At 44.2% G+C, this 57,671-nt stretch carries 46 protein-coding genes (1 of these 46 running past the window's edge); 39 read left to right on the top strand and 7 right to left on the bottom strand.

Annotated features, from left to right (window positions below; translation table 11 throughout):
• The 12 genes from ACIPK1_RS13440 to ACIPK1_RS13385 form a co-directional block, all read left to right on the top strand.
• A protein-coding gene (locus ACIPK1_RS13440; protein ID WP_400451123.1) for an Ig-like domain-containing protein crosses the window boundary here: on the top strand, positions 1 to 1,014 show its 3' end. Its footprint begins 8,361 nt before the window's first position; 1,014 of the gene's 9,375 nt are visible here — the last part of the coding sequence; the start codon falls outside the window, past its left edge; it ends in the stop codon at positions 1,012 to 1,014.
• Between the two features lie 102 nt (positions 1,015 to 1,116).
• Positions 1,117 to 2,586 carry an adhesive domain-containing protein gene (locus ACIPK1_RS13435; protein ID WP_400451121.1) on the top strand — a complete coding sequence of 490 codons (1,470 nt, stop codon included), beginning with the start codon at positions 1,117 to 1,119 and terminating at the stop codon, positions 2,584 to 2,586.
• 14 nt (positions 2,587 to 2,600) lie between these two features.
• Positions 2,601 to 2,909, top strand: coding sequence for a hypothetical protein (locus tag ACIPK1_RS13430; RefSeq protein ID WP_016620539.1), 309 nt, complete (start codon positions 2,601 to 2,603; stop codon positions 2,907 to 2,909).
• Positions 2,906 to 3,553, top strand: a complete 648-nt coding sequence (locus ACIPK1_RS13425) for a WxL domain-containing protein (RefSeq protein WP_400451120.1) — start codon at positions 2,906 to 2,908, stop codon at positions 3,551 to 3,553. The genes ACIPK1_RS13430 and ACIPK1_RS13425 overlap by 4 nt, the downstream gene beginning before the upstream one ends.
• A gap of 111 nt (positions 3,554 to 3,664) precedes the next feature.
• Positions 3,665 to 4,708, top strand: coding sequence for a DUF916 and DUF3324 domain-containing protein (locus ACIPK1_RS13420; RefSeq protein ID WP_005235023.1), 1,044 nt, complete (start codon positions 3,665 to 3,667; stop codon positions 4,706 to 4,708).
• A gap of 658 nt (positions 4,709 to 5,366) precedes the next feature.
• Complete coding sequence (locus tag ACIPK1_RS13415) at positions 5,367 to 6,095, top strand: LytTR family transcriptional regulator DNA-binding domain-containing protein (RefSeq protein WP_400451119.1); 729 nt, start codon at positions 5,367 to 5,369, stop codon at positions 6,093 to 6,095.
• A 28-nt stretch (positions 6,096 to 6,123) separates the two neighbouring features.
• Positions 6,124 to 12,054: a bacterial Ig-like domain-containing protein gene (locus ACIPK1_RS13410; RefSeq protein ID WP_400451118.1), complete on the top strand. Its 5,931-nt coding sequence runs from the start codon at positions 6,124 to 6,126 to the stop codon at positions 12,052 to 12,054.
• 271 nt (positions 12,055 to 12,325) lie between these two features.
• A complete protein-coding gene (gene kdpA, locus ACIPK1_RS13405; RefSeq protein ID WP_400451117.1) occupies positions 12,326 to 14,002 on the top strand; it encodes a potassium-transporting ATPase subunit KdpA in 1,677 nt (558 codons plus the stop codon).
• Positions 14,003 to 14,014: 12 nt separating this feature from the next.
• The gene (gene kdpB, locus ACIPK1_RS13400) at positions 14,015 to 16,045 is read left to right on the top strand and encodes a potassium-transporting ATPase subunit KdpB (protein WP_005235034.1); all 2,031 of its coding nucleotides are present in this window, start codon (positions 14,015 to 14,017) and stop codon (positions 16,043 to 16,045) included.
• A 48-nt stretch (positions 16,046 to 16,093) separates the two neighbouring features.
• A complete protein-coding gene (locus ACIPK1_RS13395) occupies positions 16,094 to 16,630 on the top strand; it encodes a potassium-transporting ATPase subunit C (protein WP_005235035.1) in 537 nt (178 codons plus the stop codon).
• Positions 16,631 to 16,642: 12 nt separating this feature from the next.
• Positions 16,643 to 19,243 carry a DUF4118 domain-containing protein gene (locus ACIPK1_RS13390; RefSeq protein ID WP_400451116.1) on the top strand — a complete coding sequence of 867 codons (2,601 nt, stop codon included), beginning with the start codon at positions 16,643 to 16,645 and terminating at the stop codon, positions 19,241 to 19,243.
• 11 nt (positions 19,244 to 19,254) lie between these two features.
• Complete coding sequence (locus ACIPK1_RS13385) at positions 19,255 to 19,956, top strand: response regulator transcription factor (RefSeq protein WP_016613477.1); 702 nt, start codon at positions 19,255 to 19,257, stop codon at positions 19,954 to 19,956.
• A gap of 296 nt (positions 19,957 to 20,252) precedes the next feature.
• Here the strand turns inward: ACIPK1_RS13385 and ACIPK1_RS13380 are convergent, their stop codons facing one another.
• Complete coding sequence (locus tag ACIPK1_RS13380) at positions 20,253 to 20,684, bottom strand: GNAT family N-acetyltransferase (protein WP_016613476.1); 432 nt, start codon at positions 20,682 to 20,684, stop codon at positions 20,253 to 20,255.
• Between the two features lie 282 nt (positions 20,685 to 20,966).
• Here ACIPK1_RS13380 and ACIPK1_RS13375 point away from each other — a divergent pair, with 282 nt between their 5' ends.
• Complete coding sequence (locus tag ACIPK1_RS13375; RefSeq protein ID WP_400451115.1) at positions 20,967 to 22,307, top strand: peptidoglycan DD-metalloendopeptidase family protein; 1,341 nt, start codon at positions 20,967 to 20,969, stop codon at positions 22,305 to 22,307.
• Positions 22,308 to 22,384: 77 nt separating this feature from the next.
• Here ACIPK1_RS13375 and ACIPK1_RS13370 read toward each other — a convergent pair whose 3' ends face one another.
• Positions 22,385 to 22,753 (bottom strand): iron chaperone, encoded by a 369-nt coding sequence (locus ACIPK1_RS13370; protein ID WP_005235074.1) that lies wholly within the window; start codon positions 22,751 to 22,753, stop codon positions 22,385 to 22,387.
• 418 nt (positions 22,754 to 23,171) lie between these two features.
• Here ACIPK1_RS13370 and ACIPK1_RS13365 point away from each other — a divergent pair, with 418 nt between their 5' ends.
• The 25 genes from ACIPK1_RS13365 (at position 23,172) to ACIPK1_RS13245 (ending at position 50,250) form a co-directional block, all read left to right on the top strand.
• The gene (locus ACIPK1_RS13365) at positions 23,172 to 23,684 is read left to right on the top strand and encodes a hypothetical protein (protein WP_400451114.1); all 513 of its coding nucleotides are present in this window, start codon (positions 23,172 to 23,174) and stop codon (positions 23,682 to 23,684) included.
• A complete protein-coding gene (gene celB, locus ACIPK1_RS13360) occupies positions 23,668 to 25,023 on the top strand; it encodes a PTS cellobiose transporter subunit IIC (protein ID WP_005235081.1) in 1,356 nt (451 codons plus the stop codon). The genes ACIPK1_RS13365 and celB overlap by 17 nt, the downstream gene beginning before the upstream one ends.
• A gap of 101 nt (positions 25,024 to 25,124) precedes the next feature.
• Entirely contained in the window at positions 25,125 to 25,853 is a 729-nt protein-coding gene (locus tag ACIPK1_RS13355; RefSeq protein ID WP_400451113.1) for a GntR family transcriptional regulator, read from the top strand.
• A gap of 791 nt (positions 25,854 to 26,644) precedes the next feature.
• A complete protein-coding gene (locus ACIPK1_RS13350) occupies positions 26,645 to 27,730 on the top strand; it encodes a DivIVA domain-containing protein (protein ID WP_086316329.1) in 1,086 nt (361 codons plus the stop codon).
• A gap of 137 nt (positions 27,731 to 27,867) precedes the next feature.
• The gene (locus tag ACIPK1_RS13345; RefSeq protein ID WP_101699187.1) at positions 27,868 to 29,175 is read left to right on the top strand and encodes a hypothetical protein; all 1,308 of its coding nucleotides are present in this window, start codon (positions 27,868 to 27,870) and stop codon (positions 29,173 to 29,175) included.
• Positions 29,172 to 29,546, top strand: coding sequence for a hypothetical protein (locus ACIPK1_RS13340; RefSeq protein ID WP_005235091.1), 375 nt, complete (start codon positions 29,172 to 29,174; stop codon positions 29,544 to 29,546). The genes ACIPK1_RS13345 and ACIPK1_RS13340 overlap by 4 nt, the downstream gene beginning before the upstream one ends.
• The gene (locus ACIPK1_RS13335; RefSeq protein ID WP_400451112.1) at positions 29,479 to 30,858 is read left to right on the top strand and encodes a glucosaminidase domain-containing protein; all 1,380 of its coding nucleotides are present in this window, start codon (positions 29,479 to 29,481) and stop codon (positions 30,856 to 30,858) included. The genes ACIPK1_RS13340 and ACIPK1_RS13335 overlap by 68 nt, the downstream gene beginning before the upstream one ends.
• Positions 30,851 to 31,894 carry a hypothetical protein gene (locus ACIPK1_RS13330; protein ID WP_400451111.1) on the top strand — a complete coding sequence of 348 codons (1,044 nt, stop codon included), beginning with the start codon at positions 30,851 to 30,853 and terminating at the stop codon, positions 31,892 to 31,894. The genes ACIPK1_RS13335 and ACIPK1_RS13330 overlap by 8 nt, the downstream gene beginning before the upstream one ends.
• Positions 31,895 to 31,907: 13 nt before the next feature.
• Positions 31,908 to 33,362: a hypothetical protein gene (locus tag ACIPK1_RS13325; RefSeq protein ID WP_400451110.1), complete on the top strand. Its 1,455-nt coding sequence runs from the start codon at positions 31,908 to 31,910 to the stop codon at positions 33,360 to 33,362.
• Positions 33,363 to 33,400: 38 nt separating this feature from the next.
• The gene (locus ACIPK1_RS13320; protein ID WP_400451146.1) at positions 33,401 to 33,724 is read left to right on the top strand and encodes a hypothetical protein; all 324 of its coding nucleotides are present in this window, start codon (positions 33,401 to 33,403) and stop codon (positions 33,722 to 33,724) included.
• 24 nt (positions 33,725 to 33,748) lie between these two features.
• Positions 33,749 to 33,958: a type II secretion system protein gene (locus tag ACIPK1_RS13315; RefSeq protein ID WP_400451109.1), complete on the top strand. Its 210-nt coding sequence runs from the start codon at positions 33,749 to 33,751 to the stop codon at positions 33,956 to 33,958.
• A gap of 18 nt (positions 33,959 to 33,976) precedes the next feature.
• A complete protein-coding gene (locus ACIPK1_RS13310) occupies positions 33,977 to 34,444 on the top strand; it encodes a hypothetical protein (RefSeq protein ID WP_400451108.1) in 468 nt (155 codons plus the stop codon).
• Between the two features lie 43 nt (positions 34,445 to 34,487).
• A complete protein-coding gene (locus ACIPK1_RS13305; RefSeq protein ID WP_005235107.1) occupies positions 34,488 to 35,174 on the top strand; it encodes a type II secretion system protein J in 687 nt (228 codons plus the stop codon).
• Positions 35,161 to 35,685, top strand: a complete 525-nt coding sequence (locus ACIPK1_RS13300) for a hypothetical protein (RefSeq protein WP_400451106.1) — start codon at positions 35,161 to 35,163, stop codon at positions 35,683 to 35,685. The genes ACIPK1_RS13305 and ACIPK1_RS13300 overlap by 14 nt, the downstream gene beginning before the upstream one ends.
• A gap of 39 nt (positions 35,686 to 35,724) precedes the next feature.
• On the top strand, positions 35,725 to 37,209 hold the full coding sequence (locus ACIPK1_RS13295; RefSeq protein ID WP_400451105.1) for a type II secretion system protein: 1,485 nt from the start codon (positions 35,725 to 35,727) through the stop codon (positions 37,207 to 37,209).
• Between the two features lie 14 nt (positions 37,210 to 37,223).
• Complete coding sequence (locus ACIPK1_RS13290; RefSeq protein ID WP_223347100.1) at positions 37,224 to 38,798, top strand: GspE/PulE family protein; 1,575 nt, start codon at positions 37,224 to 37,226, stop codon at positions 38,796 to 38,798.
• 91 nt (positions 38,799 to 38,889) lie between these two features.
• Entirely contained in the window at positions 38,890 to 40,200 is a 1,311-nt protein-coding gene (locus ACIPK1_RS13285; RefSeq protein WP_086316322.1) for a type IV pilus twitching motility protein PilT, read from the top strand.
• Positions 40,201 to 40,203: 3 nt separating this feature from the next.
• On the top strand, positions 40,204 to 41,415 hold the full coding sequence (locus ACIPK1_RS13280) for a type II secretion system F family protein (RefSeq protein WP_400451104.1): 1,212 nt from the start codon (positions 40,204 to 40,206) through the stop codon (positions 41,413 to 41,415).
• Between the two features lie 75 nt (positions 41,416 to 41,490).
• Complete coding sequence (locus tag ACIPK1_RS13275) at positions 41,491 to 42,006, top strand: type II secretion system protein (protein ID WP_061054314.1); 516 nt, start codon at positions 41,491 to 41,493, stop codon at positions 42,004 to 42,006.
• A gap of 61 nt (positions 42,007 to 42,067) precedes the next feature.
• On the top strand, positions 42,068 to 42,820 hold the full coding sequence (locus ACIPK1_RS13270) for an A24 family peptidase (protein ID WP_008378680.1): 753 nt from the start codon (positions 42,068 to 42,070) through the stop codon (positions 42,818 to 42,820).
• Positions 42,821 to 42,927: 107 nt separating this feature from the next.
• Positions 42,928 to 43,974: a type IV pilus biogenesis protein PilM gene (gene pilM / locus ACIPK1_RS13265; RefSeq protein WP_016613454.1), complete on the top strand. Its 1,047-nt coding sequence runs from the start codon at positions 42,928 to 42,930 to the stop codon at positions 43,972 to 43,974.
• A gap of 2 nt (positions 43,975 to 43,976) precedes the next feature.
• Positions 43,977 to 44,600, top strand: a complete 624-nt coding sequence (locus ACIPK1_RS13260) for a hypothetical protein (protein WP_016613453.1) — start codon at positions 43,977 to 43,979, stop codon at positions 44,598 to 44,600.
• Positions 44,593 to 45,219, top strand: coding sequence for a hypothetical protein (locus ACIPK1_RS13255; protein WP_016613452.1), 627 nt, complete (start codon positions 44,593 to 44,595; stop codon positions 45,217 to 45,219). The genes ACIPK1_RS13260 and ACIPK1_RS13255 overlap by 8 nt, the downstream gene beginning before the upstream one ends.
• A gap of 21 nt (positions 45,220 to 45,240) precedes the next feature.
• Positions 45,241 to 49,284, top strand: coding sequence for a pectate lyase-like adhesive domain-containing protein (locus tag ACIPK1_RS13250; protein WP_400451102.1), 4,044 nt, complete (start codon positions 45,241 to 45,243; stop codon positions 49,282 to 49,284).
• Between the two features lie 252 nt (positions 49,285 to 49,536).
• A complete protein-coding gene (locus ACIPK1_RS13245) occupies positions 49,537 to 50,250 on the top strand; it encodes a demethylmenaquinone methyltransferase (RefSeq protein ID WP_244732008.1) in 714 nt (237 codons plus the stop codon).
• 97 nt (positions 50,251 to 50,347) lie between these two features.
• On the opposite strand, the gene ACIPK1_RS13240 is transcribed toward ACIPK1_RS13245, so the two are convergent.
• From ACIPK1_RS13240 to ACIPK1_RS13220, 5 genes are all read right to left on the bottom strand, one after another.
• Positions 50,348 to 52,153, bottom strand: a complete 1,806-nt coding sequence (locus ACIPK1_RS13240; protein WP_005235129.1) for an ABC transporter permease — start codon at positions 52,151 to 52,153, stop codon at positions 50,348 to 50,350.
• A gap of 13 nt (positions 52,154 to 52,166) precedes the next feature.
• Complete coding sequence (locus ACIPK1_RS13235; RefSeq protein ID WP_005235131.1) at positions 52,167 to 52,919, bottom strand: ABC transporter ATP-binding protein; 753 nt, start codon at positions 52,917 to 52,919, stop codon at positions 52,167 to 52,169.
• A 7-nt stretch (positions 52,920 to 52,926) separates the two neighbouring features.
• On the bottom strand, positions 52,927 to 53,289 hold the full coding sequence (locus ACIPK1_RS13230) for a YxeA family protein (protein WP_005235132.1): 363 nt from the start codon (positions 53,287 to 53,289) through the stop codon (positions 52,927 to 52,929).
• 168 nt (positions 53,290 to 53,457) lie between these two features.
• Positions 53,458 to 53,808, bottom strand: a complete 351-nt coding sequence (locus tag ACIPK1_RS13225; protein WP_008378669.1) for a hypothetical protein — start codon at positions 53,806 to 53,808, stop codon at positions 53,458 to 53,460.
• Complete coding sequence (locus ACIPK1_RS13220; protein ID WP_400451101.1) at positions 53,805 to 55,106, bottom strand: DUF1576 domain-containing protein; 1,302 nt, start codon at positions 55,104 to 55,106, stop codon at positions 53,805 to 53,807. The genes ACIPK1_RS13225 and ACIPK1_RS13220 overlap by 4 nt, the downstream gene beginning before the upstream one ends.
• 360 nt (positions 55,107 to 55,466) lie before the next feature.
• Between ACIPK1_RS13220 and ACIPK1_RS13215 the strand changes: the two genes are divergently transcribed.
• Complete coding sequence (locus ACIPK1_RS13215; RefSeq protein ID WP_016613448.1) at positions 55,467 to 57,260, top strand: oligopeptide ABC transporter substrate-binding protein; 1,794 nt, start codon at positions 55,467 to 55,469, stop codon at positions 57,258 to 57,260.
• Positions 57,261 to 57,671 lie beyond the last annotated feature (411 nt).

Below are 57,671 nucleotides of genomic sequence, written 5' to 3'. Positions count from 1 at the left end.
GTAGGAACAGGCACGACCGATGAAAATGGTGACTATACGATCACATTGACTAGTGAGGATGTCGCACCAGAAGAAAACTTATCGGTTGTGGCGATCGTCACTGCTGGTGGGGATGACTACCGCAGTAATCCGACACCAATCGTCGTACCTGTCGATGATGAAAGCATCAAGACAGATACACCAACCATTGACCCAGTTACGGCTGGTGATACAACGATCAGCGGAACGAGTGAGCCTGGTGCTACGATCACCGTTACCATCAGCGATCCGTTAACAAGTAGATTCCTGACCATCTTCGCGGCTGAAGGACCAATCACAACGATCGTCGATCAAAATGGTGACTGGGATGTTGAGTTATCCGCGGAAGCGACGGAAGGCGAAACCGTTACGGTTCTTGCCTTAGCCGAAGGCGAAACCTTAAGTGATCCGACGACGACCGTAGTCGGTGCCTTGACGGTTGACGCACCGGTTGCCACGATCACTGGCAATCCTACCGATGGCTATCCAGTCTTCGGGAATGGGCCAGCCAATGCGACGATCGAAATCTTGAATGAAGCGGGTGACGTTGTCGGAACTGGAACGACCAATGGGAATGGTGCCTTCAGCATCACATTAGACCCAGAGGATGTTTCACCAGCAGAAACCCTTAACGTTGTGGCTATCGTTACAGCAGGTGGCAGAGAATACCGCAGTGCAGCAACACCAATCGTGGTACCAACGGGTGACAATGGTACGGATGGTACCGACGGAACTGACGGTACCAATGGCACGGACGGTACCAATGGAACGAATGGTACCGACGGAAGCAACGGCGCTTGGGGTAACTGGGGCAGTTGGGGGAACAACAACGGCAACGGCAGCAATAACAACCAAAGCTGGTGGGGAAGTAAGTACCTACCGAAAACGGGATCAGAAGGAACTTGGTATGCTTCACTGATTGGGGCAGCAGTCTTCGTTGTAGGAGGAATTGGTTTGTTCTTCAAAGCAAGAAAGAAAAAAGACCAACAAAAATAGCATGACTTTACCAGCGGAGTGGACATCCTCCGCTGGTATCTCTAGTGAACAATAGTTTTGAAGCAATGATCATCGTTTCGTAAAGAAAGGGTTAGAAATGGTATGAAAAGCAGAAGGAGGGAAAAACGTCTTTACAAATGGACGATCGGCCAATTAATTCTCTTTTTGACCAGCATCAGTTTCGTCAATTTGTATCTTTTAACAACGACAATAAAAGCCGAAGCAGCAGTGAATGTTTTAGATGTGGAGATTTTAAGCAATTTAACGAGTGCCAATACAAGTGGCACCTCAGTAAGCGTTCCATGGCCAGGCAGCGTGACAAATCGACCAGTGACTTTTTCTATTAAAGGCAACGGCGGGTTGAACGCTTCTGTCAATGTCAGTGGGGAAGATAAATTTGCTTTATTAGCGATCCCAGCAGAATTGAGAACTAGCATTAGTGCCAATGGATCCGCATCGATCAAGACGTCGACCACAGTCAATATTGCCAATGTCCCACTTTTGAATGCGATCTTAACAGCGCTTGATTCCTTGACCAGTTCACTAAATCTCAACCTTGGGATTGTTCAAATCGATTTGACAGCGATCAATCAGCAGATTTCTTTACTAAAGACTGTCGGAAATATTGGGAATGTTGAATTTACCAGTCCATTGCAGTTTACGACCCAGAAAGAAGCTTTATATGCCAATATGAGTTCGAACCTTGGTGTCGTCTTAGGAACCAATGTCCCGCAAATTCTACGGAATTTAAGTACCGCGATTCAAAATACCCAGATCCTAGTGATCGGCATCGATATTGGCGGCGTCGTGCGCGCATTGCTGCAAGGGTTGCTCAATACTCTGCTTAGCACCGTGAACTCAGCGTTGAATGATTTGACAACTGTCCAAGAACAGCTGGCGGATGCAGCTGTTTTAGGAGCAACGGATGTTCAAATTCCGACGTTACTTTCAGGTCCGGGTCAGTTGACTGCAAATTGGACTGCTAATTTTTCCGCTTCTGTTTTGAAAGCAAAGCCGACGGACATCAATCTCTTGAACTTTAGTGCGCTAAATATCAGCAGTCGCCAAACCATGATTTATTTCATGGTCGAAGCACTGACGATGGATCGGACGAATCTACCGACTCAGCTGAATTTTGGCCGACATGCCATTCAAACGAAAAAGAGTGAGACGTGGCGGGCAACCGCCAACGGCGATCAAAGCTCAGCTGCTACAACTGGGATTTTACGGATCAATGATACCCGCAATCGGCAGAAAAAATGGCAAGTCAAGGTCAGACAATCCACCAATTGGGTCAATGGTACACGCACATTGCCAGCCGCCGAATTAAGGGTTCAGCTTGGCACTGTCAATTCGACCTTTACGGATGGTCGAGTGGTTTTACCTGATAATGCAACGATTGCCCTGCAGCAAAATGTCGAAAAAAATGTGGTGGCGTTGGAAAATGCGGCATCGACTGGTGGACTGACCGTTAATTTTTCCCAGTTCAATTTATTTGTACCTGAGAAAACACCTAAATTTCAAGGTCAGTATCGCGCCACAGTCGTGTGGACCGTTTCCGATACACCTTGAAAAGGAAGAGCAGAATGAAAAAGAATTCCCTTGTGCTGCTTCTGATTTTGATGATCGGCAGTTTCTGCAGTTTCGTTCCATCAGCAGTAGCCAATACGACGACCGGCAACATTGAGTTTTATGAAGGACCAACGGAAACAGCTAGCAGTGATTCAATTGATGAAGAAATTGAACCACCGCCCAGTCAAGAAACGGTCACTAACGTAGAAGAACCACTGCCGCAGCTTGCTGAAACCAATCACTTTTGGCTGCCCTTAATAGGTGGATTCTTCATTAGTCTGACATTGATCATTTGCATCAAAAAAAGGAGGATGGCAAAATGATTTCAAAGAAATCGGTAATAGGCGCATTGGGGGTATTGACCGCCCTTAGTATTGTGACCACGGTGCAAGCGGACGATACGACCGGTGTCGTAGAATATACCTCTGGTGGCATCGTGTTTGACCCGGATAAAGGCGGGAGTGATCCCAATACGCAGCTACCAACGAATTTAGATTTTGGTGCCCATGAGATCCAAACAGAAAATGCCGAAACGTGGGTGGCTACTACGGATGGGACTGGACTACCTGGCGATGGGTCCACGCTGCAAAGAGGGGCAGTTGCAGTCAGTGATAACCGAGGACAGGCGAACTCTTCTTGGGCAATTAAAGTACGGCAAGCAACCCAATTTACGGCAGGAGACAGTACGTTGGACGGTGCGGTATTAACGGTAGATACGGGTACATTGACCAACAACTTAAGTTCGCCGCCAACCGGAACCAGTGATATTGCCAATGGCGAGCTTGATTTTGCGGCGATCAACAATGAATATGCTTTCTTGACCGCCAATGCTGGTGAAGGGATCGGTGAAACGTCGATGCCTCTAGAACAATTTACCCTTTCGATCCCATCCAATACGGAAAAACAATCGGCAACCTATCAAACGACCCTCGTTTGGACGATCAGCAGTGCTCCGACGACCCCATAGGTTAGTAGTCATTGCTTAACAGTTAGCAGAAAAAAAGCAGCTTGCCTAAGCGGCTGCTTTTTATGCTAGCTGATTTTTCTTTCCTATTTTGTGTAGAAAGGATCTGACAGGATGCATCAGAACAAACTTCGAGGCAAAGGATTTCAGTATTGGGTAGTAAGTATTCTAACGGTCTTATTTTTCATTGGTACTAGTAGTACGGGGGCAGCAGATTCACTTGATACCTTCGATGTTCAAATCAAATTGCCGGAGTCACAGCGGGACAAAGAGTTAATGTACTATGATTTGTTGCTGGAGCCCAAGGCAGAAGAAAAACTAGCAGTCATGGTTTCCAATAAAAGCGAGCAACCAATCAATCTACAGCTATCGTTTAATCGAGCGGTCACGAACATGACTGGCGTCGTTGAGTACTCTGGGGCAAATGAGGAAGCAACGCCTTCTGCTCCGTACGCGATCGAAGAACTCGTTACTTTGAGTGATGAAACACTTTCATTAGCCCCTAATGAACAAAAAGAAATCACCTTGACAGTCCGGATGCCATCTAAATCATTTGATGGGATTTTGGCAGGGGGACTATACGTACAGCAAACCGGCAGTGAAGAATTTCAAGGGAATGTTCAAAACCTATTAGCAAGAGAAGTGGCGGTATTGCTCCGAAATAAAGAGTCAGACATCCCGCCAGCGGTCCGAATTGAAGAAGCCCATTTGGAAGAGATCAACCGCCGCAATGTCATCATCGTAGCGGTGGAAAATGCAGCAGCCGATTATCTCAGTAAAGCCACGCTTGCTTATGAAGTGTTCCATGAAGGAAAAGCAACAGCCATCAAAGGGGAAAAAGAAATCCAATTAGCGCCCAATGCATTAATGAATTACGCACTTCCGCTGGATGGAAAGGAACTGCTATCAGGAGAGTATGAAATAAAAGCGACCCTTAAAGCAGCCGATCAAGAATGGCAGGGAGAGCCGACCTTCCAAGTTGCAAGGCAAGAAGCGCAAGAAAGAAACGAGCAAGATGTCAGTATTGAAGAAACCGCTTCGCCGATCCTTCTCTATCTATCGATTGGTGGTGTTTTATGTTTGATCATCGCTTATCTGATTTGGCATAATCGAAAACTAAAACGAGCATTAAAAAAAACAGATGATAAAACCCCATGAGCACTTGTAAGAAATTCCTTATTAATATAGAAGGAAAAAAAGAAAACAATCAAAATTCACGGGATGCATGTAAATCAAAAGCATAATAAAAGCAGCAAACAGGCCATTTATTGTTCGAAATAAATGGTTTTTTGTCGTGTCCATGAAGATTCGATATGGTAAATTAAGTAGAAAATTTTTTTTGATTGCATCTTGCAGCAGCGAACGATCTCTTTTATTTTGATGGAAAATCTTCAGAGGAAACAGTTGATTACCCTTAACCGGACTGCCCAAAGAGAAGGGTAGCTTTTTTTTGCGAAAAAACGAAGAATAAATAACGATTAATATTTAATTTGAACGAAGGTTTTTTTTTTGAAAATCATTAGAAAGGTTGGGCAGTAGTCGGTAAGTTTTGGAATTGTTAATTAGTTAAACTACTTAAAAAAACATAAGTTTTTATTGTTGTTTGCGCTTTCTGTCTTATAAATGTGTTAAGAAAGCAGTACGACGGGAACTCCTTTACTATAATAGGTTTAGACCAATTATAAAGTCTTTTCTTACTTTGTTTTTAATTTAAACTACCTTTTTTGCATAAACGTTTCGCTAATTCGTTTGAAAGTGCAAGCAGGCATTTTTAATTAAGAATACAATTAGAAATGATGTGAAAAGGAGAATTAAGATGTCTGCAAATTTGAGCAATTTCGCTGTTTATATAGTAGATGACAACTTTTTTAATGGAAATTTGATGAAAAAAATGATCACTGAAAGTCATGTTCCTTATTCTATGGTGGAGATCATTTCACCGGAAGAACTAGATTCTTTTCTTGAAGGGTATCTAACAGATGTGAACGATTTATTTTTATTTTCCATTGAAATGATGGGCTTTGATCGAAGTTTTCAATTAGCAGGGCGATTGAGGGAGCAGTGCAAAAAGTGTCAAATTGCTTTTTATGGTGCCTATGCGTCCAAAATCGAAATCAAGAAACTGAATCTTATCTGTCCTTTAGGAATCATCGATACAGAAGAAAAGGATGTGGCAATGCAGTTAAGAAATTTGTTAACAGAAGCAATTGAAGTGAAACGATCATTGCTGGGAAAAAAACACTTATTAAAAATTGTTAGTAAACGAGAGTTGATGATCGTTGATGCAGAAGCAATCAACTACATAACAACGATCAAAGGTGAGCGAAACCGAATCGTATTCCATCAAAAGAAATCAGTTGAGTGCATTGAAACTTCGTTAAAGGTCATCAAACAGCTAGATTTGCCTGAGTATTATAAAGTATTCAAATCGTACGTTATTAATGCGCGACAAATCAAAATGATTGATCGAACAAACAATGTTCTTTGCTTTTTTAATGGGGAAGAATTAGAAGTTGGAAAAAAAATCCGTAAAGCAATCAGTTAAAACTACATATATTTAATGGAGGAAAAAAATGAAAAAGAGAAATAAACGAATTCGTCATGGCATTGTTGTTACCGCTTTAGGTCTGTCCCAAGTGATCACTCCGGTCATGGCGCTTGCGGAAACCACGGAACAGGAACAGACCATTCGTACTTTAGATAACTCAAATCATCTGCTGGAATCAACCAGCGGCGTTGCCAATGAAACAAACACAAGCGACGCGCAAACAACTGAGACTACTCAAACGGATCGTTCTTCAGAAGAAAGCGGCGAAGCAACCTCCAAGACGGATGCAGCAACAACGAGTCAAAGTGAAACGCCTGCTACAACTTCATCAACGCATACAGCAGATACTACAGATTCGACGCAAACAAGTTCTTCAGAAACTGAATCGAAAGAGGCAAAAGGAGCCGAAAAGAGTTCCCGTGTCAGCACCCGCATCAATGGACAAGAGCTTTTAGAAAAAGGCACATTACTGACGATTGCTGGTGAGGAGTTCAGTCAAACGGAAGAAACGCGGATTTTAAACAATAGTCCGGTGAAACTGAAATTAGACTTTGAAATCAATGACGAAGACTACTTAGCCGGCACCACTGCTGTTTTTGACCTGCCGGAAGGCCTTGGTTTTAGTGATATGCAAGGAACAAATGAAGCAATCAATGCTTCGTGGGCAGTAGATAGCGCCGCCCATCAATTAACGATCACCTTTAACCAATCCATTCATGATGCATCGTTTTCGATCGAGTTGACCAGTTATCTTTATTCAGAAGACAAGCCCCAGCTAACCATTGAGATGGGCGATCAAAACCAGACAAGCTACGCCATTGATTTGTATGAAGAAGTTGACCCGATTCAATATGTGTCAGAAAAAAATGTCTTTGGGATGCAAGGAATGGTTTACTACAATACTGATCGGACATTATCTGGAACGGAAACTCTTTCACTGCATTTGGTTGATACGCCGGGTGCGTCCTTCAAAAAGATTGAGACCCAACCGTTAAAAGTCTTCAGCTATGAAGTGGATATCAAAGGAAAGATCAAGCCAGAAACACAGACAGCATTAGTCGAAGGGAAAGACTATACGATCACCTCAAATAGTCTTTACAATACTGCTGTTGAAATCAAACAGATGGACAAACAAAAGGCTTATGGGGTTTCTTATCAATTCACCATGAGTTTGACCGAGCTGACGGATTATACGCCTTCTTTTTCAAAAGGGTATCCAACGACCGGATTTGGTTCGGTACAGCTAAAACAAACAACTGCCCAAAACAGAGGGTTTTCCTTTACCGCAGCAACCAGTAAAGATGAAAAAGAAGTCGATTCTAGGTATTATATGGGGGTTGCTTCTGCCAGTTTTATGAATGGCCTTTCTAAAGGAAACTACTATGTATCAATTCATCAAATGCCGACGGAGATGAAAGCAGGTCAACAAATCATTCTTTCGAGTCAAAACGGACAGCCGATCACGGCGAAACAGTTAACAGCAAGAGACGCCTTCTATCAAAATGTGACTTTTACGGATTATTTTTCTGTCGAAAATAATGGGGACAAACTGATTGTGACGGCCACAAAAGACAGCAATCTCACTCTTGGTTCCACGAACATAACCGTACCCTTTGATCAGAAAGATATCATCCTCAATGTCTCGACACCGTTAATTGCTAATAAAGAATTCAAAATCGTTGAAGACAACTACGTCGAACCAATCAGTGTTCTTAATCCCAATAACGCTGAAACTGCTTGGGGAAATTATGATCAAAATGGTGCCTATGCCAGTGACACTTCAGTCAATATCGAAGGCAGCACCTCACAACCGATTGAAAATTTACAAATGTTTATTGAACATCCCGAGTATCTTTCTTTAAGAAAGGTACCAAAAGTCGGCTTCTATTATACTTTAGGAACTGATTATACGATTGAAGAAGTAGCAGGCGGAACGATGGTCACCTTTACGTCGCCCATTACCTATTCTGTTCAATTTGATATTGGCTTCAATTATGTGCCAGATAGTTTAGCACCGACAAAATCAATTCCTAACGATACAATTCCAATCACGATTTCCGCGACAGGACTTGACACGGTTCATACCTCCGTCTATACCGGAAGAAAACTGTATTCTGAACGCACGCTCCAAAGCAGTAAGAATCAGTTTTTAGTCAACGCTCGTCAAGATACCATCAGTGATTTGACTGTTGAGACCCATGTTCCGAAAAATACGGATGTTGTGTTTTCGATCATCGATGTTTCCAATGAACAAGTCAGTGGCATTTATCCACAGTACTGGGATCGTGGTTATTATGATAATCAAGCCATGAAAGAAAGCGATCCGAATTATCCAACGATCACCCATGATGAGGCAACCAACTATTATACCTTTGATTTTGGGACGACTAACCATCGCTACATCATTTCCTATCAGTACGCCAATGGTTGGCAGGAAATGAGTACGATTTATGTACCTGGTTTTGCAAAAGAGCCGCTATCAAATAATCAGCAAGGCTCAACTACCGTTTCCGTTTCCAATACAGCGACGGATATTATTGGGATTACTCAAAATACCGTGAATAATACAAAAAACATGACGCAGGTCAAGGTCACAACAAAAAATATCGATGATGGCTCGAAAAAGGTAGCAAATCCAACGATCCTCCTTAAATCATTGGGAAATACCAATGGTGAAATCGATCTAGGATCAATCAATGTTTCGAATGTGCCAGATGACAGCTACGAGGTCAAAGAAGTTGACGGAGACGTACAGCTTGTCTTTTCAAACTATGTTTTAACGAAAAATATCGAAATCAGTTACAACGTACTTTCACAAAACGCCGGCCAAATCTCAGCTTCAGCAACGATCGTTTCTGATACGATCGATACCTTGTCGGAAGCCAAACGGACGGCTACTTCGGCGGTGACTAACCTGCAATTTTCGGCAGGTGATTCAAACGGGATCATTTACAAAACTAATGCGTCACTTGATGTTTATAATACCGAAGAACCAACTCAAAAAATTGCAGGGGTTACATTGATGCTTTGGAATCAGTTGACTGGAGATGTTATTTCTGTCGTAACGGATGAGAAGGGAGAGTATCAATTAGCTGATATTTATACGGGGACCTATACGCTTTATGTTTCCTACGTCCCAGAAGGCTACGTTGTGCCCCAGGAGCTTCAGCTTGGTAAAGAAATCCAAGTGAATCGGACAGGCAACCAGTTCTCAGTAGGCATCACGCCAGAAGAAGATTTATCAACGATCGTCACGAAAGATAGTACAATCTATGTGGGAGATGAATGGCATGCTGAAGACAACTTTGTTTCAGCGACAGACAAGTATGGCAATGCGTTGACCTTCTCGGAAATTACCGTCAACGGTGAGGTCGACACATCTAAAGTCGGCACTTATGAAGTCAAATACATGAATGGCAACGTGAGCGAGACAGCGACAATCACTGTGGTTGCCAACCAAGAAACGGTGGCAGCCAAAGACAGCACGTTATATGTGGGCGATGCATGGACAGCAGCTGATAATTTTCTAGCGGCAACGGATAAAGACGGAAACGCATTGTCACTATCAGAAGTGACCATTATCGGTGAAGTTGACACGGATACACCAGGAGAATACCAAGTGATCTATCGTAACGGCAAAGTCGAAGCAACAGCCACGATCACGGTCTTAGCCGACCAAACTTCGGTTAAAGCCAAAGACAGCACCTTATACATCGGGGACGACTGGCATGCGGTTGATAACTTTGTTTCGGCAACGGACAAAACAGGAGCGAACGTCCCATTTTCAAATGTGACCGTTAGTGGAGCCGTGGATACTTCCAAAGAAGGTCAATATCCAGTAATTTACCAAAATGGCAATCAAAAAGCAGTCGCAACAATTACGGTCGTTACCAACCAAGAAACAGTCGTGGCCAAGGATAGTACACTTTATGTTGGAGATGCATGGGAGCTTGCGGACAACTTTGTTTCAGCAACGGATAAGAAGGGGCAACCGTTAAGCTTGGCAGAAGTCACCACCAGTGGTGAAGTGGATACGAAAGTACCAGGAGAATACCAAGTAACCTATCGCAATGGCAAAGCCGAAGCAACAGCGACGATCACTGTATTGGCAGATCAAACGAGTGTCAAAGCCAAAGACAGTACCTTATATGTTGGGGATGACTGGCATGCGGTTGATAACTTTGTTTCAGCCACAGACAAAACAGGATCGAATGTCCCATTTTCAAATGTGACCGTTAGTGGAGCCGTTGATACTTCCAAAGAAGGTCAATATCCAGTGGTTTATCAAAACGGCAAAGTAAAAGCAACGGCGACGATTACGGTGGTTGCCAACAAAGAAACGGTAGTCGCCAAAGATAGTACGATTTATGAAGGCGATGACTGGCAAGTCGCCGATAACTTTGTGTCGGCAACAGATAAAGACGGCAACGCAGTAAAACTGGCTGATATCACAACGATAGGTACAGTCGACAGCGCCACACCAGGGAAATATGAAGTAATTTATCGCAATGGCAAGGCCGAGGCGAAAGCAACGATCACCGTGTTAGCTGAGCAAACATCAGTTGAAGCCAAAGATAGCACCTTATATATCGGGGATGACTGGCAAGCAATCGACAACTTTGTCTCAGCCACAGACAAAACCGGAGCAAACCTACCATTTTCAGGAGTGATCGTTAGCGGATCAGTTGATACCAGCAAAGAAGGTCAGTATAAAGTTACTTATAGCAATGGTAAAACGGAAGCTATTGCTACGATCACGGTTGTTGCGAACCAAGAAACGGTAGTCGCCAAAGATAGTACGATTTATGAAGGCGATGACTGGCAACCCGCCGACAACTTTGTGTCGGCCAAAGACAAAGACGGCAAAGAACTAGAACTTGCCGATATTACGGTATCAGGCACAGTTGACACCTCTAAAGCAGGCAGATATGAAGTGGTTTACCGCAATGGTAAAGCTGAAACAACTGCCACGATCACCGTATTGGCTGATCAAACGAGTGTCAAAGCCAAAGACAGTACTCTGTACGTCGGTGACGATTGGGAAGCTGCCGACAACTTTGTCTTAGCTACAGACAAAACGGGAGCAACGGTTGAATTATCAGGAGTAATCGTTACTGGTACCGTCGATACCACTCAAGAAGGCACATACGAAGTCACTTATACGAATGGAAAAGTCAGCGACATAGCGACAATCACTGTGGTTGCTCACGAAGAAACGGTCATAGCAAAAGACAGTACGATCTATGAAGGAGAGAAGTGGCAAGCCGTCGATAATTTTGTCTCGGCAACAGATAAAAGCGGACAAGCAGTCGATTATGATCAAGTATTGACTAGCGGTACAGTCAATACTGATGTGCCTGGAAAATACCAAGTAACCTATCGCAACGGCAAAGCCGAAGCCACTGCCACAATTACCGTGTTGGCAGACCAGACCTCTGTGACTGTGAAAGATAGCGTGATTTATGTTGGTGACAACTGGACAGCTGCCGACAATTTTGTCTCCGCTACAGATCGTGATGGTAACACACTTACGTTGGAGCAACTGTTGGTGGGCGGTTCGGTTGATACCAAAAAAACCGGATCCTATCAAGTCACTTATTCAATCATAACCGATGAAGCAGCAACTCCTAACTTTTTCGCACGCTTATTTGGTACTGACTCACAAGAAGCAGTCACCGCCACAGCGACGATCAAAGTCATTGAAAAAGCAGAAGAACCAGAGGAGAATGATAAGCAGCCAGAGAAAGATGATTCTAATAAAGGGCAAGAAAAACCAACGGATGCAGGACAGCCTGGTACACAAAGCAAAGCGACCGCAAAGGACAAACGGGTGTTACCAAAGACCGGTACAGCCATCACTCAAGGTTATTCGATTGTAGGAGTGAGCCTTGTGGCACTAGCGGGGATCGTCTTCTTTCGTAAGAAACACACGAACAAAAGCAGAAAAACGAAATAAGTCTCAATGACTATAGCAGCGGCTATCCTTAATGATAGCCGCTGTTTTTAGTTTGCTTTCTAAAAAAACCTGCAGTATTGCGGTTTTCTTGTCTGATAAGCAGCCGTATAAAGAAGATGTAAAGATGCTAGCAGAAGATTTACACTATTTTTATTTCTTTTTGCGTATGCTTACGTCATGAAGGAGTGAAGAATATGAATCTTGTTTTAGGAATAATCGGAGTGATCGTAATGATCTATCTCTTTTGGTACTTGTTTGAGGGGGGAGAACGATGAGTAGCTATTTTGTGCAAGGCTTTTTATTTTTACTGATTTTACTAGCAGCAGCGGTTCCTTTGGGCTGGTATATCAAAGAAATCATGCAAGGGAAAACACCGCGATTTGTCCGCTTTATTCAACCCATTGAACGGTTGACCTATCGAGTGATTGGTTCGGTCAGCAAAAAAGAAATGACCGCCAAAACCTATCTATTCTCAGTCTTGGCCGTCAGCGTCTTTTCCATCATCGGATTGACCGGATTATTGATGGTCCAGCACTGGTTACCGCAAGGGGCGGCCGTTGAGAATTTGTCCTTTGACTTAGCATTGAACACAGCCGTCAGTTTTGTGACGAACACGAACTGGCAAGCTTACGCTGGGGAAGAAGCACTGACCAATCTTTCCCAAGCATTAGGATTAACGGTGCAAAATTTCTTATCTGTGGCAGTCGGACTAGCAGTACTGTGTGCCTTGATTCGTGGTCTGCAGCAAAAACAAAAACGAACGGTAGGAAATTTTTGGCAAGACATCACCCGTTCCTTGCTTTATATCCTTTTACCACTCTCATTGATTTTAGCGATCTTGCTCCTGTCTCAAGGCGTCGTCCAAACGTTGAGCAGCGGCGTTGAAGTCAATGGATTTGAGGGGGAATCCTTTTGGATGGCGCTCGGACCGGTAGCGAGTCAAATCGCCATCAAGCAATTAGGGACCAACGGCGGTGGGTTCTTTGGCGCCAACGCCGCCCATCCATTTGAAAATCCAACGATGTTCAGTAATTTTTTAGAAAACTTAGCGATCTTGTTGCTGCCAGCTGCTTTGATTTTTGCCTTTGGCTTTTGGATCAAAGAGTGGAAACAAGGACGTACGATCTTGATCACCGCAACCGTCTTTTTGATCCTGGCTTTTATTGGCGTAGTGATCAGTGAAGCTTATGGACCGCAATTCAGTCAAGTGCTTGGAACGGCCAATCTAGAAGGCAAAGAAGTTCGTTTCGGTATCGGTTGGTCGAGCCTCTGGGCAGTGAGTACCACCGCCGCTTCCAGTGGATCAGTCAATGCCATGCTGGATAGTTTCACACCACTCGGGGGTGCAATCCCGATGTTCTTGATGCAGCTGGGGGAAATCATTTTTGGCGGTGTTGGTAGCGGACTTTATGGCATGATCGCTTTTCTATTATTGACGGTCTTTATCGCTGGTTTACTCGTGGGACGAACACCAGAATATATCGGCAAAAAAATCGAAGCCTTTGACATTAAAATGACGAGTATCGTTATTTTGACGCCATTGCTATTGACGCTTTTCGGGGCTATGTTGATGACCTTGCATCCTGACATCATGAGCTGGCTAACCAACCAAGGCGCCCATGGCTTTAGCGAACTGTTGTACGCAGCAACTTCGTTCAGCAACAACAACGGGAGTGCCTTTGGCGGCTTGACCGCAGATACTGTTTTCCTAAATAGTTTGGGTAGTATCTTGATGTTCGTTTCACGTTTCGTTCCCATCGCAGCCATTTTATATCTGGCAGAAAACATGGGGGCCAAAAAGAAAACCGTTCGTAATGAAGGAACCTTGTCAACCACGAGTCCAGTCTTTGTCACGATGCTGATCATTGTGATCATCGTGATCGGTGCACTGAGCTTTTTACCAGCGATGGCTTTAGGTCCAATCGCAGACTTCTTTACAACGAAATAGGAGAGAGAAAAAATGAAAAAAATCTATCAATGGGCGATCGGCGAATCCTTTAAGAAATTGGATCCTCGCCAACAAATCAAAAACCCCGTAATGTTTGTGGTTTACTTAGGGGCGATCTTGACAACGATTTTATGTTTTCAAGAACAAACGGTCCCGTTGTGGTTTAGCATCAGTGTGACCGTCTTCTTATGGTTGACCTTGTTGTTTGCCAATTTTGCCGAAGCAGTGGCAGAAGGGCGCGGCAAAGCACAAGCGGATAGTTTGAAGCAAGCAAAAAAAGAAATCATGACCTACAAAGTCATGTCCTTGGAAGATGTAGCGAAAGAGGCTTTTATCGAAGTCCGTTCCTCCGATTTGAAAAAAGGCGACTTGGTGTATGTTCCATCTGGCGAACAAATTCCTGCCGATGGGGATGTCGTGGAAGGTGCTGCTTCGGTGGACGAAAGTGCCATCACAGGAGAATCAGCACCTGTCATTCGTGAATCTGGCGGCGACCGCAGTGCAGTCACGGGAGGAACGTTAGTCGTTTCCGATTACTTGGTCATCAAAGTGACCGCTGAAAATGGCCACTCGTTTTTGGATAAGATGATTGCGATGGTGGAAGGGACACAGCGGAAAAAAACACCCAATGAGATTGGCTTGCAGCTGTTCTTAGTGACACTGACCATCATCTTCTTAGCTGTTTCCATCACATTGATTCCTTTTACCGATTTTAGCAGTCAGTTATCTGGTCGGGGAACGGCGATTTCCAGTGTGATCGTGATCGCTTTATTGATTTGTCTTGCACCGACCACGATCGGCGCCTTGATTTCCTCGATTGGGATTGCTGGAATGAGTCGTTTGACCAAAGAAAACGTCATCGCCATGAGTGGCCGCGCGATTGAAGCAGCAGGAGATGTAGATGTTTTGCTGCTGGATAAAACAGGGACCATTACTCTGGGAAACCGCCGTGCCAGTGAGTTCTTGCCGGTACCGGGGGTCACCGCCAAAGAGTTGGCAGATGCAGCGCAGTTGGCATCTTTTGCCGATGAAACGGCGGAAGGCCGCAGTATCGTGATTTTAGCCAAAGAAGCCTTCAATATTCGTGAACGGGAATTTCAGCAAGCTGATGTCCATTGGATCGATTTTAGTGCCAAAACACGGATGTCTGGGATCGACTATCGTGGTGATGAGATCCGTAAAGGAGCTGCTGATACGATCAAGCAATACGTGACGGCAAAAGGGCAGATCTATCCCACTGCATGTGACGAGATCGTGGAAAAAGTCGCTAAAGCTGGTGGAACCCCATTGGTCGTAGTGAAAAATGGCCAGGTACTCGGGGTCGTTTATTTAAAAGACATCGTGAAAAACGGCGTCAAAGAAAAATTTGCCGACATGCGAAAGATGGGCATCAAGACGATCATGATCACTGGAGACAACCCTTTGACGGCAGCTGCTATTGCTGCCGAAGCGGGCGTCGATGATTTCTTAGCCGAAGCAACACCAGAAAACAAAATGAACCTGATTCGCGAATATCAGGAAAAAGGGCATTTGGTGGCGATGACGGGGGATGGAACCAACGATGCACCCGCACTCGCCCAAGCCGATGTGGCAATGGCGATGAATACCGGTACGCAAGCAGCCAAAGAAGCAGGGAATATGATCGACCTTGATTCCAGCCCAACCAAATTACTGCAAGTGGTGCAGATCGGTAAACAGCTGCTGATGACCCGTGGGGCATTGACGACCTTTAGTATCGCGAATGATATCGCCAAATATTTCGCAGTGATCCCTGTCCTGTTTTATGCGATTTATCCAGAACTTGCAGCGCTGAATATCATGAATCTTGGTAGTCCCTTAACGGCGATTTTGTCCGCAGTCATTTACAATGCAGTCGTGATCATCGCCTTGATCCCTCTGGCGTTAAAAGGGGTCAAATACCAAGAAAAACCAGCCAGCCAAATGCTGCGGCACAATCTTGTCGTCTACGGCCTAGGCGGCATCATCGCACCATTCATTTGTATTAAGCTAGTAGATTTGCTTTTGTCAGCTGTTCTACTATAAGAGAAAAGAGAAGTCCATCAGAGTCAAAGAGTCATTTAGGAGGAAAACATGATGAAGAATACCCTCTTTGCCAGTATCAAATTTTTACTAGTTAGTACCGTGCTATTTGGCGGTCTCTATACATTATTGGTCACCGGTGTCGGACAAGTCTTTTTTGCCCATCAAGCCAACGGCAGTCAGATCGTGGAAGACGGAGCGGTTAAAGGGTCTGAGCTGCTTGCACAACCCTTTGACCAAGCGGGTTACTTCCAAGGACGTGATCAAACCGTTTCACAATTGTCGCCCTATGATCCGACCCAAAAAAAGACTGTAGCTGAGCGGACAGCGGCGTTACTGGCAGAAAACCCAACCCAAACCAGTGTGCCGATCGATCTCGTGACCGCTTCGGGTAGTGGCGTTGATCCTGATATCAGTGTCGAAGCGGCACTTTTTCAACTGCCGCGGATCGCTGACACAAGAGGCATCGATGAACAAACAATTCATGATATAATAAACAGAAATAAAGTAGCTGATCTGTTCTCCACGAGAGAATATGTCAATATCATGACCTTGAATCAGCAGCTCGATCAATTACCCGAAGAATAGGGGGAAGCATCTATGAGTGAAAACAACCAGCAGACGATCCCAGAAGAGATGCTGCTGCAAGCCGGATTTGGCCCCAAACGTGGCAAGCTGCGGGTATTTTTCGGTTTTGCTGCCGGTGTCGGAAAAACCTATACGATGTTAACCGAAGCCCATGAGTGTTTGCTCATGGGCAAAAATGTGGTGATCGGCTATATCGAACCCCACAAACGTCCCGATACCAATCGATTGCTTGAAGGGTTACCACAAGTACCATTAAAGCAATACCAGCACAAGCAATTGACCCTATATGAGCCGGATATCGATCGACTGATCCAACTAAAACCAGATATCGTCTTGATCGATGAGTTAGCACATACCAATCCCATTGGTGCGCGAAACAAAAAACGTTACCAAGATGTTGATGAACTTTTGCATGCAGGAATCACCGTCTACACGACCATCAATGTCCAGCATATCGAAAGTCTGAATGACATCGTGGAAAAGGTCACGGAAGTGGAAGTCAGAGAAACTGTACCCGACACCTTTTTCCAGCACGCCAGCTTACGAGTGGTGGACGTTGAACCAGACGAACTGATTGATCGGTTGGAACAAGGCAAAATCTATGCCGATGAAAATGCCAAGCGGGCACTAAAAAACTTTTTTACGCCAGAAAAACTTGATCATTTACGTGGATTAGCGATCCAAAAAGCTTCCAATCATATCAATCAAATGAACGGCGGTCGAAAACGAGTCCAAAGCAAGCTTTTGACGATTATTGATGATCGCTTGCCGAAAATGGCAGAGAAATGCATTCGTTGGACCGCCCGCTTAGCCCAAGGAGTGGGGGCGGAATGGACGGTGATTCAAGTTCGATCGTTAGATGATACACCTACCGAGGTGCCATTGGCAGAGCGTTTGGGAGCAGAAGTCATCAACATCGAAGCGGATGACAGTTTTGAGACCATCGTAGAGTATGCCAAAATGACGGGTGCCAGTGACATTATCATGGGGAAACAGGTTTCTCAGAAGTGGTTCCAAAAATTGTTTGTCGAGGATTTGGAAGACCGCTTGATTCGGCGCCTTGATGATATTGAGATCCATTTGATTCCTTTTAAAGAAAAAATGCAGCGACCACGGCTGACGTTTTCGCAATTATTTGAAGGCGGCGGTCGAGATTTCAGCTTGACCTTTGGGCTGATCATGCTCGCTACCATAGTGACAGAAGGCATGCAGTACTTACATTTCGGCGATCAGAATTTGATGCTGGTTTATATCTTTTTTGTTCTCTTAGTGGCACGTTACACGAGTGGCTATCTATGGAGTGCCATGGCATCAATCATTAGTGTCCTTTCTTACAACTGGTTCTTTGTCGAACCTTTGTATTCCTTGACGGTCTATAAAGCAGGCTATCCAATCACATTAGTGATCATGCTGATCGTTGCCTTAATGATCAGTAATTTGATGGTTCGATTGAAGACCCAGGCAGAAAATGCCAAGGAAAAAGAGCATCAAATGGAGATATTGTATGAGTTGAACAAACAATACATGGAAACGCGGAATGAGCAAGACATTTATGAAAGTACGACCACCTATTTGGCACGCTTACTCCAGCGAGAAGTGGCGTTATATGACAGAGAAGGTCACTTGAGAAGTCTGCATTCTTCAAGAGAAACATTGTCTCAACTAACTGGCAAGGATGAGAAAGCCGTCGCTTTTTGGGTCGTGAAAAATCAAAAAGAAGCCGGTCGCGGCACAGATACTCTGATTGGTGCCAATGGATTTTACTTGCCGATCGTTTTAAACGGCAAACCACTAGGTGCCCTTGGGGTAGAACGCAACGAGGAGCATCAGTTGGCCAATAGTCAATTGAATTACTTGCGCCTTGTGATCACCCAAATTGCTACCGTGTTGGAGCAAGTCTCTCTGGCGAGTGAGAAAGAACAGATCCAATTAGAAAACGAACGGGAAAAAGTCCGCAGCAATCTACTGCGTGCGGTTTCTCATGACTTGCGGACGCCACTGACGACGATTTCTGGCATTGCCGAAACATTGAGCGAAACCGAAGGCGCGATCAAAAAGGAAACGAAACAAAAGCTGCTAGGAGATATCCAAAGTGAATCCCAGTGGTTGATCCGCATGGTCGAAAACTTACTGTCGGTGACCCGCATCAATTTGACTAACATGGCGGTCAAGCGCAGTGAAGAACCAATCGAAGAAATTATCGAAGCGGTTTTAACGCACCTAAAAAAAGTCTATCCGCAACAAAAAATCATCGTGAAGATGCCCGATCAGCTGATTTTTGTCCAAGTCGATCCCATCTTGATCGAACAAGCCTTGTTTAATTTGATTGAAAATGGCGTACGCCATGGAACCGCCAATACACCGATTTTCTTGCGAGTTTTTCAGGAGCAAGAAGTGGTCATTGAAATCGAGAACCAAGGGGAGATCCCCCTAGGGCAATACCAAAAAATCCAAGCGAATTTGACCAATGACACCGAAGTGCCGGTGGATTCCAAAAATGGACTAGGCATCGGACTGAGTATCGTTAAAACCATCATCCATGCCCATGAAGGCAAATTAGCAATCGAAACGAAAGCCGGCAGTACCATCTTTCGTATTTATTTAAAGCAGTAAGGAGGAAGAACATGCAGCGACATTTTTTATTGATTGAAGATGATTCGAATATCGTTGATTTTATGGAGGTCGTCTTGCAAAGAGAACACTACAACTTTACGTCAGTTGGTACGGGCATGGAGGCATTGATGCTCTTGCAGGAAGAAACTATTGACTTCATCTTGCTGGATCTGGGCTTACCGGACATTGATGGCATGGAGCTGTTAAAAATCATTCGTAAGCGCATGAACACACCGATCATCGTGATCTCTGCCCGCAAAGATGAACAAGACAAAGTGCAAGCGTTAGACCTCGGTGCCGATGATTATGTAACAAAGCCCTTCAGTACCAATGAATTATTTGCCCGTATCCGCACGGCATTGCGGCACAAGGAGTCAGCTGCCTTTAGCAGCAGCCCGATTCTCGTAAACAAGGAGTTAACGATCGATTTTGAGAAGAAAATCCTGTACAAGAATCAAAATGAGATCCATTTGACCAAAAACGAATACCGTATCATGGCAGTAATGTTCAAGAATTTAGGCAAAGTCGTCACTTACGATACGCTGACCAGTGAAGTCTGGGGACCTTTTGCAGCGGATGCACAAACCTTACGAGTCAATATCTCAAACATTCGCAAAAAAATCGAAACCAATACGCTGCAGCCAGAATATTTGATCACTGAAATCGGCGTCGGGTATCGCTTGCGGGAGTATCCAGCAGAATCTTCTGTATAAGTTCGATTCAATCCTAAACAGCCTCCTCCTAAAATTTAGGAGGAGGCTGTTTACTTTCATTGCATCAATGACCATAGTATCCACTGCTTTATACCATTTGACAGTGCCAATCCAAGGGAAGATGGGACTGCACGAAGGGAAAAATAATCAATCATGTTGCTCATTCAAATTTTGTATATTTGTCCTATATGTATTGCTGGGAAATATGTTGTTTGATCAGTTATACTTTTTTTATTAAACAGTTTCCAAAGGGTTCGTTAACTAACAGGTAGAAAAAAATAGGAAAAAGAGCAGCATCAACGATGCCACTCCATGGTGTTTTCGATTTCATTGGTATCAGAATCCAGTTGTTCAGAAACGATGGTAAAGCCGTTTTTGAGATAAAACGCAATAGCAGCTGTATTTTTTTGGTAGACATTCAGAGTCAGCTTCTCGTGTTCTGCTTGTGCTTTTTGTAAAAGCTGCTTGCCAATGCCGTGGGCACGATAGTCTTTCAAAACGAAAATACCAGCGATATAATCACCCAACATCCCGATGAAGCCGACGGGCTGATCATCCACCGAATAGGTGTAAATAAGGGCATCAGAGAAGGCTTTTTTCACAAAATCATAGTTATCTTGCCAATGGGCAGCCGAAATAAAGTCATGGGCATCCAAATTACTTTGCAGCCAAATCTGGGCGATGGTTTCTAATTCAGAATCAGTAAATTGGGTCACTTGTTGTATCATGAGAACCTCCGTTTTTATTCAGTATAGCATAGGTCCAGTACTGATTGCTGCAAATAGCGGCACTTTTGTAGGCAATCGGTCAGGAGACGAACCGCTTGATAAGTAACGAAGGTTAAATGACGAAGAAAAGCAATCTTTTTCGTTGAAATATTCTAACAATTTTGTTTCAGCTAGATGTCAATTTCTTGCAGCCAGATGTTATTTGTGTGAAAACAACCCCAAGAATGAAATCTTTCGGTATGCTAGAGAAAGCGATAAGACACATCTAGTTAAGGAGAAAAAATGAAAAAGACACTTTTGGTTGCAAGTTCACTTGTTTTGCTGACGCTGCCTGTCGTGACGGTATCCGCAGACAGCTTTGATCAGAAGATCCAGCAGCAAAATGAAAAAATCAATGACATAAAAAATGAATCTACCTCATTAGAATCACTGAAACGCTCCACAGAGGCAGAGATTCAATCGATTGAAGGAGAAATCCAAGCAATCCTACAAAAGAAAACGACGACGGAAGAAGAAGTCAATGCCTTGGCACAAGAGATCCAAGTCCTTGAAGAAAAAATCATCAAGCGCACAGAGGTACTGGCGAATCAAGCGCGTGACATTCAAACGTCGGAACCTTCCAATCGGTTGTTCCAAAAAATCGTTGATGCTGAATCCATCGGAGAAGCCATTCAACGGGCGATCGCTTCAGTAACGATCATGAATGCCAGCAATAGCATCGTCGAACAACAGCAAGAAGATATCGCAACGAGCCAGCAATTGGAAAAAGAGTTGCAGGAACAATTGGTTGTGATCGAAGAGCAGTCAAACGCATTGCAAGGAAAACAAGCGGAATTAGCTGATGTCAAATTGAATCAAGAAGTTGAACTAGCGGACCTTGCCTTGGCATTGAACACCGAAGAAGAGAAAAAAGACCGATTGGAAGCGGACCAAGCAGAAGCAAAACGGCAACGAGAAGCAGCGTTGAAGCAACTGGCTGAGCAAGAAGCACAAGAAGCAAAAGCGCGCAAAGAAGCAGAAGAAGCAGCAAAACGCCAGCAAGCAGCAGAAGCCGAGTCAGCTAAAACTGCTGAAAATCCTGCCGTTCAACAAGCAGCAGTGGCAGCAGCACAGCCGAAGACGGAAGCCGCAGTGTCGTCAGAAACATCGGTGTCGTCAGAAAAACCTGCAGCTACTCCTGCACCTGTGCAGCAAGCAACTGAGCCAAAAGAACAAGCAAGCACAGGTGGATGGCAAATGCCAGTCGATTCGGTTCATATTTCGAGTCGTTTTGGGTATCGAACAGATCCAACAGGGGCATCAGGAAATCAACATAATGGCATCGACTTTACCGGGGGGACAGGAACACCGATCTATGCGATTCAAGCAGGCGAAGTTGTCGAAGCGGGCTATGGTCCGTCAACTGGTAACTATGTGATCATCAAACATGCCAATGGCATTTACAGCTACTACATGCACTTTAGTACACTGCCAGCTGTCTCGGTCGGACAAAGCGTCTCAGCTAGACAATATGTAGGCGGTATGGGAACGACTGGAAATTCAACTGGCGTCCATCTACATTTAGGGATGTCAACAAGCTTATGGTCAGGATTCTTTGATCCGGCACCAGAATTGGGCTTATAATAGTCAGAAAATCCGCAGAAGCGAACAGGCTTCTGCGGATTTTTTGGTTGCTATTCTTTTACGAAGTCTCAATTGGCTCAGCGCCAAAAGCGGGTCATCTCCGCTTTGTCTTTCAGGTTGAAAGCGATCATGTCTTCAATCAATGCTTGATCGATCGGCTCAGTCCACTTGATGCGAAAAATGTTATCCGTATGGCTGTAGCCAGCTTTTTCAATGGCATCGATAAACTGTTCAAGACACTTGGTTTCTGGAGAGACAGAAAAGTGCGGTTTTGAAACGCTGAAACCGATAATAAAGGTTTCATGTGCGGTGAACATCGGCTGATTCCATTTAATGACTGGAACGAGGTCAGGAAATTTCTTGGTAATAGCGGCAAATAAGGCACGCAGTTTTTCTTGTTTTACTGGATCTTCAATGCTGGTTAAGTAAGTTTCTAATACATCCATTGGGAGATCTCCTTTCGTTTTAAGGAACGAGTACAGGCAATGTCGATTAATAAAAATAACGCATGTTTGAAATCAACTATTTTGTTACTTAGAGTGTACTGTAAAGTTAGTAAGTTGACAAACCTGTTGCCTTGCATGGGGGATAAAGCCTTCAGAAACAAACATTTTTTGCAAAAAGTAACGCTAAAAACAACTTTTTTTCTGCTCGAACAAAAGCCAAACATCAGGAACATTCCAGTATTATCCTGCAAGGTTCCTTGAGATCAGCTTAACTTTTCAGAAATAACAAATGAAAAAGCAGGTTATTTTCAGAGAAAACTTTCAAAAAGAAATCGGTTGCATTCAACAAGAATTCTGCTAGAATATAACTTGTTCGAACAAGTTGTTGAGCGAAAGCAAAAAGAAAGGAGGAGGACTTGTGACCAGAAGGAAACCGGTAACCCAAGCAGCCAAGAAAGAATATGCAAACAAAAGTATGCGGTTTAATCGTTTTTTACTTTTTCGTTATATGACTGCGATCTTTTTCTTTGTCAATCTTTATTGGACCATATTGAGTCTGTCTCAATGGACATGGGCTGGTTTGATTCCCATTGCCTTATTGATCGTTGATGGACTTATACTTATTGAACAAACTCAAAAATATTGGCAGCAATCGAATCGTTTACTGGTGACAAAAATCGGATATTGGCTCCAATTCGGTGTCAATCTGATTGCAATTCTATTTATTTTGATCGGACAGCAAGCAACATTGATTCCTTTTATGAATCAATCGGGTAGAGGCATCTTACTTGCCTTGTTTACTGTCGGCATGATCGCGTGCCTGTTCATCCAGCGTAAAGCGTGGTTGATCGAGCATGACCGCGACAAATATTTCACGTATTTGACTACATTTGAAACTCAAGGAGGAACAGTCAATGGATTCAGAAAATAACAAAATGTTTGCTTTCTTGGACCGCTACTTAATGGGTCCAATGGGGAAAATCTCACAATTACGGATCGTTCGTGGGGTCATGGCAGCCGGGATGGCGTCGATTCCTTTCACTATTGTAGGATCTATGTTCTTGATCGTCAGCGTTTTACCACAAAGCTTCCCTGCATTAGAGGGCATTTGGAGTGCGTCATTCGATAAGATCCAAAATCTTTACATGTTAGGTAATACCGCAACGATGGGGATTTTAGCACTTTACTTCTGTGTCGTGTTTGGTTACGAGTACACCAAAATCCAAGCACAAGAAGAAAAAATCGTTCTTAGCCCAGTCAATGGCGCGTTGCTTTCAATGATGGCGTTCTTTATGTGCTTGCCACAATTAGTTTTTGAAGGCGGTATGGCAACATTAGTCAATGTCATTTCTGATGACCAAAAAATCATCGATGGTTGGGAAATGGCTGGCGGGGTGACTCGTTTAGGAACAACTGGGATCTTTACAGCGATCATCATGGCGATTATTGCCGTAAAAATCTACGCATTCTGTGTGAAACGCAATATTGTCATCAAAATGCCTGACACAGTGCCAACAGGAGTATCTTCCTCTTTTACAGCATTGATCCCAACGGCACTGACTTCATTAGCTGTAATCGTCATCAATGGTGCATTAGTCGCAATGGGCACAGATATTTTCAAAGTCATTGCGATTCCTTTTAGTTTCGTGACGCAATTGACCAGTACCTGGGTCGGACTACTTGTTATCTACTTCTTCATGCATGCGCTCTGGATCGTGGGTATTCATGGGGCAACGATCGTGACCTCATTCTTGACGCCAATCGTATTGTCGAATATGGTGGAAAACCAAAATGGTGCCAACATTGCCTTTGCGGGTGAGTTTAACAATAGTTTCGTAACGATCGGTGGTTCAGGAGCAACGTTAGGAATGGTGATTTTCATCGCCTTCTTTGCAAAATCAGCACAGTTAAGTGCTTTAGGAAAAGCAGCGATCGTGCCATCCTTCTTCAATATCAATGAACCGATTTTGTTCGGGATGCCAGTGGTATACAACCCGTACACAGCGATCCCATTCTTCTTAGCACCGATGGTTTCAATGTCCGTTGCTTATTTTGGCATCAACTTAGGCTTTGTTAACCCACCGATTGCCCAAGTAGCGTGGCCAACTCCAATTGGCTTATCCGGCTTTATTGGTTCAGGTGGTGACTGGCGTGCCTTTGTCTTAGCAATCATCTGTGCAGTCGTTGCTTTCTTAATTTGGTTCCCATTCATCAAAATGTATGATGGCAAATTATACAAGGACGAACAAGCAAACGCAACGAAGGCATAATCTATCCGTTTTTTTGATAAGCCGGCTATGAAAAATAGCTGGCTTTTTTTACGCCAAAGACGATAATAGTAGTAGAGAATCGCAAGGAAAGGAGTAGGCAGATGACGAAACTCAGTATTGAAGACTTAGCAGCAGAATTGATCAGAAAGATCGAATCCGGTGACATTGGAAATGAGCAGGGGAAGATGCCTAGTGAACGAGAGCTTTTGGCAATTTATCCAGTTTCTCGTTATACGTTACGCCAAGCCCTCAATAAGTTGAGCAAGATGGGCTGGATCTACCAGATGCAAGGCCGCGGCTCGTATATTCGCTTTCAAAACAACCAAAAACCGACCATTGAACAAGGAGATCTTGGCTTCAATGAAGACTTGACCCGGGGCGAGAAAAACATTCGAACGGTCAAAGCCTCAAAGCGACTGGTCAAAGTATCAGAGGCGTTGTTTCTTCCAAGTCAAAAACAATTTGCGAAAGATCAGCACTTTATCGAAGTCCAACGGTTTCGCACGCTAGATGACAAACCGTATTTGATTGAGCGTTCCTATTATATACCTGAAATCGTAGGGGAGATCTCCGAAACAATGATGGAGGGGTCAATGTTCCAAGCTTTGGCAGAAGAAAAACAACTGACAGTCGCCTTCATCGACAAGTTCATCCAAAGCAAACCGCTATCACAGGAACAAGCAGCGTTTTTTCATCTAGAAGAAGGTATGCCCGCACTGATCGTACGAGACGACAGCTATCTGAGAAATGGCGAACTATTAGCCTTTTCGATGATCCATTATGATTATCGGATGGCGACATTATACATGCATAAAAAGTTATTCGTTTAAAGCAAACTGATTTTCAAGAAACGGTTCTTTCTTTTTTTGAAGGCAAGAGAAAAGCAGCCCATCAGGGAGAAAAAAGACTTACAGTTGCTGAGCAGCGGACTGGAACCGGCTTTCAAACTGAGAGAAAAGGGATCGCTTCCAATGGATGAAAGATGACTGAGCAGTAAAACTATATAATAGGTAAAGAATCGATCAGCGACCTTGGCTTATAAGGTCGCTGATTTTTTTTGAGGGGATTGATCGGCGGTTAGGAAGGCGTGATTGTTGATTTAAGATAAAGATCGTTTAAAGAAGACCATTCGTTTCCTTAATACGAAGATATTTTGCTCAATTTTTAACAATATCATGTGGATAAACGACTTGCTCTGACAAATATTTCATCAAGTGAAGAAATATCTGATTTTTCAATCTGTTTTTGCTTTGATACTATCAAATAGACAACAGATGTTCTGCGAACGGAAGCCGTCTTTTCGTTTAATGGCTATTTTATTGAGAAACAGGCCGATTCACTGACTTGATTCCTATCCTCCAAAATAAATGGAGGCCGTGGAAATCATGGGGTGTGGTGGTTTTTGCTTTCTTTTTTTGAACGAATGATGGCAAGAAGGAAACGGACATCACTGCTCAAAAGGTCACAGCAGAAACGTCAGCTCGCTTGAAAAAAAGCCCGAGGGTAGAACAGCAAAAGTGCAACTTTTCACGAAAGCAGACGAACAAGCAGACCAATTTGTAGACACACTAAATTGTTAACGAATCAAATCATCGATGAGTGAGGAATCAGGAGGGGTAACATGGCATTATTTCGCAAAAAGAAAGATGAAGAAACTTACGAAGGCGTTCATGTCTACGACGAGGAATATGATGAAGAAGAGTACGACGAAGACGAGTACGATGATGAAGAATATGATGACGATGAGTATGACGATGAAGAATATGAGGACGACGAGTACGAGGACGATGAGTACGAGGATGAAGAATACGAGGAAGACGAGTATGACGATGATGCCCAAGAAGAGCTGCTGGCATTAGAAAATACCGTTTCACAACTGACCAAGACCGTCGAACATTTGACCAAGCAATTGGAAAACAAACAAGAATCCATCAATCGGATGGCTTCGCAAGCGACGCAACAAGAAAGTATCATTTATGAAAACAAGCAGCTGCAAATGCGTTACAACGAGTTACAGCAGCAGTTAAAAGAAGCAGAACGTCAACAAGAAGCCCTCAAAACCAATTATGAGCAGGAAATTGAGCAGTTGACGAGTCAAGAAGACGAATTGATCGAAGTAGAAGAAGAGCTCGAACAATTGCGTCAAAGAGAAGATGAACTGCTAAAAGAATTAGAAGAAAAAAGCAAGCAAGTCCAGGCTTTTGAAGAAAAAGCGATTCATTTAGAAGAAAAAGCGGCGATAATCGAAAACTACAAATTAAAAGAAGTCGAAAGCATGCGCCGGATCACTTCGCTTGAAAATGAAAATCAACAGTTGAACTTGCGCTTGCAAGAAGCGGAAGCGAAATATCGGGATCTCGAACGTTCAAGAGTCGAACAATTGGCAGATAAGAATGTCTTACAGCGTGACTTGGAACGTGAGCTGGCAAAGGTCGAACAAATGAAGGACGAGCTGGCGACGATTTTGATCGAAGCAAAAGAAAAAGCACGGGAAACCGCTGCTGAAGCAGAACTGGAAGCCGACAGAAGACGTCAGATGGCGGAAAATGAAGCCCACAAGATCATTTCAGAAGCATCGATGGAAGTGATGAAAATCCGTCAAGAGATCAAGCAATACCAAGAACGACTTACGACGTTTCATCATGAATCGAAAGGGTTGTTTGAGCAGTTGATCCAGCATAGCAAAGTGTTGAATCTGCCAGACTAAAAAGAAGGTTATGAGTCGGAATAGACGAAAAGGTCTGCTAAATAATTTCCGAGAGCGACACGACAAAGGAGGGAAACCCACTAGGACCATATATGCTGTATAAGAAATCACAGGCAACAACTACGACTTGATTTCTTATGAGAATGTTGGTCATTGGGACGAATGTGACGAATGATATTTTAAAAATTGCCATCTATCCAACCTTGAGTCCAAATCTTGAGGAATTATTTTACAAACAAGAGGCACTTCCATCAGTAATCACTGCCTGTGACAACCTCTATCAAAAAAAGTGGCCGCTCAAATCGTCGATTCGCAAACAAGTGACGCATTACTTTGAGCAATTTTATTCCATCGAAGCCTTCACCCATCATATCGAGATGGAGATCTTACGGAAAAAAATCGATTACTCAAAATTACGCATTCCCTTGGAACAGCAATTTCCTCAGTTTGTGTGGACGCAAATTGGCATCAATCATGTGTCCGATGAGAAAAGCAATTTGTTTTTGGAGTTTGTACCAATCGCATACACAGAAGAAGAGTTTCCCTTTACGATGCAGTTGCATGCTAGCTTGCAGCAGCAAGCCCCCGCTGGTGTAAGTGATGCGAACGACTTTAAAGAGCAACTGGTAAAAATCGTACAAAGCGTGATCGACGAACAAAATGTCACGTTTGTGAGTCGCCCGAAAGCGCAAGTCCATGAAGAAAAACGTCAGGGCAAAACCAATGCAATGAAAAAAGAACTGGAAGACACGCTCGAGTTCCAAAAGGTCAGTGCGGATGAGCCACCAAAGTTCAAAAAGAAAGTTCGAAAAAAAAGCAGCAAAAAAAAACAGTCAAAAAAAGCCAAGCAATTGTCCAAAGTCAACGCCAATGAATTAGCGTTGGAGGAAGAGGCGAAACGAGAACGAGCAAGCAAAGAGCGCTTGCGCTTGGCCAATCAAAAGCTTGAGATCTACATCGAAAACTTAGAAGCCTCTTTGATCAAAAATAGTATCCACTATTTAAACAGCTTGACCGATGAAGAAGACGAGAACTGGCATACGCAATTGAAAATCAGCTTACGAGAATATACCTATCTTTTTCAAAAAGCCAAATACCTCGAACAGGTTTGGCGCATCAATGACAATCTCGTACAAAAGATCGAAAAAATGACGTTGAACGAAAAAGAATTGACCTATGAGAGAGGGCAAGTGCAGCAAGTGGTCGACAACAACCTATCTGCTAAAGATATCAGTTTAGTTTTTTATGAATGCAGCGTGATTGAATCACGAGTCAAATTGTATGAGCGACCATGGTTTAGAAAACCTTACGCACGCATTATGAAGATGGACTATGACAATCTTTTACGAAAAGCCGCTTACTTTGATCTTCTCCAAAGCGAAAGCTATCTATTAGAAAAAAAAGCATTGATCGAAGGCAATACAGACGTTAGGAGCAGTCTATGAGAACCCAAAAGCAAAAACAACGATTCTTATTCTTATACCGCATCTACTTTATTGCTTCTTTGATCCCATTAGCGGTATTTTTGCAGCTGACCGCCTATTTTTATCTCTCTGCCTTTCGAGAATATGTCACTATCAGCCACTTGTTTTTACTCGCTCTTTTGCTAGGTTTTACGATGTATTTGCGGAACAATGCATTTCATTATCAATTGCTACTTGTGCAGCTTGAGAAAAATGAAAGCAAAGACCATGAACGACCAAAAAAAGGCACCAGCAAGAACAGCCCCAAGGAGGAGGATCAAGAAGATGAAAAAGCCCAGAAGAAACGTAAAAAGTCTGTTAGCGATCGGAGCATTTATCGGAATCATCAATAATCAAACGATTTCTGAAGCCATGGTTCGATCGATCTTAGGTGTAGAACCATCTACTTATATGGAAACCATCGATGCACAACGAGAAACTCGTGGGCTATCGATAACGGATGCCCTCCGACCGGTCTCTTACGAAGGAGCTGACAGGATAATGGAGCAACTTGATACTCCTCCAGAACAAACAAAAGAAACCCTTCCAGAAGAAGCGGAGCAGGCCGAAAAAGGAACGGAAGTCCAAGTCGTAAATGATGTGGAACGACCGGCAGACGAGGGACAGACAGACGAGGAAGAGATGGAGAGCGGCTCGGATGAAACAGAAGACCAAGAGGCCGAAAACGTTCCGTCGACGCCAGATCCTTCAGAAGGCGATCAACAGCCGAATCAGCCTGCTGGACCTGAAACGAATGAGCAAGAAACCAACGATACTAACAGCAGCAACAATAGCGGAAACAACCAATCAAATGGGAATCAAACCAATCAGGACAAAGAAAAAAAGCCCGATCCAATCACTGAAGAACCCGAATCGCCGATTGATGAAGAAGAGCGGGAAAGCAATTTTCAATTTTCGGTTTCTCGTAATCTAACGACACAGCAATTCATCAATGAGATCGGTTCTGACGCGCAGGATGTTGCCTATAACAATGATCTTTATGCTTCAGTGATGATCGCACAAGCCATCTTGGAGACTGGCTCAGGAAATAGTGCCTTATCCAGTCCGCCAAACCACAATCTCTTTGGCATCAAGGGCAGCTTTCGTGGGCAAAAAGTGACCTTCAATACGCAAGAAGATGATGGAAGTGGTGCGTGGTATACGATCTCTTCCAATTTCCGTAAATACCCAAGTTACCGTGAATCCATCGAAGATTACGCTCGCTTACTAAGAGGAAGCATCACAGGCAACCCGCGCTTTTATGCCCCCGTTTGGAAAGAAAATGCCCCAACTTATCGGGAAGCAACTGCGTGGTTGACCGGGCGCTATGCTACGGACATCCATTATGACCAAAAGCTGAATGCGTTGATCGAGGCCTATGATCTAACCATCTATGACAACGAGCCGACCGAAGAGGTCTTGGAAGAGATTGAACGCACACGTGCACAAGCAATCGAAGCAGCCCGCAAGGAAGAAGCGGAGACGACCCGTTCGTTGTTTGAAGACTTGCAAAGAAGCGCGGCAAATCGTCGAGGCTCAGGGAATTTGCCAGCGTCCATTCGGACTGTCAAGGATCGCTTGCAAGAAAACGCCAATGCCAATACTTATGCAAACCAATTAAGAGGGATGGAACGAGCGGGCAGCGAGGTAGATGCCAATGAGTAATCAGTCGCAAGCACCTAGAAGAAAAAAACGTCCGCCACAGCCTGCCAAACGTGAAAAAAAACGAGAACAACCAGAGGATACACCGAGAAATCCCCGAATCGAAAAGTTTCAAGCGCAAGGCAAGCAAGCCAGCCCTTCAAGTGGCAAGAAACGACCAAAAAAGCCACCCCAAAAAGAACCGACAGGACAGGCGCCTGTGAAAAAGAAACGAAAAAAAGCGGCTAGTACAGCGAATCGCCCCAAATTACCGACCGAAAAGCAGCATCCTAGCAAGCAAAAAGAAAGAGCAGCTGCCAGTACGACCAGTGAAGCACCACGCAAAAAGAAAAAGCGTCCACCGCAGCAAGCACGTCCAAGTCAGCACAACGAGCAGGGGAAAATCAAAAAATCAAGTCATCCTAATGCCAAATCAAAAGGGACCCACAAGCAAGGCAAAAAACCAGCGGAAGTTTCCCAGAAACGACGACCCCCGCAAAAAGGCAAAGCCGCGACGAAGAAACCAACAGCCAAAAAGAAATCTGGCAATCTCGTACTGAAAATCATCTATCTGATTTTCTTGGTTTGTAGCATGACTGTCCTATTTACGTTTATCAGCTTATATGTGACTGATCAAAACGAAATGACGGTTTTTAATCATCGGGTGGTGCGTTTATCAGATAATGGGATGGCGAATCTTGACAGCTCCGCATTACGCACACAAGATTTGATCATTTTAAGAGAACAAGCCTTCACTCAAGTACAGCCAAACGGGCTCGCGGTCTTTACAAATGGCTCAGGAACCGGCTATATTGCTCGCCGAGTACTATCGATCGAGGCTGACGAAGAGCAGGGCTATCATTTATCCGTCATTGGTGATGGACAGGCATTTGGGGAAGAAGCCATCGAAGCAGACCGTTTCGTTGGAGAAGTCTCAATGAGTATCAACCATGTAGCAGATGTGTTTCGTTTTATTGATCAAAACTTGATATTATCCATCATCTTCTGTGTATCATTGATCGCCTTATTCATTCTATTAGGCATTTATCTCTTTACTTGAGAGCCGTCATTACTTGAGAAAAGAGGAAACAAGGGTGCAAAAAAAAATAGTGTTAAGAAATAGTATCGCGGGTCTGCTTTTCTTTCTTTTGTTGCTTAGCATCTTGATTTGGCAGAATAATCAGTCTATTCATATTCGTCGATTAGCGGATGAAAATGAAGTGTTCGAAAAAATCGAGATTTTGGAAGAATGGCAGGAACGAATGACCCTTACAGGGACGACGATCCAACGATCCGTTCGGGTAATGAACGCTAGTGAAGTGCCAGTCTTTGTCCGAGCAAGCTTTGAAGAAGTGCTGCGCTATATCGCGCCAGACAGTGAGGAAGCAGCCTTTGAGCAGGCGGCTGATGCGAGTGATGCGCCAGACTTATTACCAGTACTGTCTCGCTTTGATGAAAACGAGATTTTAGCAAGAGGGTATCAGAACGTGACCCAGCAGATCCCAGAACTCATTGGAAATGCTCTTGATGGTCAAGTGATGGTTTGGATCAGCGATGAGACGATCGAAGAGTTGGCACCCACGCCTGCCTTGGATGCCTTCGATAGCGAAGAGATGCAGGAGTTATTGGGGGAATTAGACGCTGAAGGACAGGATAATCCTGAGAACTTCTACGATCACACCGAGGGCAATGACGAAATGGAGGAGCAACCGTCATCAGACTTGATCGATTGTCCGCCAGATCTCTGGCAAGAACCGGTCCTTGTCGAAGCTCACTTCAGCTATTCCTTTCGACGAAACCAACAACCGGTCATGCAGAAAATGAGTGGGGAACTGCTGCTGCTCAATCCTGCTGATCCGGTTGCTGAGTGGACCTTTGAAGCAGCCAACTTGACCTATAGTTATTATCTTGAAGGGTATCGTTATTTTGTTCGAAACTGGGCGGAGTCGCAGCTAGCCAGCCCCTTTTCCACCAATGAAGAACCTACGGGATTCACGTATCTCGGAGAACAGGGAACGATTGACCAGTCGTCATTTGATTACACGACGACAGAATCTGGGTTAGGCAGTGCCTTTCAATTGCCAGAGATGATCAGTGCGTTTCCCGATGCTGCTGGGTTGTATCCGACCCAAACGGTGAAAACGCTAAGCAGCTTTGTCTCTGAAAGTCCTGCCCAGATCGATTCAGAAGCCATCATGATCGAATTCGGCTCTTTGAGCGATTACCGTCAGATCGATCGCAACACTTGGATCTATAATCCCGATGATGGCTGGTTTTATTATAGTTTCCCTTTGGACCGATCCTATCAAAGTGAAGACGGTTATGGCGTCAGCCGTTCACTGATCGAACAAGTGATGATCGATACAAGTGTCGCAGACGATAGCCATCTTGCCTACGAACTTTTACCGAAAGTCGAAGTCATTCAGGCTTCTGATCGACAATCATTAAGGGAGGTCTTTCAGTTAGACAATGATCGGCCAGAGAGTGCCACTGCGATCATCTATCGGCATTTGTACTCACTTCAATAAGTTGCTAGAAAATAAGTCAAGGAGAGATTCACGTGAAAATGGTCATTGAAGAAATTGAATACCGTTATTTTCTTCAATACGGGAAGTATTTGGATTATTTCTACCAACAATATATGCAAGCGAATGTCGAAGATCCTGATGTTGAAAAAGGGATCGCCGAGATTCAGCGACTGGTTGAAGAAGAAAGGTATCATTATATCAGGGAACGAATCCGCATCACACGCAAAGCCAAAAAAAGTATTCCATTAGCTGACTACCCTGATTTCAATAAACTGATTCACTGGGGGTTTGCCCTTAGCAAATTATCTTTTCTTGACCCAGATACAAGTATCAACCAGCTAGAAGAAAAGAATTCTCCTTGATCGGGACTAGGCAAAAAGCAGGTGATGAAACTGAAAAACGGCAGACAAGCACATAAAGTACTTGATGAATCAGGGTTCAGCCTGGTTGAGATCCTTGGAGCGATCGTCATTCTCGGGATCGCAATGGTCATGATCGCCATGCTGATCATCCAAAACAACCTGATCCTTAGCTACAATACCCGAATGGAAGAGGCCATCGCAGCACGAGATGATGTCAAGGAATGGCTAATCTAACGGGCACAGACTCAAGACTTGGCGGATTTGAATATCGGGATCTTTACGGCTAGACCTTCTTGGATGATGGTCGATCCAGATGATCCCTCAGAAGTTCGCCGACACCATTTGGTCCTCGATAATTCAGGGATTCAATACAATGCGCAAGGGCAACCGATGTATGAAGAAATCCCGATTGCTGTAGATGATTTCAATCGGGGCCGATTTATTCGCAAGGTGGTATACGATCATTCTGGCGCTCATTTGCCGCAGCCCTTGGTAAATTCGGAAGAAAATCGCCTCTATATGGGAACGTACTTGTCGGAGAATGAAGAAACCACCAACTATTTGGTCAAGGTCTCCATTCGCGAAGACCCCAGACATGGACTGCGAGAAGACAGTTACGACCGTCGTCAGCTCGGGCTCGGACTTATTATTCAGGTCTTCGATAAACAAACGGGCGCATTTTTGACAGAAACGTATCTGCATTGGGTAGTAGACTATTGAAAGGGCTGGCTGTTCTTGCGGAAGTTGCAAAGGAGGGGCGCAGATGAAGCATCGATTACAGGATGAGCAAGGAATCACGCTTGTCGAATTGTTAGGGGCGATGGTCATATTCGGCATCATCATTGCACTCTTTTCTGGGACACTCTTTTTGATCGTCCAAGCCTCTGTTCGTCAAGGTCGAATTGCTGCCTTTCAAGGGATAGCGAATGAAATCTTGGCGCAAGCAGACCGAATCGCCAAAATTGATGGTATCTATGAACATGCGGGGTATTTAGGAAAATATGATAGTCTTCTTTTCCACGAGGAACATATTGTCAAAACAATGCCCGAAGGAACCTTAGGGGCAACGATTACGGAAGAGGGCAGTCCGCGAATGGTTGTGACTGATATCACAGATACCAACAATATTCGTGCCAGAGTCTATGATACGAAAGATCCTACGATTAAGTTAAAGATCATTCAACAAAAAAATGAGAATGAAGCGACGTTGACCCATCACTATACGCCAAATTATCGCGATACGTTCAGTATCCAGACCAAGTTTTTCGTTTTATTTTACACGGAAACGATCAACTTTGCGGATTATTATGATGATTTGACTGGCTGGTGGCAGATGGAGGATCTGGTCACTGATTACCACAAGCAGATTATCTATAAACGAGAATTTACGATCAATTATCGTGACAATGAGAAAGCAAGAGGGGGGGTACCCGGGAATGGACGATGGTAGACAAAATGAAACTGGTTTTGCGCTGATTTATGCCCTCGCGGCGATCATTCTTTCCTCTTTGATGATTGGCTTGGTCTTCCTTGTTGCTCGAAATGTCAATTCACAAATTCGAACGATAGATAGCTTCCGTCGAGTGGAAGATGTACACGAATATTCCTTTCAACTCGCTTCTCAGGAGCTAAAACTGAGAATAGATGATTTCATCACTCGAACCATGCAGAATGGCGGCTTCTATTCTAATAATAATGAATGGCAAGACCATCTAGATAACGAATTGAGATTTGTGCTGGACGAAGTCGATGTGAATGAGAACATCGATGATAAATTTTCTTTTACCTCCTCTGTCGTTGACTATGAATATAATGAGATCGCCCCTTATGTAATGACCAAATCTGGTGGGGAGCAAGGATGGATCCAATCCGCCTCGATGCTGCCAGATAAAACCAATCTTCAAATCATTATTCAAATTCAATCGCAAGTCACGGATCAGACGCAATTGGCTGAAGGATAACCGCGAGTACATACAGCTTCTGCCGAATATATCTATGAAATGCAGCTTGAAGAAGAAGACCTCGAACAAAGACAAACACAGCTGGATATTTGGCGAAACATTTTTTATCCCTATTACTTACCCTCTACAGCAGGGCAAGCGGTATCCGCCGATACTTGGGTTCGAAAATTGTTTGAAGTCGCCGATTTTCAACGCGTACGTCCATCGTTTGATTATCTCGCTTTTGAATCGGATGACTTCTTGCAATTCGGGTTTGCCAACAATGTCCTGCAAGATTTTCAAGACGGCAGATTTTTAGATTTTCGAACAAAGCCGATTCTTAATTGGCTGCATTTCGATGGTTCCTTTTTCTTTAATCATGGGGTCCAGATGGAAGGACAGGGAAGCGGGCAATTTTCGGCAAAAAGTCTGCTTGCGATCCAGAATGATGGCGGACAGCCTAGTAACGGGTTGAACGTGATCAAAGACATCTTCTTGCAAGCCGGTTTAGGAATGTATATCGATTTGGGCAGTCGAGCTGGCAGTCGCTTGGTCCTATCACAAGCATATACGGATATCCTTGCTGGAAACGTATGGATCAACAACACCAATAGTTCGGCTTCGAGAGTTGAGCAAGAAGGGGTTCTTTTTGCTGAAGGCCATCTAAATGTTTCCGTAAATTCACCGGATGCGGGCACTGGGTTAGGCGAATTAAATACCAATTATTTTAATTTTTATCATCGAGAAGCCACGAAACAGAACCCTGCGGCAGATGGTAGTTTGACGTTTATGAAGCCGTCGATGGTTCTGACGAGCAGCAATTTTTATGCGGGACCAGTCACGGAAGGCTCGATCGTGCATAGTACCGAAGATACGGAACGAAGGATTACTGTTTATGGTGATTTTATGCTGACGAATACGATGATGCCTAGTGGTGGAACGATCGATGATTTCTCGTATTTTCAGAATCAAAATCAATTCACAGTGCCCCATGACCCGTCAAGAATCACATTGGATGGCAGCAATACCATAATGGAGGTTCACGGGCTTTCATTTATCGATGCGCCGAAAACTGCTCGTAGATTGGCATTAGCAGAAGCCGGCAGTTCCGCGGTTTTTGATTCTTATTATGAAGATCCAGCGTATTGGAATCAAATCACCTTAAAAAATGGTGCCCAGCTGATCTTGGGTCATACAGGCGTTGAACCCTTTCATTTAGCTGTGGATAGAGAGTCGACCTTTGTCATGGAAATACTGCCAGATTTGGCATTATTTGACCCGACTTTTTTAGCAACAGGGGCTCATAACCGTCGTCTTGAAGGAACGGTCGTTCTCGTACCTTACTATATGGATGACCAGGTGGAACTAGAAAATCAACTGCAACAATTAGGCGTCAATTATCGCGTCCGCGACTTTGAAAGTCAGGCGCAATCGGGGGAGGTAACGATCCTCAGAAGTTTTTTGGATCGAAACATGTGGTCTGATGATGAAGCATATTTAACCGTTACACGAATGTTTGACTATATCAACAAACTCGATTATTGAAAGGAGGGCGCCAGTTGCCGCAATCAAGTGAAAGAACGCCACGTAGAAAACCTAGAAGGCCTCTCAAAAAGTCAGAGAACACCACAAGTTCAACCACTGCTGAGAAAACACAAACAGGCAACCTGTTTGACTTAGAGATCAGCTCAGAGGTTTTGTCACTGATCCCCCGCTCGTTTGCCAAACAGCACAGCGTCTTTCCATTAGAAAAAAAAGGCAACCGCTTGACCGTTGCGATGGCAAACCCTGGGGATTATGCGGCGATCAATGAAATGCGTTTGATCACTGGGTTATTGATTCGTCCGCAAAAAGCCCACAATGCCGATATCCAACAACTGATCGTTCGCGATTACCCTTCTGAGATCAGTTTGGATGGCTTGAGCGACTCTCTCGTTGAAACCATCGATCCAGAAGGCGACTCAAAATTAGATGATTCGCCAATCGTAAAATTGGTCAATACCCTGCTGCAAGATGCAGTGGATCGGGGCGCCAGTGATATCCATTTCGATCCCCAAGAAAAAGGATTAGTTGTCCGCTTACGGGTCGATGGGGAGCTTCGTACCCATGAAAACTTGCCTAAGAGTATTCAGACTGGTGTGACTTCACGACTGAAAATCATTTCCTCCTTGGATATCACCGAAACACGTGTGCCACAAGATGGTCGGGCAATGATTCGTAACGGGGGCAACGTGGTTGATTTGCGGGTCTCGGTTTTGCCTGTCATTCATGGGGAGAAAGTTGTGATTCGGGTGTTGGATCGCTCCAGTGGCATTCGGCGCCTAGATGAGTTTCGCTTTGAACCGAAGGTATTGGCAACCTTTAAAGCGATTTTGCATAAACCCCACGGGATCATTCTTGTCACTGGACCGACAGGATCAGGGAAATCCTCTTCCTTGTATGCGGCGCTGCAAGAGTTGAACACGCCTGAGATCAATATTATCACCGTCGAAGACCCAGTGGAGTTTCAGCTGCAAGGCATCAACCAAGTGGCAGTCAACAGCAACGTCGGTTTGACCTTTTCCGCTGGGTTACGGTCGATCTTGCGACAAGACCCCAATGTCGTGATGGTGGGAGAGATTCGAGATGGCGAAACGGCGGAGATTGCGATTCGGGCTTCCATGACCGGGCACTTGGTATTATCCACCCTGCATACCAATGATTCCGTCAGCACCATCAATCGCTTAGTCGACATGGGGGTAGAACCGTTTCTGGTCGCTAATGCGTTAGAAGGCATCTTAGCTCAACGGCTCGTCCGAACCCTTTGTTCTTCTTGTAAGACAGTAGGACCAGCCAGCGACAAGGACAAGCAGTTATTTGAATCCTATGGCATCACGGTTACGGAACTGGCACAGCCTGTGGGCTGTCCAAAGTGTGGCAATACGGGATTCAAAGGGCGAATGGCCGTCCAAGAGCTGTTGACGATCGATGCCAAGCTGCGTCGTATGATCACGAACAAAGCGACCAACGACCAGCTGATGGATTATGTTCAGGAACGAAAGATGCGCTTTTTGTTGGATGATGGGTTAGACAAAGTGCAACAAGGCTTTTCCACCATCGAAGAAGTCTTGAAGGTGGTCGCCGCAGAAGAGTGAGGCACGGATTGATTTATCGGTGATCTAGGGATCACCGAAGAACTACATACATTATTTTAAAAGGAAATGCACATAGAAAGGGGCTGGTTTAATGGATCAAACGAGAGTGGCAACACAAGAGCGAGCAACCAAAAGGGCGACGAGAGAAAAAACAGCTCCGACCCGTACCCGCATTCGGGAAAATCGTGAACTGAGAGAAAAAAAACGTGCCCACAGTCGCCAGAGCGATCAAGACCGATCTGTCTCGACGCGGGAGATCATTCAAAAAGCAGAACGGCAAGCAGTGACAAAAACGACGACTGCCAGCAGTACACAGGGCGTCAATCGCAACGAAGCGGCGCAATTTGCTGCCATGCCACCTAAAGAGCGGATCGATCATTGGTTGATGATCGCCGTCGAACAAAAAGCATCGGATATCCATTTAGTCGAAGGCGTACCGCCGATTTTTCGTCGCCACGGCGACTTGCTACCGATCGAAGGGGTTCCGACCATCGACACCAAGGACATCGAAGCCATTGCCGAAATCCTTTGCAACCAACGGCAATGGGAGGAATTCAAGGGAAAAGGCGAGACCGACTTGGCCTACGAACTAGGCGACATCTGTCGCTTTCGGGTCAATATTTTCCGCCAAAAAGATACCGTTTCGATCGCCTTGCGGCAGATCCCCATCGAGATCCCGAAGCTAAGCAAACTCGGTATGCCGACCGTCTTGCGGACTCTGATCCATAAAAGCCAAGGCTTGTTCTTAGTTACAGGGCCGACCGGTTCAGGGAAATCAACGACACTGGCTGCGATGCTGGACTATTTGAATGATACCAAAAAGACGCATATTTTGACGTTGGAAGACCCGATTGAGTACATCCATAACCACAAAAAAAGCATCGTTGCCCAGCGCGAAGTCGGCAGCGACACCATGTCCTTTGGCAATGGCTTACGAGCTGCCCTGCGTCAAGATCCAGACGTCATCTTAGTAGGGGAGCTACGAGATTTTGAAACAATCTCGATTGCTTTGACGGCAGCGGAAACGGGACACTTGGTATTAGGAACCTTGCATACGTCAAGTGCCCCAGCGACTATTGAACGGATCGTCGATGTCTTTCCTGCCGATCAGCAGACTCAGATTCGTACACAGCTTGCTGGCGCATTACTAGGGATCTTGTCCCAGCGCTTGCTGCCAACGATCGATGGCAACGGACGGGTAGCAGCAACCGAGATGATGCTCAATACCAGAGGGATCGCCAGCTTGATCCGTCAAGGGAAAACCCACCAGATCCATAATATGCTGCAGATGGGGAAAAACGAAGGCATGCATACCATGAGCGCTTCTTTAGAAGAACTGGTTGCTGCGGAACGGGTCGATGCCGATGTGGCAGATAACTTAATGGAGGAAGGGGGCGAATAGCCGATGGCACTCTTTGCCTATCAAGGCACCAATGTCCGAGGCGAAACGTTTTCTGGCAGCTTGCGTGCCAATTCCTCCGTTGAAGCCCGCCAAAAGCTGCGCCAAAAGCATATCAAAGTCAACAGTTTGATCGAACAGCCAGAAACCTTGGCGAATAAAGAGATTCAACTCTTTACAAAAGTTTCGTTAAAACTGCTGGTAGGGTATTTGCGCCAGTTTTCGACATTGATCGCTTCGGGGATCACGATTGTTGATGCCTCACGAATGCTGGAAGAGCAACAAAAAAACCCGAATTTCAAGAAAATTCTTGGCGAAGTTCGGGATGAGATTGATAGCGGACGCCCGCTCTCAGAAGCCTACAAAGATCATCCCAATGCCTTTCCGACACTTCTGACCAGTGTCATCGCTGTTTCGGAGATGTCTGGATCACTGGAAGGAAATTTGAAGGATATGGCGGATTACTATGAAAAAAGCGCCGAAAACCGCAGCGGGATCGTCACAGCGATGGTCTATCCGATTATTTTAGTGATTTTAACCTTTATCGTGGGGATCATTTTATTGGTGATGATCGTACCGATGTTCGTGGAAGTATTTGAAGGATTTGATGCGGATCTGCCGACGATCACCGTCGTAACGATGGCGATCAGCGAGTTCCTTCAGACCAGAGGGTGGGTTTTAGCCGTCTTGATCGTCGGATTTTTCGTCGGACTGTGGATCGCGCGACGCAATCCAACCTTCGATTTCGCTTTTCAAAGTTTTCTATTACGTATTCCGTTGGTGGGCGATATGATCACCAAAAATAGTTTTTCATTATTTATGACAACCATGTCGACACTGCTTAGCAGCTCTGTCGGTATGGTGACCGCCTTGAATATGAGTCGGGATGTCGTTTCCAATAAATACATCAAGCGAATCATCGATAACTGTGCCTTTCAAATTGAAGAAGGTGGCAAGATGAGCGATGTCTTTCGCGGCAACATGATGGTTCCGATGTTAGTGACCCAGATGGTCGAGATTGGCGAAAGTACTGGTTCCCTTGAGGACATGCTGAAACGATTGAGTATCATCTATCAAAAAGAAGTTGATGAAACCAGTAAGCGACTGAAAACGATCATGGAACCGATTGTCATCTTGATAATCTGTGTGATCGTTGGTTTGATCGTTGCGGCGATCATGATCCCGATGTTCGATTTATTCGGTGCGATCCAAGGGTAATGAATTTTGGTATTATCAAGCCACCTAGACGGCTTGTTTAATATATATGGAAGAAACAGGAGGAGTAAACACACTATGATTGATGCAATTTTAGCAGAAGAAACAACGGACAATCGATTGAATAAATTATTGAAAGACGAGCGCGGCCTCTCCTTGGTCGAGTTGCTGGCAGTAGTCGTTATCTTAGCGATCATCGCTGGGATCGGGGTTATTGCGATCGGTAACGTAATTCAAAATTCACGGGAAGATGCAGCTGTTGCAGATGTACAACAAGCATTTTCAGCAGCAATATTGTACCAATCAACGAATCGTACATTAAACAATGGAACAGCAGGAGCAGCAAATTTTGATTTGGCAGATGTGATTGAAGACGGCTTGTTGAGTGCAAATGCGTGGACATCAGTGTCAGCAAATGCTCCAGGCACAGTCCAATTCTATGTTTCAGCAGATGGTGAACTTACAATGTTTGTTCCAGGTGATGTTTTGAGAGCAGGGCAAGTAACCAATGATCCTGTGGGAGCAGCAAATGCTGGTTATAGTCAGAGTCAAATCAATGCTTTAACACGAGATGATCTATTTACACGACCTTAAGTCACTAACCTGACCTAAGAGGTGTACGGCAACTCAACCCCCAGGAAAAAAGGAGTTTTTTATGAACGAAATTTTGCAACAGATCCCAATGGGCCTAATCATTGGTTATCTTTTCATCATAGGAATGTGTCTAGGTTCTTTTTTCCTAGTGGTTGGTTGGCGGGTTCCCAAAAAGGAATCCCTGCTGACTCGCTCGCACTGTGATGACTGCCAACAGACATTAGGTGCAAGGGACCTCATTCCAGTTTTATCATACCTTATTTTAAAAGGCAAGTGCCGTAAGTGTCAAAAAAAGATCCCGCTGATTGCTTTTCTTTATGAAGTGTTGATCGGCATGCTATTTACGGGTACGACCTTGCTGTTTTGGGGCACTGCTGAAGTGATTGCCGCTTGGTGTTTATTAGCCTTGTTAGCCATTATTTCTGCCAGCGACATCTTCTATCAGCTGATCCCCAATAAAGTGTTAGCCCCTTTTTTCGCCGGAGGGATCGGTTTACGGTTGATCCAACCGCAAAATGAATTTTGGTGGTATTGGCTCGTTGGCTTCTTTGCTGGCTTCTTGCCATTGTATCTCTTAGCGGAGCTCAGTAAAAAAGGCATGGGTGGCGGCGATATCAAATTATTTGCCGTCTTAGGCGTGTATATCGGCCCAGTGCAAGTCTTGACGGTTTTATTTGTCGCATCTTGCTTGGCAGTGATCTTTTACGTGATCCAAATGCTACGGGGCAAAGTCAAAAGCCGCTACATTGCTTTTGGTCCCTTTATCGCCATTGCTACAGGCATGGTTTATCTTGGCAGCGGCTGGTTCCTTTGAATCGGGTTGCTGACCTTGGCGTTTGCTTGATTTGCTAAGCAAGCGTTGTACATAGAAATAGCGTTGGTTCCTTCATAAAAACCAACAAGAAGAAAGCAGGTCCTCGTATGTTTGGCAAAAAAACAATTCCCCGCTTAGTAGGGATCGACATCCAAAAAAACTGCATCCGTTACTGTACCAAAAAAGGTGACCGTCTCAAATACGGCGAGCTGGTTGTGAATGGTACGATTTTTAAAGATGATAAGCTGCGCAATCCTGATAGTCTTGAAGCCGCCTTCAATGAGATTGCCAAACGCTTGGGATTACGAACGATGAGTGTGGTGATCACGGCGCTAAATTCTCGTCTGCTGATCAAGCAGATCCCAATCGGTAAGATGAACTCGGAAAAAGAGATTCGCGAGTACTTGTATTTTGAATTGGGGGAGTCCATCTCTTTGCCTTTTGAAAACCCGATTTTTGATCTACTGATCCTAGGTAAAGGCAACAAGGAAAAAGCACCAAAAGCACAAAAGAGAAAAGCCAACAAGAAGGAAGAGAAAGCAGAACCGCAAGCTGTGGTTATCCAGCGGAATCGGTTTACCATCAATGGCAATGTGCCAGTCGTGGTCACATCAGAGCCGATTTTGATTCAACTAGGCGACACATTGAAAAAAGGCGGCCATCAGTTGATGGGCGTCGATTGCAGTTTTCTGGCGTATAGTCGTATGTTTCAGCGACAGATCAACTGGAGTGAAAATTTCGTGCTGGTCGAGTTAGATGCTGGCATCGCCAATATCACCTTTTTTGAAGAATTGGTGCCGACTTACCTGCAGTATGAAGATTATAATCAAGCCAACTGGAAATATATTGAAAAAGCCCAATCTGTGCAAGTGAACTTTAGGGAAAGTGCGGAGATCCAAGCACTGGAAGGGTTAGCAGAAACCTTGAATTCGGTGATTGCTTACTATTATCAGGAAATCTCGCCTGATTGTGAATTGAAAAAAATCTACTTAGTCGGCGGCCATCCAATGCTGCGGAAAGAAGTCCAAGAAATATTTCATGAGGTGTCTTCTTTGCCGGTCAAAACGATTTCAGCAAAAGTAAGTGAAACCAGCAAGAAAAAAATTCCCGACCGCTATATCTTGGCTGCGGGATTAGCGACGAAAGAGGTGTAACCATGAACATCAATCTATTGCCTAATAAATTTATCCGTAATCGGGCGTTTGAAGTCATTCTTTCGGTTTCGCTTCTCCTTTCGTTAGTAGTCGTTGGGGTTTGTGGGTTAGGTTTTTGGTATTATCAAAGGCTGGTGACCAATAATCAAAGCAATATCATGTCTAGTCAAGCAGAGCGCATCGTTTTCCAGCGCCAGTTAGAAGAGATGCTAGCGTCAAAATCTCAAGACCTGCAAGAATTCATTGCCTTGCAAAAGCAAGAGAAATATTTCACAGCGCCTATTATGGAAACCTTTGAGGAGGTGGCATCAGGGATCGATGTGACCATCAATTCGTATAATTTGCTGCTAAATGGCGAGGGGACAATGTCCGAAACAGCCCAAGACGGCACACCATTGTTTCCTTTGGTGAACATGGCAGTCCAGGGGGATGTTTATGAAAGTCTGATTCGCCTTAAATCAGCTTTTGAAGCAATCGATTGGGTACATCATGTGACCTATCAATCCTTCTCTCATAGTTCAACGCCGCAAGATGGGCGCATCACTGTTTACCTTTCACGAATCGATGCACCGCAAGTGATCAGTGAAGACAGCGAAGAAGAAAGCGAGGTGGAAGTTGATGACTAGAGTCTTTTTCTCTAAAAAACACATCATCATCTCCGCGGTGATTGCATTAGTTCTCGCTACCTCCGTACTTATTTTCTGGCTATTTTTACTGAATCCCAAACGTGCCGAAGGGATCGAATTGGCTCAGGAATTAGCTGGGATCGAAGCAGAGATCCGCGACATTCAGGAACAGCTGGTTTACCTACAAGGGGAACCAGACCTTCTTTCCTCAGAGACGGTCAATGAGGTGCCGATCATTCCCAATGGCATGGCGATCGAGTCTTATTTTACCGATCTCGCTGCCCTTGAAACGGAATTGCCGATCACGATTTTGCAATCGACCTTTAATGAAGAGATGCTTTACCCTACACCAGAACAACTGGCGGATCAGACCGGTGACAATCCTTTGGCTACGCAATTTCGGGTCACAAGGATCGGCTTTGACCTCCTGAGTGAGACGAATGAAGGAATCGTGCGTTTTATTGATCGGATGGAAAACCTGAATCGCTTTTTAAAAGTGGAATCAGTCGAATATCGGCAAGGAAGTAATACGTCAGGAGCAGATGCGTTTTCGGCAAGTGTCGTTATCAAGCTGTATTATCTATCGAGCTTTGAAACGGGACAAGAACTGTTGGAGTAATCAAAGGAAAGGGGTGCCTAGATGAAATCATTTACTGTTCTGGCGACTGTCTCGAAAATCAAACTGGCTGCCGCTGCATTAGGGGGCTTTATCGTAATTTCTATCTTGTATGCGGTCTTTGCTATCCATGGTGGCAATTCCTATGAAGTGTCCGGTCACTTTGACCCAGAAACAGGACAATATGTAGTGACGATCGAATCGGAACAAGCCGCAGGCGAGACGCTTTTCTTGATGGCGAATCATGAAGCGCTGGTGTCATTAGAAATGTTTGAAATGCTTGAGCTTGAGGAAGCGACCTTGCATCCAGCTGAACAAGAGGGTGTTTATGGTGTGGCAATCGAAGTGGCGCCTACGGAAGAAACGTTGTCCTTGGCATTACCGGTCTCTTTAGGAGAAGAAGACGCCATCGAATTTGTTCTTAAACGGGGAAACCGAACGCTGCAAAAAATCGCTCCGCCTTCTCTCGAGGAACGACAAGCCTTGCGATTGGAAGCCGACAAGGCTGTAGAAGAAGCAGCCTTGCTTGACATTCAGCAGCAGGAAACCAATGAGTCAGCGGCAGTCGAACTACTTTCAGAACGGGCGATGCAAGGAGAGCGTGCCGAAGTTTCGGACTATCAAGAGCTGCGGGCTGCTTTTAGTGATTCCTCGATCTCTGAAATCGTGTTTCTCGCTGACATTACCGCTGATTATACGAATGAGGCCATCAATCGCTTAACTGCGTTGAATCGTTCGGTGTCCATCGATGGGAATGGCTTTACCTTAACCACACCGAAGCGTTTCAACACGAACGGGACACCAAACTATAGCACGAATCCTACTGGACGTTTCTTTGAACTGACGACTACCCATGATCGTCAACCAGCGGTCTTTGAGTTAAAAAATATGACGATCGATTTTCAGGGGAACAATCTAGGATTAAACGCGTTGATCTATCAACAATCGCTGGCAGCTTCGGCTTTTTGGACGGTCAAAATAGAAAATATCGAGGCAAAAAGTGGTGTGCTAGAGGGAAGTACGGGCAATGATTTCCTTTATTTGCAGCAAGGAAATCTCGAGATTCGCGGAACGTTCCATTGGGTGGCTCACAAGAATCCAACCGCAGGTACTAATAATGATAATGGCAGCTTTAATGTCAAAAGTGTCTTGATTACGGATGAGGCGGATGTCAAGATCTCAAATACTCGGCCAATTTTTCGACTTCATCCAAATAACAACAACATTTCAACCTCGTTTCGAGTCAATAAGGGTTCTAAAGTAGACCTCTACAGCGTCCAGCGGCAAGTAATTTGGGCAAATCTCGAAGGACGTACTAATGAAGTGATTTTTGAAGTCGATGGAGAAGGCACGGTCTTAAATGCCTCATCACAAATGAATTTAGCGGGAGCGAACGGCGCAATCATTTCCTTGATTGGACAACGGGATGAGGGGAATAACAAGTTTTCTCGTACGATTATTTCTGGCGGTGCGGTCGTAAACTCCTATTCTAGAGCCCCCAGTCCCACGAATGGTGTACCGCAAGGAACCACAGCTTTTGTCAATCAGATTTCGAAAGCGGGATCGACCACCAAACTCGGCGGCAATGTGACGGTAACTGGGGAAGGGTCGCAGTTTAATTTGTTTGGCGATGGTCAACATCATGACTATGGTTCAGTTATGCGGTTTCGCTTAGTAGGGGAGCAGACCTTTGTGCTTGCCGACCAAGGGAAAATGAATATCGTCAAATACCATGGCAATGCGGCTGCAGTGCGGATGTACGGGCGGAACAACGAGTTCTATGTGGAGTCAGCTGGTCAGTTGAATATCTTTAACCATGCCGGCACCAGGACTGCGGCAGATGATGGCATCTATATTGATGAAACAGGTTTTGCCGTATTTGATCAGTACAATGATGAAGAACGAGAATTTGACCCATCTGCTGATTCCACCATTACTGCCAGTAATGGCTCAGATACGGCTGGTCGACAAGGCATTCAATTTCCTCTTGATGGCAGTGGAACTTCGGTTTTTCATGCACAAGGTGAAAACAGTCGAATCCATATCTATGCACATCGTGGACCTGCTGTTTGGATGCAAGGCGGAGAAGCCGAGTTCTTAGCTGGAAAAGACGCGACTTTTCGAATGGAAGGTCGGACCCTAGGTGCAAATAATGGAATAATCAGTTCGGTTGCCAGAAGCAATTTTGTGATTGATGAACCACTGTTTTATGACTTCCGAAATAATCGTCCGAATGGCGGACAAGCTTTTTCTAATTCGAACCGTAACAGTACCTTTATGTCTAATCGTGTTGGACTAGCGGTTTGGGAAAAGCGCAACGACGTGAATCTAGATGGTGATCCGGACAATTTCTGGAATCCACTGAGCTATCAACTAGGCAATGTCAATTTTGCACAAATCGTTAGTCCGCAGCCGGGAGAGCCTTTTTCAAATGAATTCAACAGTACGACTTTTAGGGGCGGGAATGCCTATACGCGATTTTCTGCCAATAATTATCCGCCAATGATCCAGCACTTAGTGACCCCGACCAATGCCGACAAAACCTTTTATGCCAAAGCGGTCGTTCCGTATGAATACACGGGGGCGATTCGCGATGCCTGGGATGATGAGGTCTGGGTGGAAGTTGCTTTGAAGGACGAAGCAGGCAACCAGCTTGAAACGCAATGGCTTTCCTCCAAATCAACTGTCGATGTTTTTGGTGAGGTGCATAATGGTGTGATCGCATGGACGCGGGACGACTTTTTCAAGACAGGTCAACGTTTTGAAGTGCTGCGTGCCCACCGAGGATTAGACCCCACGATGGAGGATGTTGACGATTCGATTTTCATTCATGCAACAGAAGAGAGTATTGCCGCTTTGCCTGATGCGGTCGTCGTGGATGTACGACCACCGACTGGTCTGCAAGTGGCAGAGGATCAGGTCTTTAATGAACGGACGACAACAGTTTCGGGGATCATGGATTTTCATTCTCCGCAAGACGACCAGCCAAAAGAGCGCGTCGCCATTTATGCGAGTACCGCGCAAGGATTGATCCGTGATGCTTCAGGTGACCCATATGTCATTACGCTTGATGCTGAACAAGGCAACTCCGTGCCGTGGCAGTATCAATTACCACGTCGCCTTGATCCTGAAGAGGATGTGTATATCGAATTTTACGCGAAAGATTTCGCAAATGATCGCTACGACGATTTCGTAGGAACGTTACCAGATACGACCACGACGGAACCCAATGGTCAGTTGGGGAGCACGAATCCGTCCGCCAGCGATTACGAGGACTATTTAGGGTATCGTGATGCCATTGGCGATAATCGTTTCCCACCAGCGCTATCCTTTGAAGTCACCAGTATTCGACCTTCTGACCCATCGATTACGTTGCGAGTACCGCAAAGCTTTGATCGTGATGAAGAAGGCAATCCGATTATCACCGTCGGCAATCAAATGATCTTGCGGACGATCGTAGAAAGCAACGATGCGCGAAATTCTGGGAAAGACGATATTGAGAATGCTGTCGTGACACTAGATATCTCGCCGAATTTATTGACGTTCTTAAATGTCGATGCGCTCGTGTACCAAGACAATATAGCCTCGGCTAGTCTTTCTGGCGATCGTATCACGATCCACTTAGAACGACCAATCGCACCGGGGGATCGCATGGAATGGAACTTGACTGCTCGAGTGGATGAACAGGCAGCTGCTGGGAATGTTCTGACCCCGGTAACGATCAACGGTAGAGTTTCGGGGAATCAGCCAGAGACGGAAAACATTTTGATAGGGGAAGACAGTCTCACGCTTCAGACCGGCACACGCGCTGTCACTGGTGAGTTGATCAATCTTGCTGTTCATAACAATCAGCTGCAAATTTTTTATTCCAATCTTAGTACCTTTGACGTCTATATGGATGGCACCTTTTATCGAACATACAACGTGCAACAAAGACCCGTAACGGATTCTGTCACCCTTGACATTCCTGTTCATGACATCCGTAATTTGATTTCTGTGCGCTACAAAGATGAAAATGGCGCAGACCGTGTTTCTTATTGGAACAATATCTGGGACTTCATCGATTAAACGTGAACAACCTGTTTTAAAACAAACAGAAGAAGAACAGTCTTTCACTGCTGGATCCGCTTGTTGCTGACCGAATTGCCTTGGTCAACAAGCGGGGAGCTATGTAGGAAAGACTGTTTTTTGGTGGGAAAATGACTGGAGGAAAAGGGGAAAGCAGGGTTTTTGTTCCGCAGGTTTTTTCGTGCTAGACTAAAAAGCAGAAGCACGTGAAGCAACAGCAAAACGAAGGGAACAAAGAAAGGACGTGCCGCAATGGCAACAACAGCCAAAGAAACCAAAGTACATGATGTATTTGAATCGATCGCTTCCCGTTATGATCGAATGAACGGTATTATCTCCTTTCAGCTCCACAAACGGTGGCGCAAGGACACCATGAAACGGATGGCAGTACCAATGGGTGCTGAGATATTAGATTTATGCTGCGGGACCGGGGATTGGGCGTTTGCTTTAAATGAAGCGGTCGGTCCGACAGGGCAAGTGACCGGCGTTGATTTTAGCGAAGAAATGTTAACGGTTGCCAAAGCAAAGGCACAGAAAAAGCAACAAACGCAGATCCAGTGGCAGACCGGCAATGCGATGGCATTAAGTTTTCCAGACGCGCACTTTGATTATGTGACGATCGGGTTCGGGTTGAGAAATGTCGCGGATCGCCAACAAGTCTTGGCGGAAATCCATCGGGTGCTGCGCCCAGACGGGAAAATCGTTTGTCTCGAAACATCACAGCCCACACTGATCGGCTGGCGGCAACTGTTTACTTTTTATTTTCACCATGTCATGCCGTTATTTGGCAAATTGTTCGCCAAAAGCTATCAAGAATATTCCTGGCTCCAGGAGTCTGCGCGGGATTTTCCTGACAAGGAGGCATTGAAACGGGAGTTTCAGGCAGCTGGCTTTGATGTGTTGCAAGTCAAAAGCTATGCAGGAGGTGCGGCCGCGATGCATATGGGCGTTAAACCTCAAAGCTAACGGCGTTTTTTTTCGATAGAAGAGCGACGAAATGAAAGAGACCATCAAGCGGATTGATGGTCTCTTTGCGTTGAGCAATTCAGAAAGTCTGTACGAGTTATTTTTTGTTTGGTCGTAAAACGATGTTGGTGTATAACCAGATGGTCACCACGTAATAAATGGCATAGAGAGCAATAAAGATGCCAAAGGGCAGCCATAGATCGTGGTACGGATCGATCATCAATGTTGTGAACATTTGTAATCCGAACAAGACATGGATCATCCCTAAGATACCAGGAACTAGGAAGAGCACACCAATCTCTTTGCGGATCGATCCTTTCAATAAGCTAGTCCGGGTTCCGATTTTTTTCAACATCGTATAGCGTTGAATGTCGCTGTTGGCCCCAGAAAGAATTTTAAACATCAAGCAGCTTGCTAACATCGTCAAGAAGGCGATCCCCAAGAAAAAGCCCATAAATTCAAAACCGGAGAAGAGACCATTATACGTGTCATAGACGAAAACCCGTTGCGAAAAATTCGTATCGGCAGTTTCAGTAGTATTGGTTTCTTGGTTTGTTTGCGCCAATTCATGTAATGCATCGTAACTTGCTTGAAAGTCTTTGACTTGCACCATACGCAAGCTGGATTCAGGGGCATTGATTGTGTCAAAAGCGGTTTGATCGACAACTTGGATCTCTTTGCCTCGTTGTTCTGGCAAGAGGTAGCTACGCAATTGGTCCTGCGCGGTGATATCTTTGGCTAATTGGTCTCCCGACAGCTTGTTGTAGGTAACGTCGATACTCAACTGATTCGTACTGGTGCTGAGCAAGTTGTTCTTGTTGAATTGATCTTTATTGTAATAAAGGGTGTCGTCTGTTTCCTTCAGACTATAAGTGACATCAAGAGTCGGCTTTAAGGCTGCAACTTTTTCGTCAGAAGCATTTTGGGCATTATTCAAATACAAGTCATAAGGGGCAACGGATTTTGCCATAATTGGGATCTCGTTTTTGAAGCCCAGACCAACAGTCAAGGCACCTAATGCAAGAGCAAAGAGCATGGCTACCATCGATAGCATCTGCGTATAATCACGAATCCGAAAGCTTAGCTGAGACAAGGTGAAATTGTTTAACCTTTTCAAAGCAATGGCATCGGTCCTCTTCAGCAAAGATAAAATCGTGATGATCACGGAACGAAAGACAAGGTAGGTCCCTAAAATAATAGTAACTAGGGCAACACCGATCCCCACTAATTGGAATTTCATCAAGTCGCTCATCATATAATAACCGACTGCTAAAGAACAAATCCCTAAGACAGTTTGCAAAAAGAGCATGAAAGGACGTTGCTTGACTTGCGCCGGAGTGCTGGTTTCTCGTAACAAGGCTAAAATTGATTTCTTGGCAATTGCCCGTGCATTAAAGATAGCAGCGATCAAAAAGAGAATCGAGAAGAATGCAAGTGTCACGACTAATGCTTGTAGATTAAAGGCCGCATAATGGCTGATCTGTAAATTTAATTGGTTCACTAGTAAGGTATTGACACCACTGGCTAATCCAATACCTAGTAAAGAACCAACAGCAGTGGCGGCGATCCCGACCAAGAATGTTTCAATGAAAATCATTTGGGCGATCTTACGTCCTTTGGCTCCTAGCATCATAAACATGGCATAGTCTTTTTGCCGCATCGCCATTAAGAAAGAATTGGCGTATAAAATGTAGGCAAAGGTGATGATCCCCAATAAGACAGAACCAAAGCGAAAGATAAAGACCACCATACTGATGATCGAGTTGCTTTTTAAAAAGGCTTCATTGCTGGCCATTGATTCGAACATATAGAAGATGGCTGAGGCCATGACTAAACCAGAAAAGAGGACGATATAATCCTTCAACCGGCCTTTGATTCCGGTAAGTGATAATTTCCAAAGCATGTGTTCTTCCTCCTTATTGTTCCAAGTTTCCTAGAATGACAAGGATCTTGCGGTAAAATTCTTCCCGGCTTTGATCCTCACGTTTCACTTCTTGATGGATCTTCCCGTCCTTGATAAATAAAATACGTTGGCAATAGCTGGCAGAAAGGGGATCATGAGTGACCAATAAAATCGATACTTGGTCATTGGTATTCAAGTCGTCCATCATATTTAATAAGTCTTTGGCACTTTTTGAATCCAAGGCACCTGTCGGTTCATCCGCAAAAAGAATCGTTGGTTCCGTGATCAAGGCTCGAGCGGCTGCCACCCGTTGTTTTTGCCCACCTGAGATTGCTGCCGGATAGTTGTCGAGGATATGCGTGATAGACAAACGTTCTGCGACTCGTTTGATCCGTTGTTGGATGATCTTTGGTTTGACTCCTTGTAAAGAAAGGGGCACCGCAATGTTTTCAGAAGCTGTTAAGTTTTCTAGGAGATTGAAATCTTGGAAGATGAAGCCAATTTCACGGCTGCGAAAATCTGCCAAGGCATCGCCTTTTAGTTTGGTGATGTCGCTGTTGTTGATGCGGATCGTACCTTTGGTTGGATGATCCAAGGTTGAAAGAATGTTCAACAAGGTAGACTTACCGGAGCCTGAAGCTCCCATGATTCCGATAAATTCACCTTTTTCAATATCAAAGCTGATGCCTTTCAAGGCTTCGGTTTGTTTTTCGTTGGCTTTTCCGTAAACTTTAGTAAGTTCACTTGCTTGAATAATTTTTTCCATGATTAAGTTACGCTCCTTTTAATTGAGTTAGTGCTTTTGCGGGAATGTCTTTTTCTTTGACCTCTTCATAGCTGGTCACGCCTTTTTTCTCATTCCATGTAAGTTTCAAATAGGCTTCTTTACGCAAAGGCCGCTCTTGGAAACCATTGAAATCAAGGGTTTTGCTTTTGCCATTTTCGTCATAAGCCGGTAGTTCATAGTGGTATTGAGTATAGACATTGCCACTGTCATCTTTAGAAGTCGTCTTTTCGCCATCTGTCGTGATTTGGACATAATAGCTGTCGCCCCCCATGATGACTGATTCAGCAATTTGCAATGCACCAAATCCCACAAGCACGACAACTGCTAGTCCAATCAAAAATTTTTTCATAAATAGGTCACCTCGTTTTTTATTATGATGAAAGTATAACGCTAGTTTTCTGAAAAGGAGTGTGAAAAATCTATCAATAAACTTTCAATTTTGTCACGAGGAACGAACAAAAAAACGTTTCTGAATTGTGTGATCCACAAATCAGAAACGTCGTTTGCTTGTTACTCTTCAGTCATATTTTTTGCGAAACAGTTCAACGACTAGTTGTCCCTCATCATACATAATGGCGGCTTCATCGATCATTAATCCCAATAAATAGTAATCTTTTTCTTCATGGATCGTTTGATGACCGCCCAACAGTTCAACGTAATAGTTTTCCAAGGTACTGTCTCTTGGTGTATTGAGCATGTTGATAAAATGTTCTAGATCAGAGGGCTGTTCAGGGAAAGGGCCCTGCACGACTGCTTTGAAACCTTCTGCTTCAAAGGCCATCTCGCTCGTTATCTTTTGACAGTCATGGGACAAAAAGTAGGTGACTACTTCATCGACGATTCGTCGTGCCCGTTCTTTTTCAATCATTTTTTTCGCCGCCTTCTGATTTGTTGGTATTCATCTAACAATGGTACCATTGCCGCCGCGACAAATCCACTGGAAAAACCGTTATTGTATAAGTTCAATCCTCCATGTAAATAAGTGATATTTGTGACCAGTGCTGCATGGACGATGCCTGCTAAGATACCAGCTACAGGACCATAATACCCACTGATCGGAGCTAAACTTGTTCCAAAGATCGCTGTGAGTAATAAGCTGAAGGTGGATACATCAGAAGTCAAACCGACTTTGGTGGCTAAGACCACCCCAATCATCACGGGCAAACTATTTTTCCAATGGTTTCCAAAGGCACTGAAACCAATCACGGTCAATACAGCCCCTAAAAGTGGACCGGAAAGCTCGCCTTGCAGCAGGAAAATAAAGACTAACATCAAGAGCCCCATCATTGCCATGTTCATCATGGTGATTCCTAGTGAAAAAATTGTGACATAATCGGTCATCAGTTTCCCAGAAGTTTTAAAAAGATCCGTTAAACCTTTTATTGATCGTTTATTTAAAAAATAACCAATAAAAAACAAGAAAAAACAAAGGATGAGCAAGAAAGCCGTCAGATAATAGTGATAGTCAGTCGTCAATTGCTTGTTCGAATAGACTTCCATGTCGAATAATCGTAAAAAGCTAGTGAAAAACATAGTGATAATACCGGTGGCAAAGCCAATATTGTACAAAGAAAATCCTTGATGGAATTGTAAAAATTGTGCTGCCAGTGGGGGGAGTGTTAAGCCAATCAAAATGCCGATTCCATAACCTAACGCGATTCCTAGGGGCAAAGGTAAGCCTAAGCCAAATGCTAAGTAACTAATGACGGGTGAGGCAGCACTGCCAAATAAAGCGACAAGTGAGTACTGGGTTGAGGGCCGTTGCTGTATGTAAGAGTATAGATAGACACCCAAGGGAATGGGGATTGAGTTAAAGATGTTTTTTCCAAAAAAAGAAAAGCCGGATATGGTAAAGAAAGCTGCGATCATCGGACCACTAATAATGGTTCCTTGCTTTTTAGCAAGCAGGATACTAATCAAAGTCAATAAGCCGCTATTCAAAAAGGCGCTTCCGAGATTGCCGATTGCAAAATAATCAGAAATCAAATTGCTAGGGGCATTCAAAATAGCCAACGATCCTTGCCACAATGCCTGAGGCGGCGAGGTGAACAAGCTGAGTAGAATCAACACACAGCTGTAAGCCAGAAGCAACCGCTGAGTTAAGAGCTGTGAGATCGGTGCAAAAGGTTTCGATTTCGTTTGTAAGAAAATTCGTTTGTCTGACATAGTTTCACTGAACGCTCCTTTTTTTCATAGTATCACATCTTTTCTCGTCTAAGAAGGTTTTTTTGACAGTTTCCACAAGGCGTTTTTCGAAAAATATGAGAGAAAAGGAACGTCATAAAAGAAAAACTTAAGGATATTTGAAAAAAAGCAATAGCGATTTATCAATGATTTTCGTCTTATTTTCAATAATTTCATAGATTGATGAAATTATTGACGGAAAGAGTTTTGAGAAAATTGTTATAATTTAGTTAATCTCGTTCAGATTTTCTAATAAAAAAGCCATTTTAAGATAAAAAAACTGTTTGCTTGGTTTTTTTATCAGTGAATCACAAATGAGGGGATTTAATAAGGAGGAAGAGTATGAAGAAAACGAAGTTTGGCATGATTACTTTATTGGCAGCGCTTGTTTTAGGGGCTTGCGGACAAAGTAACGGAGGTGGAACAGGTTCGACAGATACAGGAGAGTCGTCATCAGACGCTGCAGCATCCGATATCAGCACATTACCGTTAGCGGTAGTCAATGATGATGAAGTGATTGAAGGTGGAGTTTTAGACGTTGCTGTAGTAATGGACACCCAGTTCCAAGGATTATTCCAGTGGGAGTTCTATCAGGATGCCTATGACCGTGACTTTATGTTACCAAGTCATGAATATCTATTCTTACAAGATGAGGATTTTAAGATTATTGATGGTGGACCTGCAGACTTAGACTTGGATGTCGAAAACAATAAAGCGACGATCACATTACGTGATGAACTAAAATGGTCGGACGGGGTAGATGTTACAGCCGAAGATGTCATTTTTTCTTATGAAGTCATTGGTCATCAAGACTATGATGGCGTTCGCTACAATAATGACTTTACTAATATTGTTGGAATGGAAGAATACCATAGCGGTGAAGCAGATACGATTTCTGGGATCACAGCAGTTAGCGATAAAGTAGTTGAGATCGAATTTAAGGAAATGCATCCTGGAATGCAGCAATCCGGTGGAGCAATTTGGAACGCGGCATTACCAAAACATACCTTTGAAGGTATTGAAGTAGCAGATATGCCATCCAGTGATCCTGTACGGACAAACCCAATTGGTTTTGGTCCTTACAAGATGACGAATATCGTACCTGGGGAAACCGTAGAGTATGTTCCGAATGAACATTATTATGGGGGAACACCAACATTAGAAAAAATTGTGATGCGTAATGTTCCATCTGCATCGATCAATGAAGCACTAAATGCAAAACAATATGATTTAGTATTGAAAATGCCAACAGATACGTTCGATACGTATCAAGATATGGATGGCTACCAAATGTTAGGACGACCAGAACAATCTTACACCTATCTTGGTTTTAATTTAGGAACATGGAATGACGAAACAAATAGTGTTGATTTTGATCCAAACGCAAAAATGGCCAACAAAGCATTGCGTCAAGCAATGGGCTATGCTATCGATAATGATGCGATTGGTGAGCGTTTCTACCATGGCTTGCGTTCAAATGGTACAACATTGATCCCACCGGTTTATGGTAGTTTGCACAGCACTGATGTGGAAGGCTACCACTTAGATATGGATAAAGCAAATCAACTCCTAGATGATGCTGGCTTTATCGATGTTGATGGTGATGGCTTCCGGGAAGATCCAGATGGCAATAAATTAACCATCAATTTTGCTTCAATGTCAGGTGGAGAAGTGGCACAACCACTGGCAGATTACTATGTCCAACAATGGCAAGAAATCGGTTTGGATGTCCAATACTCTACAGGACGTTTGATCGACTTCCAAGCATTCTATGACAAGTTGAAAAATGATGATCCAGATATCGATGTTTTCCAAGCTGCTTGGTCTACTGGATCAGATCCATCACCAACTAGCTTATGGGGACCAAATTCAGCCTTTAACTACACTCGTTACGAGTCTGAACGCAATACAGAATTGTTAGCAGCCATCGATTCAAATGATTCCTTCGATGAAGAAAAACGCAAAGAAGCATTTGATGCATGGCAAGAATATGCATTTGAAGAAGCGTTTGCTATTCCGACATTGTACCGTAACCAAGTTTTGCCGGTCTCTGATCGTGTCGCAAACTTTACGTGGGCATATGATCCAGATCATAATCCATGGGCGACTATCGGAGTGACTTCAGAATCTCGCTAATCGATTTGTTGAATCACTGAAATCAAAAGAGAACAACGCTTTTGTCGTTTTCTGAAAAGCCAGCTCAGTTTACTTCTATAGTTAACCGGAGGGATGAGTTGTGTAAAATCAAATCTGGGTCAGGATAAACCAGATACGTTTTAAGATTTTAGCCCGAAAACCAGTTAGGTCTACGCACCTAACTGGTTTTTTGTGTACAAGTTAGGCTAGCATTTGACTGAAAAACGCCTGTCCTTCAATAAGCAGACAGGCGTTTACGAAAAAGATAAATCATGTTTGTAAGGATATAGGATGATTCAAAGGGAAGAATGTTAAATGGGCTCTTTGTCAATAAGGACTGATGAGTTGTGCAAAATCAAATCTGGGTCAGAATGAACCTCATTCTGGCTCAGATTTTTTGTTATCTTACTT

This window comes from Enterococcus sp. NPDC086594 (assembly GCF_044746145.1).
Lineage (GTDB): Bacteria > Bacillota > Bacilli > Lactobacillales > Enterococcaceae > Enterococcus_D > Enterococcus_D entomosocium.
The sequence above is the reverse complement of the archived record's forward strand: the minus strand, read 5'-3'. Positions and strand labels throughout refer to the sequence as shown.

Bases quoted from the DNA above. Each gene is read 5' to 3' on its own strand.
- ACIPK1_RS13305 (WP_005235107.1), top strand. From the start codon at position 34,488: ATGAAGCATCGATTACAGGATGAGCAAGGAATCACGCTTGTCGAATTG.
- celB (WP_005235081.1), top strand. From the start codon at position 23,668: ATGGATTCAGAAAATAACAAAATGTTTGCTTTCTTGGACCGCTACTTA.
- ACIPK1_RS13370 (WP_005235074.1), bottom strand. From the start codon at position 22,753: ATGGATGTATTAGAAACTTACTTAACCAGCATTGAAGATCCAGTAAAA.
- ACIPK1_RS13300 (WP_400451106.1), top strand. From the start codon at position 35,161: ATGGACGATGGTAGACAAAATGAAACTGGTTTTGCGCTGATTTATGCC.
- ACIPK1_RS13395 (WP_005235035.1), top strand. From the start codon at position 16,094: ATGATGAAGAATACCCTCTTTGCCAGTATCAAATTTTTACTAGTTAGT.
- kdpB (WP_005235034.1), top strand. From the start codon at position 14,015: ATGAAAAAAATCTATCAATGGGCGATCGGCGAATCCTTTAAGAAATTG.
- ACIPK1_RS13350 (WP_086316329.1), top strand. From the start codon at position 26,645: ATGGCATTATTTCGCAAAAAGAAAGATGAAGAAACTTACGAAGGCGTT.
- ACIPK1_RS13410 (WP_400451118.1), top strand. From the start codon at position 6,124: ATGAAAAAGAGAAATAAACGAATTCGTCATGGCATTGTTGTTACCGCT.
- ACIPK1_RS13255 (WP_016613452.1), top strand. From the start codon at position 44,593: ATGACTAGAGTCTTTTTCTCTAAAAAACACATCATCATCTCCGCGGTG.
- ACIPK1_RS13320 (WP_400451146.1), top strand. From the start codon at position 33,401: ATGGTCATTGAAGAAATTGAATACCGTTATTTTCTTCAATACGGGAAG.
- ACIPK1_RS13340 (WP_005235091.1), top strand. From the start codon at position 29,172: ATGAGAACCCAAAAGCAAAAACAACGATTCTTATTCTTATACCGCATC.
- ACIPK1_RS13285 (WP_086316322.1), top strand. From the start codon at position 38,890: ATGGATCAAACGAGAGTGGCAACACAAGAGCGAGCAACCAAAAGGGCG.
- ACIPK1_RS13250 (WP_400451102.1), top strand. From the start codon at position 45,241: ATGAAATCATTTACTGTTCTGGCGACTGTCTCGAAAATCAAACTGGCT.
- ACIPK1_RS13420 (WP_005235023.1), top strand. From the start codon at position 3,665: ATGCATCAGAACAAACTTCGAGGCAAAGGATTTCAGTATTGGGTAGTA.
- ACIPK1_RS13240 (WP_005235129.1), bottom strand. From the start codon at position 52,153: ATGCTTTGGAAATTATCACTTACCGGAATCAAAGGCCGGTTGAAGGAT.
- ACIPK1_RS13235 (WP_005235131.1), bottom strand. From the start codon at position 52,919: ATGGAAAAAATTATTCAAGCAAGTGAACTTACTAAAGTTTACGGAAAA.
- ACIPK1_RS13225 (WP_008378669.1), bottom strand. From the start codon at position 53,808: ATGATTGAAAAAGAACGGGCACGACGAATCGTCGATGAAGTAGTCACC.
- ACIPK1_RS13245 (WP_244732008.1), top strand. From the start codon at position 49,537: ATGGCAACAACAGCCAAAGAAACCAAAGTACATGATGTATTTGAATCG.
- ACIPK1_RS13425 (WP_400451120.1), top strand. From the start codon at position 2,906: ATGATTTCAAAGAAATCGGTAATAGGCGCATTGGGGGTATTGACCGCC.
- ACIPK1_RS13375 (WP_400451115.1), top strand. From the start codon at position 20,967: ATGAAAAAGACACTTTTGGTTGCAAGTTCACTTGTTTTGCTGACGCTG.
- ACIPK1_RS13385 (WP_016613477.1), top strand. From the start codon at position 19,255: ATGCAGCGACATTTTTTATTGATTGAAGATGATTCGAATATCGTTGAT.
- ACIPK1_RS13270 (WP_008378680.1), top strand. From the start codon at position 42,068: ATGAACGAAATTTTGCAACAGATCCCAATGGGCCTAATCATTGGTTAT.
- ACIPK1_RS13335 (WP_400451112.1), top strand. From the start codon at position 29,479: ATGAAAAAGCCCAGAAGAAACGTAAAAAGTCTGTTAGCGATCGGAGCA.
- ACIPK1_RS13315 (WP_400451109.1), top strand. From the start codon at position 33,749: ATGAAACTGAAAAACGGCAGACAAGCACATAAAGTACTTGATGAATCA.
- ACIPK1_RS13295 (WP_400451105.1), top strand. From the start codon at position 35,725: ATGCAGCTTGAAGAAGAAGACCTCGAACAAAGACAAACACAGCTGGAT.
- ACIPK1_RS13345 (WP_101699187.1), top strand. From the start codon at position 27,868: ATGAGAATGTTGGTCATTGGGACGAATGTGACGAATGATATTTTAAAA.
- ACIPK1_RS13435 (WP_400451121.1), top strand. From the start codon at position 1,117: ATGAAAAGCAGAAGGAGGGAAAAACGTCTTTACAAATGGACGATCGGC.
- kdpA (WP_400451117.1), top strand. From the start codon at position 12,326: ATGAGTAGCTATTTTGTGCAAGGCTTTTTATTTTTACTGATTTTACTA.
- ACIPK1_RS13275 (WP_061054314.1), top strand. From the start codon at position 41,491: ATGATTGATGCAATTTTAGCAGAAGAAACAACGGACAATCGATTGAAT.
- ACIPK1_RS13260 (WP_016613453.1), top strand. From the start codon at position 43,977: ATGAACATCAATCTATTGCCTAATAAATTTATCCGTAATCGGGCGTTT.
- ACIPK1_RS13430 (WP_016620539.1), top strand. From the start codon at position 2,601: ATGAAAAAGAATTCCCTTGTGCTGCTTCTGATTTTGATGATCGGCAGT.
- ACIPK1_RS13280 (WP_400451104.1), top strand. From the start codon at position 40,204: ATGGCACTCTTTGCCTATCAAGGCACCAATGTCCGAGGCGAAACGTTT.
- ACIPK1_RS13380 (WP_016613476.1), bottom strand. From the start codon at position 20,684: ATGATACAACAAGTGACCCAATTTACTGATTCTGAATTAGAAACCATC.
- pilM (WP_016613454.1), top strand. From the start codon at position 42,928: ATGTTTGGCAAAAAAACAATTCCCCGCTTAGTAGGGATCGACATCCAA.
- ACIPK1_RS13220 (WP_400451101.1), bottom strand. From the start codon at position 55,106: ATGTCAGACAAACGAATTTTCTTACAAACGAAATCGAAACCTTTTGCA.
- ACIPK1_RS13415 (WP_400451119.1), top strand. From the start codon at position 5,367: ATGTCTGCAAATTTGAGCAATTTCGCTGTTTATATAGTAGATGACAAC.
- ACIPK1_RS13355 (WP_400451113.1), top strand. From the start codon at position 25,125: ATGACGAAACTCAGTATTGAAGACTTAGCAGCAGAATTGATCAGAAAG.
- ACIPK1_RS13215 (WP_016613448.1), top strand. From the start codon at position 55,467: ATGAAGAAAACGAAGTTTGGCATGATTACTTTATTGGCAGCGCTTGTT.
- ACIPK1_RS13230 (WP_005235132.1), bottom strand. From the start codon at position 53,289: ATGAAAAAATTTTTGATTGGACTAGCAGTTGTCGTGCTTGTGGGATTT.
- ACIPK1_RS13390 (WP_400451116.1), top strand. From the start codon at position 16,643: ATGAGTGAAAACAACCAGCAGACGATCCCAGAAGAGATGCTGCTGCAA.
- ACIPK1_RS13330 (WP_400451111.1), top strand. From the start codon at position 30,851: ATGAGTAATCAGTCGCAAGCACCTAGAAGAAAAAAACGTCCGCCACAG.